At 73.8% G+C, this 55,893-nt stretch carries 53 protein-coding genes and 1 pseudogene (2 of these 54 only partly in view); 16 read left to right on the forward strand and 38 right to left on the reverse strand.

Translation table 11 applies throughout. The features are described 5' to 3' along the window. Positions 1 to 252, reverse strand: partial view of a TetR/AcrR family transcriptional regulator gene (locus JT721_RS02840; RefSeq protein WP_205471381.1) — the 5' portion only. The gene continues 309 nt to the left of window position 1, outside the view; 252 of the gene's 561 nt are visible here — the first part of the coding sequence; the start codon lies at positions 250 to 252; its stop codon lies beyond the left edge, outside the window. Then, positions 245 to 1,078: an alpha/beta fold hydrolase gene (locus tag JT721_RS02845; RefSeq protein WP_205471382.1), complete on the reverse strand. Its 834-nt coding sequence runs from the start codon at positions 1,076 to 1,078 to the stop codon at positions 245 to 247. The genes JT721_RS02840 and JT721_RS02845 overlap by 8 nt, the downstream gene beginning before the upstream one ends. 102 nt (positions 1,079 to 1,180) lie before the next feature. On the opposite strand from JT721_RS02845, the gene JT721_RS02850 reads away from it, so the two are divergent. The 4 genes from JT721_RS02850 to JT721_RS02865 all read left to right on the forward strand — a co-directional run bounded on the left by JT721_RS02850 (position 1,181) and on the right by JT721_RS02865 (position 4,645). Further along, positions 1,181 to 2,491: a sodium:proton antiporter gene (locus JT721_RS02850; protein ID WP_205471383.1), complete on the forward strand. Its 1,311-nt coding sequence runs from the start codon at positions 1,181 to 1,183 to the stop codon at positions 2,489 to 2,491. A gap of 10 nt (positions 2,492 to 2,501) precedes the next feature. Continuing rightward, positions 2,502 to 2,861 (forward strand): VOC family protein, encoded by a 360-nt coding sequence (locus JT721_RS02855; protein WP_205471384.1) that lies wholly within the window; start codon positions 2,502 to 2,504, stop codon positions 2,859 to 2,861. Positions 2,862 to 2,934: 73 nt separating this feature from the next. Next, positions 2,935 to 3,543: a response regulator transcription factor gene (locus tag JT721_RS02860; protein ID WP_307827861.1), complete on the forward strand. Its 609-nt coding sequence runs from the start codon at positions 2,935 to 2,937 to the stop codon at positions 3,541 to 3,543. 289 nt (positions 3,544 to 3,832) lie between these two features. Next, positions 3,833 to 4,645, forward strand: coding sequence for a sigma-70 family RNA polymerase sigma factor (locus tag JT721_RS02865; protein ID WP_205471385.1), 813 nt, complete (start codon positions 3,833 to 3,835; stop codon positions 4,643 to 4,645). A 157-nt stretch (positions 4,646 to 4,802) separates the two neighbouring features. Here JT721_RS02865 and JT721_RS02870 read toward each other — a convergent pair whose 3' ends face one another. The 7 genes from JT721_RS02870 to JT721_RS02900 all read right to left on the reverse strand — a co-directional run bounded on the left by JT721_RS02870 (position 4,803) and on the right by JT721_RS02900 (position 13,549). Continuing rightward, positions 4,803 to 6,524: a hypothetical protein gene (locus JT721_RS02870; RefSeq protein WP_205471386.1), complete on the reverse strand. Its 1,722-nt coding sequence runs from the start codon at positions 6,522 to 6,524 to the stop codon at positions 4,803 to 4,805. Positions 6,525 to 6,573: 49 nt separating this feature from the next. After that, entirely contained in the window at positions 6,574 to 7,281 is a 708-nt protein-coding gene (locus JT721_RS02875; RefSeq protein ID WP_205471387.1) for a hypothetical protein, read from the reverse strand. 206 nt (positions 7,282 to 7,487) lie between these two features. Next, the gene (locus JT721_RS02880; protein WP_205471388.1) at positions 7,488 to 8,045 is read right to left on the reverse strand and encodes a hypothetical protein; all 558 of its coding nucleotides are present in this window, start codon (positions 8,043 to 8,045) and stop codon (positions 7,488 to 7,490) included. A gap of 110 nt (positions 8,046 to 8,155) precedes the next feature. Beyond that, positions 8,156 to 8,821, reverse strand: a complete 666-nt coding sequence (locus JT721_RS21565) for a response regulator transcription factor (RefSeq protein ID WP_205471389.1) — start codon at positions 8,819 to 8,821, stop codon at positions 8,156 to 8,158. Further along, on the reverse strand, positions 8,818 to 10,902 hold the full coding sequence (locus JT721_RS21570; protein ID WP_205471390.1) for an ATP-binding protein: 2,085 nt from the start codon (positions 10,900 to 10,902) through the stop codon (positions 8,818 to 8,820). The genes JT721_RS21565 and JT721_RS21570 overlap by 4 nt, the downstream gene beginning before the upstream one ends. Further along, positions 10,899 to 12,911: an ATP-binding protein gene (locus JT721_RS02895; protein ID WP_205471391.1), complete on the reverse strand. Its 2,013-nt coding sequence runs from the start codon at positions 12,909 to 12,911 to the stop codon at positions 10,899 to 10,901. The genes JT721_RS21570 and JT721_RS02895 overlap by 4 nt, the downstream gene beginning before the upstream one ends. An 80-nt stretch (positions 12,912 to 12,991) precedes the next feature. After that, positions 12,992 to 13,549, reverse strand: coding sequence for a hypothetical protein (locus JT721_RS02900; protein WP_205471392.1), 558 nt, complete (start codon positions 13,547 to 13,549; stop codon positions 12,992 to 12,994). 144 nt (positions 13,550 to 13,693) lie between these two features. On the opposite strand from JT721_RS02900, the gene JT721_RS02905 reads away from it, so the two are divergent. Next, positions 13,694 to 15,025, forward strand: a complete 1,332-nt coding sequence (locus JT721_RS02905) for an AarF/ABC1/UbiB kinase family protein (RefSeq protein WP_205471393.1) — start codon at positions 13,694 to 13,696, stop codon at positions 15,023 to 15,025. Here JT721_RS02905 and JT721_RS02910 read toward each other — a convergent pair. The 7 genes from JT721_RS02910 to JT721_RS02940 form a co-directional block, all read right to left on the reverse strand. After that, entirely contained in the window at positions 14,955 to 15,755 is an 801-nt protein-coding gene (locus JT721_RS02910) for a VOC family protein (protein ID WP_205471394.1), read from the reverse strand. The two genes, JT721_RS02905 and JT721_RS02910, sit on opposite strands and share 71 nt — an antisense overlap. A gap of 100 nt (positions 15,756 to 15,855) precedes the next feature. Beyond that, positions 15,856 to 16,635 (reverse strand): TSUP family transporter, encoded by a 780-nt coding sequence (locus JT721_RS02915; RefSeq protein WP_205471395.1) that lies wholly within the window; start codon positions 16,633 to 16,635, stop codon positions 15,856 to 15,858. Further along, entirely contained in the window at positions 16,632 to 16,943 is a 312-nt protein-coding gene (locus JT721_RS02920; protein ID WP_205471396.1) for an AzlD domain-containing protein, read from the reverse strand. Before JT721_RS02920 ends, JT721_RS02915 begins: the two co-directional genes overlap by 4 nt. After that, on the reverse strand, positions 16,940 to 17,611 hold the full coding sequence (locus JT721_RS02925) for an AzlC family ABC transporter permease (RefSeq protein WP_205471397.1): 672 nt from the start codon (positions 17,609 to 17,611) through the stop codon (positions 16,940 to 16,942). Before JT721_RS02925 ends, JT721_RS02920 begins: the two co-directional genes overlap by 4 nt. A gap of 24 nt (positions 17,612 to 17,635) precedes the next feature. After that, on the reverse strand, positions 17,636 to 19,669 hold the full coding sequence (locus JT721_RS02930) for a VWA domain-containing protein (RefSeq protein ID WP_205471398.1): 2,034 nt from the start codon (positions 19,667 to 19,669) through the stop codon (positions 17,636 to 17,638). Positions 19,670 to 19,691: 22 nt separating this feature from the next. Further along, the gene (locus JT721_RS02935; protein ID WP_205471399.1) at positions 19,692 to 21,005 is read right to left on the reverse strand and encodes a hypothetical protein; all 1,314 of its coding nucleotides are present in this window, start codon (positions 21,003 to 21,005) and stop codon (positions 19,692 to 19,694) included. A 79-nt stretch (positions 21,006 to 21,084) separates the two neighbouring features. Beyond that, positions 21,085 to 22,470: a sigma 54-interacting transcriptional regulator gene (locus JT721_RS02940; protein WP_205471400.1), complete on the reverse strand. Its 1,386-nt coding sequence runs from the start codon at positions 22,468 to 22,470 to the stop codon at positions 21,085 to 21,087. Positions 22,471 to 22,505: 35 nt separating this feature from the next. Here JT721_RS02940 and JT721_RS02945 point away from each other — a divergent pair, with 35 nt between their 5' ends. Further along, entirely contained in the window at positions 22,506 to 22,895 is a 390-nt protein-coding gene (locus JT721_RS02945) for a YchJ family metal-binding protein (RefSeq protein WP_205471401.1), read from the forward strand. 81 nt (positions 22,896 to 22,976) lie between these two features. Here JT721_RS02945 and JT721_RS02950 read toward each other — a convergent pair whose 3' ends face one another. Genes JT721_RS02950 through trpS form a run of 5 tightly spaced genes read right to left on the reverse strand, consistent with a single transcriptional unit; the run spans position 22,977 to position 26,805 of the window. Continuing rightward, positions 22,977 to 23,897, reverse strand: coding sequence for an SGNH/GDSL hydrolase family protein (locus tag JT721_RS02950; RefSeq protein WP_205471402.1), 921 nt, complete (start codon positions 23,895 to 23,897; stop codon positions 22,977 to 22,979). A gap of 33 nt (positions 23,898 to 23,930) precedes the next feature. Beyond that, the gene (locus JT721_RS02955; RefSeq protein ID WP_205471403.1) at positions 23,931 to 24,149 is read right to left on the reverse strand and encodes an SCO4848 family membrane protein; all 219 of its coding nucleotides are present in this window, start codon (positions 24,147 to 24,149) and stop codon (positions 23,931 to 23,933) included. Further along, complete coding sequence (locus JT721_RS02960) at positions 24,146 to 25,195, reverse strand: YihY/virulence factor BrkB family protein (RefSeq protein ID WP_205471404.1); 1,050 nt, start codon at positions 25,193 to 25,195, stop codon at positions 24,146 to 24,148. The genes JT721_RS02955 and JT721_RS02960 overlap by 4 nt, the downstream gene beginning before the upstream one ends. Positions 25,196 to 25,200: 5 nt before the next feature. After that, the gene (locus JT721_RS02965; RefSeq protein WP_205471405.1) at positions 25,201 to 25,719 is read right to left on the reverse strand and encodes a 2'-5' RNA ligase family protein; all 519 of its coding nucleotides are present in this window, start codon (positions 25,717 to 25,719) and stop codon (positions 25,201 to 25,203) included. A 9-nt stretch (positions 25,720 to 25,728) separates the two neighbouring features. Then, complete coding sequence (gene trpS, locus JT721_RS02970; RefSeq protein ID WP_205471406.1) at positions 25,729 to 26,805, reverse strand: tryptophan--tRNA ligase; 1,077 nt, start codon at positions 26,803 to 26,805, stop codon at positions 25,729 to 25,731. Between the two features lie 128 nt (positions 26,806 to 26,933). Here trpS and JT721_RS02975 point away from each other — a divergent pair, with 128 nt between their 5' ends. After that, on the forward strand, positions 26,934 to 27,758 hold the full coding sequence (locus tag JT721_RS02975) for a DUF4328 domain-containing protein (RefSeq protein ID WP_205471407.1): 825 nt from the start codon (positions 26,934 to 26,936) through the stop codon (positions 27,756 to 27,758). Between the two features lie 43 nt (positions 27,759 to 27,801). Continuing rightward, positions 27,802 to 28,806, forward strand: a pseudogene (locus JT721_RS02980) (GNAT family N-acetyltransferase); the annotation flags it as partial. A gap of 71 nt (positions 28,807 to 28,877) precedes the next feature. Here the strand turns inward: JT721_RS02980 and JT721_RS20645 are convergent. The 3 genes from JT721_RS20645 to JT721_RS02990 all read right to left on the reverse strand — a co-directional run bounded on the left by JT721_RS20645 (position 28,878) and on the right by JT721_RS02990 (position 32,904). Then, complete coding sequence (locus tag JT721_RS20645; protein WP_240340006.1) at positions 28,878 to 30,113, reverse strand: MFS transporter; 1,236 nt, start codon at positions 30,111 to 30,113, stop codon at positions 28,878 to 28,880. 71 nt (positions 30,114 to 30,184) lie between these two features. After that, positions 30,185 to 30,607 carry a hypothetical protein gene (locus tag JT721_RS02985; RefSeq protein ID WP_205471409.1) on the reverse strand — a complete coding sequence of 141 codons (423 nt, stop codon included), beginning with the start codon at positions 30,605 to 30,607 and terminating at the stop codon, positions 30,185 to 30,187. An 86-nt stretch (positions 30,608 to 30,693) separates the two neighbouring features. After that, positions 30,694 to 32,904 carry an NADP-dependent isocitrate dehydrogenase gene (locus JT721_RS02990; RefSeq protein WP_205471410.1) on the reverse strand — a complete coding sequence of 737 codons (2,211 nt, stop codon included), beginning with the start codon at positions 32,902 to 32,904 and terminating at the stop codon, positions 30,694 to 30,696. 189 nt (positions 32,905 to 33,093) lie between these two features. Between JT721_RS02990 and JT721_RS02995 the strand changes: the two genes are divergently transcribed. Next, the gene (locus JT721_RS02995) at positions 33,094 to 34,287 is read left to right on the forward strand and encodes an MIP family channel protein (protein WP_205471411.1); all 1,194 of its coding nucleotides are present in this window, start codon (positions 33,094 to 33,096) and stop codon (positions 34,285 to 34,287) included. A 9-nt stretch (positions 34,288 to 34,296) separates the two neighbouring features. Here JT721_RS02995 and JT721_RS03000 read toward each other — a convergent pair whose 3' ends face one another. Continuing rightward, positions 34,297 to 34,971, reverse strand: coding sequence for a hypothetical protein (locus tag JT721_RS03000; RefSeq protein WP_205471412.1), 675 nt, complete (start codon positions 34,969 to 34,971; stop codon positions 34,297 to 34,299). Positions 34,972 to 35,079: 108 nt separating this feature from the next. On the opposite strand from JT721_RS03000, the gene JT721_RS03005 reads away from it, so the two are divergent. Beyond that, complete coding sequence (locus tag JT721_RS03005) at positions 35,080 to 36,066, forward strand: malate dehydrogenase (RefSeq protein ID WP_205471413.1); 987 nt, start codon at positions 35,080 to 35,082, stop codon at positions 36,064 to 36,066. 61 nt (positions 36,067 to 36,127) lie between these two features. On the opposite strand, the gene JT721_RS21575 is transcribed toward JT721_RS03005, so the two are convergent. The 5 genes from JT721_RS21575 to JT721_RS03030 all read right to left on the reverse strand — a co-directional run bounded on the left by JT721_RS21575 (position 36,128) and on the right by JT721_RS03030 (position 41,021). Next, the gene (locus JT721_RS21575) at positions 36,128 to 36,499 is read right to left on the reverse strand and encodes a DUF3017 domain-containing protein (RefSeq protein ID WP_205471414.1); all 372 of its coding nucleotides are present in this window, start codon (positions 36,497 to 36,499) and stop codon (positions 36,128 to 36,130) included. A gap of 42 nt (positions 36,500 to 36,541) precedes the next feature. After that, positions 36,542 to 37,387: a bifunctional methylenetetrahydrofolate dehydrogenase/methenyltetrahydrofolate cyclohydrolase gene (locus tag JT721_RS03015; RefSeq protein WP_205471415.1), complete on the reverse strand. Its 846-nt coding sequence runs from the start codon at positions 37,385 to 37,387 to the stop codon at positions 36,542 to 36,544. A gap of 49 nt (positions 37,388 to 37,436) precedes the next feature. After that, positions 37,437 to 39,005 (reverse strand): bifunctional phosphoribosylaminoimidazolecarboxamide formyltransferase/IMP cyclohydrolase, encoded by a 1,569-nt coding sequence (purH, locus tag JT721_RS03020; RefSeq protein WP_205471416.1) that lies wholly within the window; start codon positions 39,003 to 39,005, stop codon positions 37,437 to 37,439. A gap of 102 nt (positions 39,006 to 39,107) precedes the next feature. Then, positions 39,108 to 39,731: a phosphoribosylglycinamide formyltransferase gene (gene purN / locus JT721_RS03025; RefSeq protein ID WP_205471417.1), complete on the reverse strand. Its 624-nt coding sequence runs from the start codon at positions 39,729 to 39,731 to the stop codon at positions 39,108 to 39,110. Positions 39,732 to 39,749: 18 nt separating this feature from the next. Continuing rightward, positions 39,750 to 41,021: a DUF6350 family protein gene (locus JT721_RS03030; protein WP_205471418.1), complete on the reverse strand. Its 1,272-nt coding sequence runs from the start codon at positions 41,019 to 41,021 to the stop codon at positions 39,750 to 39,752. 98 nt (positions 41,022 to 41,119) lie between these two features. On the opposite strand from JT721_RS03030, the gene JT721_RS03035 reads away from it, so the two are divergent. The 3 genes from JT721_RS03035 (at position 41,120) to JT721_RS03045 (ending at position 45,038) form a co-directional block, all read left to right on the forward strand. Continuing rightward, on the forward strand, positions 41,120 to 42,991 hold the full coding sequence (locus tag JT721_RS03035; protein ID WP_205471419.1) for a hypothetical protein: 1,872 nt from the start codon (positions 41,120 to 41,122) through the stop codon (positions 42,989 to 42,991). Positions 42,992 to 43,144: 153 nt separating this feature from the next. Continuing rightward, positions 43,145 to 43,654: an RNA polymerase sigma factor gene (locus tag JT721_RS03040; protein ID WP_205471420.1), complete on the forward strand. Its 510-nt coding sequence runs from the start codon at positions 43,145 to 43,147 to the stop codon at positions 43,652 to 43,654. Further along, the gene (locus JT721_RS03045) at positions 43,647 to 45,038 is read left to right on the forward strand and encodes a hypothetical protein (RefSeq protein WP_205471421.1); all 1,392 of its coding nucleotides are present in this window, start codon (positions 43,647 to 43,649) and stop codon (positions 45,036 to 45,038) included. The genes JT721_RS03040 and JT721_RS03045 overlap by 8 nt, the downstream gene beginning before the upstream one ends. Positions 45,039 to 45,112: 74 nt before the next feature. Here the strand turns inward: JT721_RS03045 and sucD are convergent, their stop codons facing one another. From sucD to JT721_RS03060, 3 genes are all read right to left on the reverse strand, one after another. After that, positions 45,113 to 45,994 (reverse strand): succinate--CoA ligase subunit alpha, encoded by an 882-nt coding sequence (gene sucD, locus JT721_RS03050; RefSeq protein WP_205471422.1) that lies wholly within the window; start codon positions 45,992 to 45,994, stop codon positions 45,113 to 45,115. 29 nt (positions 45,995 to 46,023) lie between these two features. Continuing rightward, positions 46,024 to 47,190, reverse strand: coding sequence for an ADP-forming succinate--CoA ligase subunit beta (gene sucC / locus JT721_RS03055; RefSeq protein ID WP_205471423.1), 1,167 nt, complete (start codon positions 47,188 to 47,190; stop codon positions 46,024 to 46,026). 198 nt (positions 47,191 to 47,388) lie between these two features. Continuing rightward, the gene (locus tag JT721_RS03060) at positions 47,389 to 47,703 is read right to left on the reverse strand and encodes a hypothetical protein (RefSeq protein ID WP_205471424.1); all 315 of its coding nucleotides are present in this window, start codon (positions 47,701 to 47,703) and stop codon (positions 47,389 to 47,391) included. Positions 47,704 to 47,944: 241 nt separating this feature from the next. Between JT721_RS03060 and JT721_RS21215 the strand changes: the two genes are divergently transcribed. Continuing rightward, on the forward strand, positions 47,945 to 49,147 hold the full coding sequence (locus JT721_RS21215; protein WP_205471425.1) for a M23 family metallopeptidase: 1,203 nt from the start codon (positions 47,945 to 47,947) through the stop codon (positions 49,145 to 49,147). Positions 49,148 to 49,206: 59 nt separating this feature from the next. On the opposite strand, the gene pcrA is transcribed toward JT721_RS21215, so the two are convergent. The 4 genes from pcrA to JT721_RS03085 form a co-directional block, all read right to left on the reverse strand. Further along, positions 49,207 to 51,651: a DNA helicase PcrA gene (gene pcrA / locus JT721_RS03070; RefSeq protein ID WP_205471426.1), complete on the reverse strand. Its 2,445-nt coding sequence runs from the start codon at positions 51,649 to 51,651 to the stop codon at positions 49,207 to 49,209. A 44-nt stretch (positions 51,652 to 51,695) separates the two neighbouring features. Beyond that, positions 51,696 to 52,058, reverse strand: a complete 363-nt coding sequence (locus tag JT721_RS03075; protein WP_205471427.1) for a hypothetical protein — start codon at positions 52,056 to 52,058, stop codon at positions 51,696 to 51,698. Positions 52,059 to 52,076: 18 nt separating this feature from the next. Then, positions 52,077 to 53,498 carry an APC family permease gene (locus tag JT721_RS03080; protein ID WP_205471428.1) on the reverse strand — a complete coding sequence of 474 codons (1,422 nt, stop codon included), beginning with the start codon at positions 53,496 to 53,498 and terminating at the stop codon, positions 52,077 to 52,079. Positions 53,499 to 53,586: 88 nt separating this feature from the next. Further along, positions 53,587 to 54,036 (reverse strand): MarR family winged helix-turn-helix transcriptional regulator, encoded by a 450-nt coding sequence (locus JT721_RS03085; RefSeq protein ID WP_205471429.1) that lies wholly within the window; start codon positions 54,034 to 54,036, stop codon positions 53,587 to 53,589. A gap of 29 nt (positions 54,037 to 54,065) precedes the next feature. On the opposite strand from JT721_RS03085, the gene JT721_RS03090 reads away from it, so the two are divergent. Both JT721_RS03090 and JT721_RS21580 read left to right on the forward strand, forming a co-directional pair. Then, positions 54,066 to 54,554: a cupin domain-containing protein gene (locus JT721_RS03090; RefSeq protein WP_205471430.1), complete on the forward strand. Its 489-nt coding sequence runs from the start codon at positions 54,066 to 54,068 to the stop codon at positions 54,552 to 54,554. An 83-nt stretch (positions 54,555 to 54,637) separates the two neighbouring features. Beyond that, a complete protein-coding gene (locus JT721_RS21580) occupies positions 54,638 to 55,885 on the forward strand; it encodes a nucleotide disphospho-sugar-binding domain-containing protein (protein WP_205471431.1) in 1,248 nt (415 codons plus the stop codon). Here JT721_RS21580 and JT721_RS03100 read toward each other — a convergent pair. Beyond that, positions 55,882 to 55,893, reverse strand: partial view of a response regulator transcription factor gene (locus tag JT721_RS03100; protein WP_205471432.1) — the end only. Its footprint extends 642 nt past the window's final position; the window shows 12 of its 654 coding nt (coding positions 643–654); its start codon lies beyond the right edge, outside the window — the gene reads right to left on this strand; it ends in the stop codon at positions 55,882 to 55,884. The two genes, JT721_RS21580 and JT721_RS03100, sit on opposite strands and share 4 nt — an antisense overlap.

The raw sequence follows: 55,893 nt of genomic DNA on the forward strand, positions 1-55,893 counted from the left end.
GGCGGCCAGCGCGTCGCGACCGGCCCGTCCCTGGAGCGCGTCGCGCAGCGCGTCACCCAGCTCGGTCAGGGCGAGCACGGCCACCCGGTGGTGCAGGTCGGCGAGCCCGTCGACGTGCTTGTAGAGCGACGGCGACCGCACGCCGAGTCGCTCGGCGAGCAGCCCCATCGTCACGTTCGGGAGCCCGACCTCGTCGGCGAGCGCCGCCGCGCCCGCCGCGACGACGTCGGGGTCGAGCCCGGCCCTAGGCACGGGCGTGCGCCGCGAGGAAGGGCAGCAGCAGGGCGACGGTCGCCTCGGGGTGCTGGGTGTGGGGGTAGTGCCCCGACCCCACCACCATCGCCAGCTCACCGAGGCCGTCGGGCAGCGCGGCGACGATCGCCTCGCCCTCCGCCCGCGGGTCGGCCCAGTCGGGGTCGAGCGAGCCCTGCACCACGAGCGCCGGGCAGCGGACGTGGGCCAGCGCGGCGCCGGCGTCGGTCGGCGCCGACCGCCCCATCCGGCGCAGCGCGGCCATCCGGCCCGGGTCGGCGAGGGAGGTGCGGATCCGCTCCACCTGGGCGGACCAGTCGGCAGGACGGTCCCCGGGGTAGGCCACCTCGAGGTAGCGCAGCCACCACGGCACGCTGCCGAGGAGGCCGGTCATCGCGAGCCGGGTCATGCCGCTGCGGAACCTCGCGACGCGCAGGTCGCCCAGGCGCACCGACTGCTTGCGCGTGAACGGGCCGAGCTCCACGATCCCCTCGACCAGGTCGGGCGCATCGGCCGCCGCGATCGTCACCGCACCGCCGGCGAACGAGTGGCCCACCAGCACGGCCGGCCCGCCGAGGTGTCGCACGAGCGCGATGAGGTCGCCCGCCACGTCGGTGCGCGTGTACGACGGCCAGCCGGTGCTCGACTCGCCGCAACCGCGCAGGTCGACGTTCGCGACCCGGTAGCCGGCGGCGACGAGGCGGGGGACGACGAACCGGTAGGCGGCACGGCTGTCGCCCATCCCGTGGGCGAGGACGACGAGGGGCCCGGTGCCCGTCACGTCGTAGGCGAGGGTGCCGCCGTCGAGGTCGAGGTGCTCGGTCATGTCCGCTCCTGTGGCTAAGGTTGTTAGCCATACGCTAACACTATTAGCCAATCCGTCAAGGGCCGGCCCGGGTCGCCGGTCGGCGGCGGGGTACTGGAGCACGTGACCGCCGACCTCGTCTACGTCGTCGCCGGCGGCAGCCTCCTGCTCGCCGTCGTCCTGCCGACGCTGCTGGACCGCTGGGCGGTCTCCGCGCCCATGGTGCTGGTGGGGGTGGGCATGGTGATCGGGCTGACCCCGCTGCCCGACGGCATGCCGATCGACCCCCAGGCCAACCGCGCCGCCATCGAGCACGTCACCGAGCTGGTCGTCCTCGTCGCGCTGATGGGCGTGGGCCTGGCCCTGGACCGGCCGCTGGAGGTGCGCAACCCGGCGACCTGGCGGTCCTGGGCGCCCACCTGGCGGCTGCTGGCGATCGGCATGCCGCTGACGATCGCCGCGGTCGCGCTGCTGGGGTGGTGGGCCGGTCTCGCGCCGGCCGCCGCGCTGCTGCTCGGCGCCGCGCTCTCCCCAACCGACCCCGTGCTGGCCTCCGACGTGCAGGTCGCGGGACCGCAGACCGGCGACGACCACGAGGTCGACGAGCACGACGAGATCCGGTTCACCCTGACCTCGGAGGCCGGCCTCAACGACGGCCTCGCCTTCCCGTTCGTCTACGCCGCGATCCTGCTCGCCACCGAGGGCGCGGTCTCGGGCTGGGTCCTGGAGTGGGTGGGGATCGACCTGCTCTTCAAGGTGCTCGCCGGGGTGGCGGTGGGCATCCTCGTCGGCCGGGTGCTGGCCTGGGCGGCGTTCCGCTCCAACAGCCGGTCGCTGCGGGTCGCCGAGCGTGGCGAGTCGCTGTTCACGCTGGCCGCGCTGGTGACGTCGTACGGGCTGGGCGAGGTCGCGGGCGGCTACGGCTTCCTGTCGGTCTTCGCGTGCGCGATGACGTTCCGTTCGGCGGAGCGCTCCCACGACTACCACGCCGCCATGCACGAGGTGGCCGAGCGGCTGGAGCGGCTGCTGACCCTGTTCGTCCTGCTCGTGCTCGGCATCGCGCTGACCCGCGGCCTGCTCGACGCCCTCGACTGGCGCGGCGTCGCCATCGGGGTCGCGCTGATCCTCGTCGTGCGCCCCCTCGCCGGCATCGCGGCGCTGCGGCCGTGGGCCAGGCCCGACCACCACACCGGGGGCCTCAGCCGGCGGGAGCAGTGGGCCGTGGCGTTCTTCGGCGTCCGTGGGATCGGCTCGATCTTCTACCTCGCCTACGCCTCGGGCGAGCACCCGGTCCTCGCCCAGGACTGGCTCTGGTCGACGGTGGCGTTCACGGTGGTCGCGTCGGTGCTCGTGCACGGCGTGCTCGCGACCCCGGTGATGCGGCTGCTCGACCCCGAGCGGCAGCGGGAGACCGACGTCGCCGGGTCGGGCTAACGTGCCGGGCATGACCATCGCCCGACACCCCAGCTTCGTCTACGACTGCCCCGACCCGGGCCTGCTCGCGCGCTTCTACGGTGCCCTCCTCGGCTGGGAGGTGAGCGACGACGGCGACTGGGCCGAGGTCCGGCCCGCCGACGGCAGCAGCTGCATCAGCTTCCAGCAGGTGTCCGACTACCGACCTCCGGTCTGGCCGGGTCAGGACGTGCCCCAGCAGCTGCACCTCGACGTGGTCGTGCCCGACCTCGACCGGGCCGAGGCCGAGGTGCTGGCGATCGGTGCGACCCGTCACGAGCACCAGCCGGGCGAGACCTTCCGGGTCTTCGTGGACCCCGCCGGCCACCCGTTCTGCCTCTGCACCAGCTGACTGTCAACATTCACCCTTTCGGGCGTGCGGTCCACGTTGCCGCAGGTCAGCGAAGTGCGAAAGGGTGGGGCCCGTGGTCCAGCAACCCCTTGGCGTCGCGATCGTGGGTCATCAGGCGGTGATGACCCACGGCCTGTCCGCCATGCTCGCCGAGCACCCCGACCGGGTGCACGAGGTCCGGCTGCCCCGGGTGTGGATGTCGCTGGCCGGCGTCGACGTGGCCCTCTACGACGTGCTGGGGCTCCACCGCACCGACGGCAGTGACCTGCGCCACCTCGTCGAGCAGACCCGGGCCAAGGTGCTGGTCGTCAGCCGCGACCTGCGCCCCGACCTCCGGGCCCGGGCGCTGGCCCTGGGCGCCGATGCCTGGGTGTCGATGAGCGCCGACTCCGACGAGCTGGTCGACGCGGTCGAGCGGCTCGCGTTCGGCGTGGCCGACTCCGAGCCCATCGACCCGCTCGGGCAGAGCGCGGGCCTGACCGCTCGCGAGGTGGACGTGCTGACCCTGATCACGCACGGGGTGTCGAACCAGGACATCGCCCGCGAGCTGGTGCTCTCGATCAACTCGATCAAGAGCTACATCCGCAGCGCCTACGCCAAGATCGGCGTGCAGACCCGCGCCCAAGCGGTCGCCTGGTGCCTGGTCCACGGCTTCCCACCCCCGGACGACCCCCTCCCCTGACCACGAATCCTCGCTCGGGCGGATGCCGCCGGGCGCAGACGGGCAACGTGTAGCCACGGCTCGCGTCGGGTGTCTCCTGTGACACGCCGCACGCCGTGCCGGGGCGCGACCCGTGGTCGCGCGGACGGCCCCCTCGCTGCAGCGGGGGGGTCGTCGCCCCGGCCGCCGTCGTCGTTCACCCTTCAACCGCCCGTGGGGGTGGATGGTCTAGACCGCCAGCCCACCCCTGGGGAGGTGATCGGCGCCCAGCCCGTTTCGTCGCAGGTCAGGGCCGGGAAGGAGTAGGGGCATGTCCAGTTCAGCCGCACTTCTTTCCTCCTGGAAGCACGAGCGTGCTGCCCGAGAGGACGAGACCGCCCGCCTGTTCGCCGAGCTCGTCGACTGCGAGGAGGGGGAGCGCGACGCGATCCTCAATCGCATCATCGAGATCAACGCCTGCGTCGCGCGCTCCGTCGCCCGCCGTTACCGCAACCGCGACATCGCGCTCGAGGACCTCGAGCAGGTGGCCTGCCTGGCCCTGGTCAGGGCCGCGCACCGGTTCGACCCGTCGAAGTCGGACAACTTCCTCACCTTCGCCGTCCCCACCATCACCGGTGAGGTACGCCGCCACTTCCGCGACCACGGCTGGACCGTGCGCCCGCCCCGCCGGGTGCAGGAGGTCCGGGCCAAGGTCAGCGCCGTGCGCGACACCGTGCCGCCCCGCGAGGACGGCCGGCCGGCGTCGGAGCACGACATCGCCCAGCTCCTCGACCTGCCGGTGGCGGAGGTGTCGGAGGCGCTGAGCCTCGACACCTGCTTCTCCCCCGACTCGCTCGACGTGCAGCCGCTGGCCGACGGGTCCAGCACCCGCGGCGACCTGCTGCCCGACGCCTCGCAGAGCACCGAGCTCGCCGAGGTCCGGGCGCTGCTGGCCCCCGCCCTCGCCCGCCTCTCGGCGCGGGAGCGACACATCCTCCACCTGCGCTTCGTGCGGGACCTGACCCAGAGCGAGATCGGCGAGCAGCTCGGCGTCAGCCAGGTGCAGGTCTCACGCCTGCTCGGCAAGGCGCTCGCCACGCTGCGCGACGCCGTCGGCGCGACCAGCTTCGCCGAGGTCGCCTGACCCCCCGCGAAGCACCCCAGCACGACACGACGCAGGGCCCCGGGATCCTCCCGGGGCCCTGCGTCGTGTCGCGCCGGGAGGCGGTCCGCCGACCCACGGTGCGCAGCGCGGACGCCGCGCACCGTGGGTGACCCGCTCTCCCGTGCGGTCCTGGGGGCTACTTGATCCTCACCTTGACGATCACCATCCGGGCGGCGATGCCCCGCGCCCCGGCGTAGCGGACGACGTAGCTCCGCTTGCCCTTCGGCTGGCGCTTGAGGGTGAGCACGACCCGGCCGGTGGCCGAGACGTTCCCGCGGGCGACGACCTTGCCGCCGCGGCTCGCGGTGACCGCACCCGTCGGTCGCAGGCCGGGCGTCGCCACGGTGACCGTGACCTTGGCCTTGCCCTTGCCCTTCGTCCTGGCGGTGGCCCGGAGCCCGGGGGTGAGGGCCTTGACCGCCCCGGACTGCGGGCTGGTCGAGCCCACCATCAGGTGGTCGGGGGCCGAGGCGGTGACGGCCAGCGAGATCCGGGCCCCGAGGTCGGCGACTCCCAGCGTGTACGTCGGCGACGTGGCCGAGAGCACCGGGCTGCCGTTGCGCAGCCACTGCCACGTGAGCGTGCAACCGGGCACCTGCTCGAACGTCGGGGCCACGCCGGTGAGCACGCTGCCGACGGTGAGGCTGCCGCGGATCGCGGTCTCCCCGGTCATGGCGATGCCGCGCAGCGCGACCTGCTCGGTCTGGGCGGTGGTGAACGAGCCGTTGGCGTGCCCGCCGGCGGTGGCGAGCACCCGGCCCGCGATCCGGTGGCCGATGTCCTCGGAGGTGAGCGTGTAGGTGCGGCCGCTGGCGCCGACGATCTCGGTGCCGTCGCGCAGCCAGCGGTAGGCCAGCGTCGCGGTGGCCGGCGTCGGGTTGCCGTGCTCGATGCGCAGCGAGGAGCCGACGAGCGGCTGGCCCGCCAGGGTGGGCGCGGCCAGGCCGATGGTGCCGGCGACGGCCATCACCGGCTGCGACGTCGTGACGGCGTCCTGCCAGGCCGGGCGGCTGGCGGTCGCGCGCACGGTGATCGCCTTGCCGAGGTCGTCGAGCACGATGCGGTACTGCGTCCCGGTGGCGCCCGCGATCGGCTGTCCGTTGCGCATCCACTGGTAGGCGACGGCACTCGGCGCCGGGGTGACACCCGGGGCGCCCGCGGTCAGCACCTGGTCGTAGGACGGCGTGCCGCTGATCGTCGGCGCCGAGCTGACCACCAGCTGGTCGTCGACGACCCGGTAGGGGACGCTGCTCACCCGGGCGTTGCCGACGTGGTCGACGGTGCGGAACGTCAGCGTGTGGTCCCCGAGCGTGCTGGTGTCGATGCGCGAGCCGGACGGCACGCCCGCGACCGTGCACTCCTTGACCCCCACGGCGCTGTCCTGGCAGCCGTAGCTGAGGACGAAGGCCTCGTCCTGGGCGAACGGCACGCCGGTGGTGAGTCGCTCCGGGACCGGCATCGAGGGCGCGGTGCGGTCGATGTTCACCGTCTTGGTCACGGTCGTCTCGTTGCCGCGCTGGTCGCGGGCCACGACGGTGATGTTGGTGGTGCCCTCGTTCTTGATCGTGACCGAGCCGGAGGGGAACTCCACCAGGAAGCTGCCGGTCGTCGCGCCCGAGTAGGTGGCCGTGACCCTCGAGACGCCGGACGGCGGAAGGCCCGTGTCGACGGCGGTCACGCCGACGGTGACGTCGTTGCTGAACCAGGTCTCGGCGTAGCCGCCCTCCGGGAGGCTCACGACGAGCAACGGCGCCGAGGTGTCGGCTGCGAACGCCGGTGCGGCGCCCAGCGTCGTCACGGTCGCGGCTCCGGCCGCGACCACGGCGGCGCGGCGCAGCCAGCGGGATGAGGTGTGCATGGTGGTGCCTTTCATGGGGTGGTGGGACAGCGGGGAGGAAGAGCCGGGCTCAGACCAGCGCCTCCCTGGTGATCGGGCTGCGGCCCACCGCCAGCCAGGTGCCGACGACGACCAGCACCAGCGAGCTGGCGAAGGGCAGGCCGGGCACGCCGGTCACCGCGACCGCGCCGAGCAGGAGCAGCGCGAAGAAGCCGGCTACCCCGCCGAGGGCCCGCGAGACCAGACGCTCGCGGAACGCCATCCAGGCCAGGCCGAGCAGGCCGACCGTGACCGGCACCCAGCCGATGTAGGGGCTGAAGTCGTGCATCACGTAGTAGACGTAGAGCCCCTGGTCGTCGAAGGTGCCCTCCTCGGCGGCGCCGTGGAGGTAGTCCCCGAGCGCGCCCTTCCAGCCGTAGGCGAGGCTGAGCGCCGCCGCCGAGGCGATGAAGCCGTAGGTGACGATGGGCGCGCCGAGCGACCAGGTGAACCGCTGGGCGACCCGGCGGTGCCACAGGGCGGCGAAGACCAGGATCGCGGCCACGGCGAAGTAGCCGGCGATGCCGCCCACGCGGAACCAGACGTGGTCGAGGGCAGCCATGTCGGCGACCGTCACCATGTAGTCGGGGTCGGAGGTGTCCCCGGCCCGGGTGTCGGTGACCACCGTGCAGAAGAAGCCGAGCGCCCCTGAGCCGGCCGCCCACAGCGGCCAGGCCCGGAACCGCGGGGTCGGTGCCACGGTGTCGCTCTCCTCGTGGCCGGTGGCGACGGTTGCCATGGACGCTCTCCTCGTGGGGCACTGCGGCTGGGCCGGGCCGCGGCACGGTGCCGCGGCGAGGACCAGCGTCGGCGGGAGGGCGGCACCGGGGGCAGGGGTGCGAGTCCTCGTTCGCCCGGGTCGCACCGCCGAGGTCCTCGGGGACGCGGCTGGGACACGGCTGGGGACGCGGGCAGGGACACCCGCCCGGGACACCGCCCGGCCCTTCAGACCAGGCTCTGCAGCGGACCGCGCCCGAGAGCGAGCCACCCGGCGACGACGACCAGCTCCAGGCCGGCGACCAGGGGTAGCAGGCCGGGCTCGGTGAGTGGCACCGCGACGGCGACCGCGAGCGACACCACGCCGGTGAACGACCCGAGCGCCCGGGAGACCAGGTGCTCGTGCCAGCCCATCCACGACAGCGCCGCACCCCCGGTGAGCACGCCCAGCCAGGCCACCGGCACCGCGGCCGCCCAGGCCTGGGCCAGCGCCAGCGCGACGGCGGAGAAGAGCAGCCCGGCACCGACCACGGGCGCGGCGGCCGAGCCGTCGAAGCGGCGTTCGACCTGGCGACGCCACTGGGCCCCGAGCACGATCAGGCAGATCGCGGCGAGCAATCCGCACGAGGCGGCGGCCGCCCCGGTCGCGCTCCCGCCGGCGCCGTCGTCGAGCGCTGCGGCGGCGAGCCCGAGCACCCCGGCGGGGACACCCCACAGCGGCCACCACGTCACCCGCCGGGGCGGTACGACGTCGAGCGGCCTGTCGCGGACGGTGGGCGTGGTCATGGCTCGGCCTCCCGGGGGTCGTGGCGGCGGCCCGGCGGGCGCCGGGGTGACCACCGTCGGCCTCCGGCCCGTCCCGACGACAGGGGCCGACGACCCCGATCGTCCGGGCGTCAGCCCTCGGGCCGGCTGACCCCGATCCCGGCCTCGCGGGCCTTGACGACCAGCGCGGAGCGGTCGTTGACGTCGAGCTTGGTGAAGATCGCGTAGACGTAGTTGCGCACCGTCTTGGGCGTGAGCACCAGCATCCGGGCGATCGTGGTGTTGTCGTGGCCGCGGGCGAGCAGCTCGAGCACGTCGCGCTCGCGCTCGGTCAGCTCGGCGAACTCACCCCCGCGCGCGCTGCGCGCGCCGGTGAGGAACGCGACCGCCCGGCCGGCGACCTGGGGCCCGAGCATCACCGAGCCCTCGGCGACCGCGCGCACCGCCCGCTCGACCTCGTCGGGTCCGGCGCCCTTGACCAGGTAGCCGCGGGCGCCGGCCTTGATCGCACCGAACAGCGCATCGTCGTCGCCGAACATCGTCACGACCAGGATCCCGGTGTCCGGCGCGTGCCGGAGGATCTCGCGGGTCGCCTCGGCGCCCGAGCCGCCGCCCAGGTCGAGGTCCATCACCACGACCTGCGGTCGGTGCTCCAGCACCACCTCGACGGCCTCGGCCTGGCTGGCGGCCTGCCCGACGACGTGGACCTGCTCCATCTCGTCGAGCAGCGCCGACATCCCGATCCTGAAGACCGGGTGGTCGTCGACCACCACGACCTCGATCCGCTCCGCGGTCACGGCAGCACCATCCTCACCTGGGTCCCCCTGTCCTCCGGGCCGCTCGTCACCGTGAGCGTCCCGCCGAGCTCGTCGGCCCGTTCGCGCATCGACTGCAGCCCGACCCCGGGCTGGTGGTCGGGCGCGACCCCGACACCGTCGTCGGTCACCGTCAGCACCACCGCGGCCTCCCGGCCGTCGTCGCCGGCGCCGCCACCCTCGCTGGTCACCTCGACGTCGACCCGGCTCGCGCCGGCGTGCCGGTAGGCGTTGAGCACCGCCTCGGCGGCGACGTGGTAGATCGCGATCTGGTGCCGGGTGTCGAGGCCCTCCGCCTCGCACTCCGTCCCGATCCGCAGCCCGGAGCCCGCGAACCGCTGGGCGAGCACGCCCAGTGCCTCGGCCAGGTTGCCCTCGTCGAGCTGCGCGGGCAGCAGCGACCGGGCCAGCAGCCGGACGTCGTCGGTGCGCCGGGCCAGCTCGGTCTCCAGCCCGGTGAGCAGCTCGAGGGTGCCCGGCACGTCGTGGGCCAGCCGGCGGCGGGCCGCGGCCAGGGCCAGCCCGACGCCCGCCAGCGACGGGCCGAGTCCGTCGTGCAGCTCGCGGCGCAGCATCCGGCGCTCCTCGTGGCGCACCTCGCCGAGCCGCTGCGAGGCCGCCCGCAGGCGTTGGTTGGCCTGGGCGAGGTCGAGCGAGACCGCCACCACGTCGCTGAGGTGGCGCGCGATCCGCACGGTGCGGAGGTCGAGCCGCTGACCGGGCAGGGCCTGGAGCAGCAGGCTGCCGATCTCGCGGTGCTCGACGACCAGGGGCAGCACCACGGCGTCGTGGCCGCTGCGCTCGCGCACCCCGCGTCCCGCGGAGCGGGCCGAGACGGCCGGCGCCTCGTGGGCGATCACCTCGACCGCGCCCAGCCGCAGCCCGGCCCGCAGGCTGTCGACGAGGGCCGGCAGGGTGCCGCTGCCCCGACCGCCGCGCAGCTGCTCGCCCATCCGGGCCAGCAGCGAGACCGGGTCGCTGTCGCTGCCGTAGACGATGCGATCGACCCGGCGCTGCAGCCAGGTGCGCAGCGGCTGCACGGCCAGCGCCAGCGAGGCGGCCGCCAGCAGGCCGGCGACCTCGTCGTCGACGGGGAGGACCCTCCCCACCAGCCAGACCACGAGCAGGTAGAGCGCGACCACGCCGCCCGTGAGCAGGGTCCAGACCGTGGCCCGCGAGACCGCGACGTCGACGCCCCAGAGGCCGGCGCCGAGCACCAGCAGCACGATCGCCAGCGGCATGAAGATCTGGGAGACGTAGAGCACCGGCACCGCCAGCGCGGTCACCACGTCGCGGCCGGCGCCCTCGGGCCAGAAGGTCAGCACGGTGAACGACGCGACCAGCGCGCCCAGCCCGACCGCGAAGGTGGCGAGCGCCCGGCGCGCCTCGGCGGTCTCGTCGCGGGAGCGCCGGGCCAGGTGCACCACCGCGGCGGTGCCCACCACCGCCAGGCCGACCATCGCGACCTGGCCCACCGCCTCGAGCCCGGCGGAGTCGAGCGCCAGCGGGTTGGCGGGCGCGCCGTCCTGCTGCCGCGTCGCGGCCACGAGGGTGACCGTCGCGGTGAGCGCGGCGCCGACCCTGCCCATCAGGCGGGCCCGGGGGCCGGGGGCGTCGTCGCGGAGGTACCAGGGCAGCACCGTGACCGCCAGGAACGAGCCGGGGATCCACAGCCACGAGAAGCCGTGGGCCCAGAAGCCGAGCCCGGCGACTCCGCCGCGCTCCTGGGCCAGCAGGGCCACGGTCAGCGACAGCGCGGCCGCGGCGAACCCGATCGAGACCAGCGCGGCGAGCCAGCCGGCGACGTGCCGGGAGCGGGCGAGCACCAGCGCGGCCGCCGGGGCGTTCAGCAGGCCCATGGCCACGTCGAGGCTGAAGTAGACGGGATCGGCGTAGTAGCCGGGGTCGTCGGCCGGGAGCAGCCCGAAACCCAGCTCGAGGCCCAGCGCCGTCAGCGACATGCTCCAGGCGACCAGGCAGACCAGCGCGGCCGTCACGGGTCGCCCTGGTCGGCGTCGGACGACGGTCGCGGCCCGGGCCGTGGTCGTCGAGGAGGTCGTCACGGGAGCACCATCCGGACCACGGTGCCGCGACCACCCGGGCCGGCGCCGACTTCGAGCGAGCCGCCCAGCTCGCTGGCCCGCTCGCGCATCGAGCGCAGCCCGACCCCGGGCCGGTGCTGGTCGGGGATGCCCGTCCCGTCGTCGACGACGCTGAGCACGACGCCGTCGGGCGTGGTGGCGACCGAGACGTCGACCCGGGTGCAGCCGGCGTGCCGGTAGGCGTTGACGACCGCCTCGGCAGCCACGTGGTAGGTCGCGAGCTGGTGGCGGGTGTCGACCCGGCCGAGGTGCTCGCTGTCGACCCGGACGTCGAGCCCGCTCCCGGCGAATCGCGCCGCCAGCACCGCCAGGGCGTCGCCCAGGTCGCCGTCGTCGAGCTGGGCGGGGAGCATGGCGCGGGCGAGGAGCCGCACGTCGTCGGTGCGCCGCTCGACCTCGGTGGCGAGCTCGGCGAGCAGCTCGGCGGTGCCGTCGGGGTCGTGGCGCAGCCGGCGCTGCGCCGCGGCCAGGCCGAGACCCACCCCGGCCAGCGCCGGGCCCATGCCGTCGTGGAGGTCGCGGCGCAGCATCCGGCGCTCCTCCATCCGCACCTCGAGCAGCCGGTCGGTCGCCGCCTCGAGCCGCTGGTTGGCCTGGGCCAGCTCGAGGGCCACGCCGATCACGCCACGCATCTGCTCGATCTGGCGGGACGTCCGGTCGTCGACGCGCTGGCCCGGCGGCGCCGATGCGACGAGCTCGCCGAGGCGGCGTCCCTCCACCTGGAGCGGCACGGCGACCACGTCCGGCGCGAGCCGCCCCGACCCCACGACCAGGTGGCCGTCGACGCTGCGCACCTGCACGCCGCCCAGTCGCAGGCCACGGCGCAGCGCGTCGACCAGGGATTCCAGGCTGGTCCGGCGCCCGGTCGGCTCGTCGCGGTCGAGGGCGCGCAGCAGGCGCACCGGGTCGGCGCCCTGGCCGTAGACCAGCGAGTCGACCCGGGCCTGCAGCCAGTGGCGCAGCGGCTGACCCAGCGCGGTCACCAGCCCGACCGCCAGCAGCCCGGCGACCTGCCGCGACCCGGGCAGCAGGTGCCCGAGCCCCCAGGCCAGGGCGGAGTAGCCGATCACCAGCGCGCCGGTCAGCAGCGCCCAGAGGGTGACCCGGCTGACCGTCACGTCGACGCCCCACAGCTGCTGGCCGAGCACGACCACCAGCAGCGCCGCCGGGAGGAAGAGCTGGGCGACGACCAGGGCGAGGCCACTGACCTCGACCATCAGCGGCCCCATCGCCAGCAGGAAGACCACCGGCACGAAGGCCGCGTTCATGAACAGCTCCCCGACCACGAGCCACCCCAGACCGCGGCCGGCGTCGCCGCGCAGCCGGCGGCGCTGCACCAGCAGCCACCCGGCTCCGGCGAACCCGATCACCACGCACAGCCGCTGTGGCCACGCCCCGATGTGGTGGAAGACGCGCTGCACGGCGCTGCCCGACTCGGCGATCGCCAGCGGGTTGTCGACGTAGGGGTGCTGGGAGAGCGCGGTCGCCAGGGTGGCGACCACGATCGCCGCGACGGCGACCGCCAGCACCACCCGGGTCCAGGGCGGGCGCCGGCCCGGGACCACCAACCAGGGCAGCACCGCCATCGAGCCGAGAGTCCCCGGCACCCAGACCCAGGAACCGGCGGTCACGAGCAGGCCGACCAGCTGTGGCGGGGCGCCGTGGGCCAGCCCGAGCAGGGCGAGCTGCGCTACCAGCGCGGAGAGCCCGCAGCCGACCGCCACCAGCACCAGGATCCACGCCACCGGGTGTCGCGACCGGGGCAGCATCAGCCAGACCACCAGCCCGTAGGCGAGGGCCGAGACGACGTCCATCACCCAGTAGGCCAGCGAGTCGGGCGCGTCCCGGTTGACGCCGAGCAGCACGAGCGACGCGAGGGCCAGGGCCCAGGCCAGCCCGCAGGTGCCCATCGCGACCAGCCGCCACGACGCGCTCACGGACCCGGGAGGGGGCGGACGCCGCTGCAGCACGGCAGCAAGTATGAGCGGCGCCGCGTCCCGGGTCTCAGGTTCGACCGTCCCGGGTGGCCCGGGCCACCGTCATCGTCGGATCACTGGCGGACGAAGACGATGCTGAACTCGCCCTCCTCGGCGGTGATCCGGAAGCCCACCTGGTCGTCGACGGTGCCGTCGAGGGTCGGGCCGCCGAGGCCGTCCTCACCGCGGGCCGTCTCGTACGACGACAGGGCCTCCTCCCACGCCGACAGCGTGGTCTCGGGCGCGGAGTCGGTGATGTAGTCGAGCACCTCCTGCTCGTCGTTCGCGGTGCTGGAGGTCAGGCAGAGCGTGGCCTCGACCGGCGGCTCCGGCCAGTCGGCGGGGAGCATCTCGACGTCGGAGAGCTTGGGCTCGAAGTAGGCGAACGGGAAGTGCTCGATGCACTCCTCGGGCACCTCGGGTTCGCCGCCGCCCTCGTCACCACCCTCGTCACCGCCCTCGTCACCGCCCTCGTCACCACCGGTGCCACCGTCGTCGCCGACGTCGGCGGCGCCGGGGCCGGTCGGCTCGTCGTCGCCACCGCAGGCCGACAGGGTGGGGGCGGCCACCAGCGCGAGGGTGGCGAGGAGCAGGGCGGCGCGGCGGGGCCGTGGCCGGGTCTGGTTCGTCATGGGGCCGAGGCTGGCGGTCCCGGCGACCCGGGCGGGAGGGGCGGCCGCCCCCGGTCGGCCGGGACCCATCCCCGGGACCCATCCCGGGGTGCGCCCCGACACGTGCCTCAGCACCGCTCAGGTCCCATCGGGGAGGATGGGGGCATGGCGGACCTCCCACGCAAGGCCGCGGCACGCACCGCGCGGCTCGCCGCGCTGCCGCTGGGCTACGCCGGCCGCACCGCCCTCGGGCTGGGCAAGCGGCTCGGCGGCGCCTCGGCCGAGTCGGTGATGACCGAGGTCCAGCAGCGCACCGCCGAGCAGCTGTTCCGCACCCTGGGCGAGCTCAAGGGCGGCGCGATGAAGTTCGGGCAGGCGCTCTCGGTGCTCGAGGCCGCGCTGCCCGAGGAGCTCGCGGCGCCGTACCGCGCCGAGCTCACCCGGCTCCAGGACTCCGCTCCCCCGATGCCGACCCAGACCGTGCGCGACATCCTCGCCACCGACCTCGGCCCCGACTGGCAGGAGCGGCTGGTCTGGCTCGACGGGGGCCCGACGGCCGCCGCCTCGATCGGTCAGGTGCACCGGGGCCGGTGGCACGACGGCCGCGACGTCGCGGTGAAGGTTCAGTACCCCGGCAGCGAGGAGGCGCTCCGCTCCGACCTGCGCCAGCTCGCTCGCCTGGCACGCACCGTCGGCTCGCTGGTGCCCGGCATCGACGTCAAGCCCCTGGTCGCCGAGATGCAGGCCCGCGCCGTCGACGAGCTCGACTACCAGCTCGAGGCCGACGCGCAGCGGACCTTCGCGGAGGCCTTCGCCGGCGACCCCGACATCGTGGTGCCGGGGGTCGTCGACGTCGGCGCGACCGTGCTGGTCACCGAGTGGGTCGACAGCCCCGGCTCGCTGGCGACCGTGATCGCCTCCGGCACCCAGGCCGAGCGAGACCACTACGGCGAGCTCTACACCCGCTTCCAGTTCTCCGGCCCGGGCCGCACCGGCATGCTCCACGCCGACCCCCACCCCGGGAACTTCCGGGTGCTCCCGGGACCCGACGGTGCCGCCGGCCGGCTGGCCGTGCTCGACTTCGGCGCGGTCGCGCGGCTCGAGAGCCGTGGGCTGCCCGAGGCGATGGGCCGGCTGATCCGGGTCGCCCAGGAGGGCGACTCCGCCGCGCTGCTCGAGGGCCTGCGCGCCGAGGGGTTCGTCAAGGACCGGATCACCCTCGACCCCGAGCTGGTGCGCGACTACCTCTCGCCGTTCGTCGAGCCCACCCTGGTGGAGCGGTTCCGGTTCTCCCGCGAGTGGATGCGCGGCCAGTTCCAGCGGATCAACGACCCCCGCGACCCGTCGTACGCCGTGGCGATGCGGCTGAACCTGCCACCGTCGTACCTGCTCATCCACCGCACCTGGGTGGGCGGCATCGGCGTGCTCAGCCAGCTCGAGGCGGAGGCGCCGTTCCGCGCCATCCTCGAGGAGCACCTGCCGGGGTTCGCGCCGTGACCCGGGGCGACCGCCGGGTCACGCAGTAGACGAGACCACCGGGGTCGCGGAGCACGGTCCAGTCGTCGTGGGTGGCCACCACCTCGGCGCCGGCGGCCACGTGGGCGGCGACCTCGGCGGGGCGGTCCGTCGTCGCCCAGTCGAGGTGGGCGCGCACCGCGGGCTCCTCGTCGTCGAGCCGCTGGAGGAGCAGCTGGACGGGCTGCCGGTCGTCGGGGGTGAGCCGACCGAACTCCGAGCCGGGGGCGGGGTCGCGCCGGTGCCAACCGGTGGCGGCGGACCAGAAGTCGAGCTCGGCGTCGTAGCGACCGGGTGGGACGTCGAGGCAGACCTGGTCGACCTCCGAGACCCGCCCGTCCGGCCAGGTGCGCGGCGCGGACCGGGTGGCGGCCGGGCGGTCGACCAGGCAGAACGGCAGGCCGCCCGGGGAGCGCAGCACCAGGTGGTCGCCGGCGTCGTCGGTCACGGCCGCTCCGAGCGCGACCAGCTCCTCGGCGGCGGCCGCCACCTCGGGGACGTGCAGGTCGAGGTGGACGCGGGGCGGGCCGTCGCCGACCCGCTGCACTCGGAGGTGGTCGTCGCCCGCGGACGGCACCAGGGTCGCGAACTCGTCGTGGTCGCCCCGCGGCGCCGAGAGGGCGTGCCCGGTGACCCGCTGCCAGAAGCCCACCGACGCCTCGTGCCCGGCGGCGGGCAGGTCGAGGAACGCGGTGACCCAGCTCGGGGTCACCTCGCCCACCGTCGGGGACCCGTCGCCGCCGTCATGGCGTGAACCTAGCGCGCGGGGCGCCGTTCGTCGTGCGGCTTTTTTCCGACGCTGCCCCCGCGGCTCACCACACCCCGACGACGTCGCCGCCGATCCGCACGACGAACGCGGTGACGACGACGATGAAGAACCCGCGCACGAACCGGGCGCCTCGGGAGACCGCAACCCGGGCGCCGAGGTAGCCGCCCACCAGGTTGCAGGCGCCCAGCACCAGGGCCAGCCGCCACATCACCGCGCCCTGGGGTACGAACAGCAGCAGGGCGCCGAGGTTGGTGGCCCAGTTGGCCATCTTGGCCTTGGCCGAGGCCTCGAGGAAGCTGTAGCCGAGCAGCCCGACCAGCGCGATCACGAAGAAGCTGCCGGTGCCGGGGCCGAGCACGCCGTCGTAGAAGCCGATCGCCAGACCGACCACCATCGCGGTGCCGAGGTGGCGGCCCCCGCTGTGGAGCAGCACGGTCTCGGCGCCGACGCCGGGCCGCAGCACGACGTAGGCCCCGACCACGACCAGGGCGACCAGCACGATCGGCTCGAACGCCTCGCGCGGCACCTGGCTCGCGACCAGCGCCCCCAGGAACGACCCGACCAGGGCGAGCCCCATCAGCGGCAGGAAGGTGCGCGGGTCGGGCCGGACCCGGCGGTAGTAGGTGATCGAGCTGACGCTGGTGCCGGAGAACGACGCCAGCTTGTTGGTGGCCAGGATCGTGACCGGGCTCGCCTGCGGCAGCCCGAGCAGCAGCGCGGGCAGCTGCACCAGCCCGCCGCCGCCCACGACCGCGTCGACGAACCCCGCCGTCAGCGCGGCCAGGCCGAGGAGCACCAGCGTCGTGGTCGTGAGGTCGCTCACGGCAGCCCCACCGCCCGCAGGCCGGCCGTGACCGCCGCGGCGACCACGACGGCCACCACGACGTGCACGTCGCGCCACAGCAGCACGCCGCCCACGGCCACGCCGGCCGTGCTCGAGTCGACCTGGAGCTGACGGCCCTCGGCCAGCGCCGAGGCCACCACCAACGCGGCGAGCAGCGGCCCGGCCAGCAGCACGATCACGCCGTCGAAGCGCGACGGCAGGTCGCGGCCACCGAGGACGACGGGGCCCAGGGCCCGGAGCACCACCGTGAGCACGGCGACCACGCCGATGAGCACCCAGAGGTTCACCGCGCCACCCTCGACGGTGCGAGCCCGACCAGGGCGGTGACGGCCGCGGCGAGGATCGGCACGCCCGGAGGCGCGAACGGCACCAGCGCCAGCGCGACCGCACCACCGACCACCGCCACCCAGCGCGACTCGGGCCGGCGCAGCTCGACGATCAGCAGGGCCAGGAAGAACGTGGGGAACACCGCGTCGAACCCGAACCGGTCGGTGTCGCCGAGCAGGTCACCGCCGAAAGCGCCGAGCGCGGTGCCGGTGACGAAGGTGACGTACTGCGGGAGGGTGGCGCCGAACATCAGCCACCGGTCGAAGGTGCCGTCGTGGCGATCGGCGAGCACCCACGACGGGTCGACCATGCCCTGGGCCTGCACCGCTCGCGACAGCGGGCGGCCCGGCACCGAGGGCGCCAGCGCCATCCCCATCGCGAGGAAGCGCGCGTTCATCAGTCCGGCCGCCGCCACCGCGGGCAGGAAGCCTCCGCCGCTGGCCAGCACCGAGAGGATCGCGAACTGGGCCGAGCCCGCGTGCACCACCGCCGACATCGTGACGGCCTGCCAGGCCGAGAGCCCGGTCTGCACGGCGAGCACCCCGAACGACGCCGACAGCAGCAGGCCGGCCACCGCGAAGGGCGTGCCGAGGCGCAGCCCGCGGCGGAAGGACTCGGGCGCTGGCATCGCCGCCCAGCCTAGGCGCAGCCCTCAGTCGCCGACCCAGAAGCCCCGGCTGCCGAACCACCCGTCGTAGCCCCCGCCGAACCCGCCGGACCCACCGCCACCGGTGCGGCCGCCGAGGTAGGAACCCACCACCGCAGCGCCGAGGTCGCCGAGCTCGGGTGCGACCACCCTGCCGTCGACCCGCGAGGCCATCGACTCGATGAACCGGGCCAGCCCGGGGTCGTCGCCGAGGCGGAAGAACGTGGTCTGGGCGCCGAGCCGCATCGAGGCGTCGAGCTCGCGCACGGCGTACGCGACCGTGAGGGGGTGGGGCGGGTAGGAGAAGTAGACCTGGCCGTCGGGCTCGAGGTGCGAGGTCGGCTCTCCGTCGGTGACGATCAGCAGCACCGGCTGGGCGTTGGGGTGCTTGCGGAAGTGGCGGTTGGCGAGCAGCAGCGCGTGGTGGAGGTTGGTCCCCTTGTCGTACATCGCCTCCAGCCCGGTGAGCTGCTCGATCTCCATCACCTCGGCGTGCCGGCCGAACGAGATCAGCTGCAGGTGGTCGCCGCGGAACCGCGAGCGGATCAGCGTGTGCAGCGCCAGCGCGGTGCGCTTCATCGGCACCCAGCGGCCGTCCATCGCCATCGAGAACGACGTGTCGACGAGCAGGGCGACCGCGGCCTGGGTGCGGGCCTCGGTCTCCTGCACCTCGACGTCGTCGATGGTGATCCGGGGGCCGCCGCCCTCGAAGGCACGCCGGGTCATGCCGTTGAGCACGGTGCGCGGGATGTCCCACGGCTCGGTGTCGCCGAACTGCCACTCGCGGGTCGCACCCGACCGCTCGCCCGCCGCGCCGGCGCGGTTCATCTCGCGCTGCCCCTGGCGTCCCGACATCCGCCGGGCGACGTCGCGCAGCAGCGCCTTGCCGAGCTGGCGCATCGCCTTGGGCGTCAGCCGCAGCTGCCCGTCGGAGCCGCGCTTGACGGTGCCGCTGTCGCGCAGCGCCCGCTCCAGCTCCTGCAGGGTGCGGGCGTCGACCGCGGCGTCGTCGCCGAGCTGGCGGGCGAGCGCGTCGAGGTCGAGGTCGTCCATCCGGGCGCCGCCGTAGGACTGGGAGAGCTGCTCGGAGAGCGCGTCGAGCTCGGCGAGGTCCTGGAGCGCGCCGGTGCCGTCGCCGAGGCCGAGGCCCTCCTCGCCCTCGAACCGCTCCGAGCCGCCCCAGTCCTCGCCGGGCCGCAGCGACTGGAGGTTGGCGTCGAGGCGCGAGAGCGACTCCATCAGCGCCGGCGACCCGAAGGCCTGGCCCGAGAGCTCCATCAGCTCCTGGCGCTGCTCGGGCGTCATCGAGCTCAGCATCCGCTGGGCGGCGGCCGAGCGCCTGGCCAGGGTGTCGAGCAGCTCGTCGACGTCCTGGGGGTCCTCGGGGAAGAAGTCGCCGTGCTTGCCCATGAACTCTGCGAAGTCCTCGGGGGTGTCCTCGCCGCGCTGGTGCTTCTCGAGCAGCTCGTTGAGGTCGGTGAGCATCCTGTCGATCGCCGCCCGGTCCTCGTCGGTGGCGTTCTCCAGGGCCTGCTTCATGCCCGCGAACCGCTGGTCGAGCAGCTCGCGGCCCAGCAGGTCCTTGATCTTCTCGTACTCCTCGCGGGCCTCCCGGCTCTGCCAGTCGTACGACGCCAGCTCACTCACCGCCGCCGCCGTGCTGGCCGGGAGGTTCTCCAGCTGGAGCTCGCGGAACGCCCGGTCGGCGTCGTCCATCATCGCGTCGCGGGCCAGCTGCTTGCGCTCCTCGAGCACCGCCCGGTCGAGCAGCTGGCGGACCTCCCGCAGCGTGCCGTCGAGGTCGTGGCGCTGCAGGATCTCCTGGCGCCGCTCGGCGACCCGGCGGGCCAGGTCGTCGAGGCCCCGCTGGTCGCGGCCACCCCGGCGCAGGAACTCGCGCATCGCCCGCTCCGGGGAGTAGCCCGCCATCACGTCCTCGCCGATGGCGTCGAGCGCCTCGGCGAGGTCGACCGGTGGGGCGAGCGGGTCGCCGCCGTCGTACTTCCGGAAGCGGGAGGCGCGGGTCCGGGAACGGGTCACGCTCCCAGCCTAGGTCGGGTCGTCAACGCACCAGGCGGATCTTCTTCCGGATCGTCCGCCTGTTGCCGGCCTTGTCCTTGACCTCGATCACGGCCAGCACCCGCACCCCACCGTGCGGGACCCGCAGGCCCTTGAGCCCGACCTTGACCGTGACCGTGCGGCCGGCCCGCGCCGACCACTTCTTCGAGCCGTGCTTGCGCGGCTTGCCGATCTTCTTCAGCGTGACCTTGCCCGAGCACGGCCCGCTCCGCTCGCTGGCGGGGCACTTCAGCCGCAGCTGGGCCTTGCCGCGCTTGACCTTCACCCGGGTGCTCTTGAGGGTGACGGTGGCGCGGTTGTCGACGTCGAGACCCGTGACCCGGCCGATCGCGCCGTCGCTGCCGGGGTCCTGCAGCGAGGCCCAGATGGTGCCGCCGGCGCCCGCGGTGACGTAGCGGGGCTTGTAGGGGTCGGGGAAGGTGCCGTACTCGGTCTTGGTGCCGTCGGCGGTGATCCGCGCGATCTTGCGGGTGAGGAACAGCCCGACCCAGTAGGCCCGGTCGGCGCCGTAGGCGACGCCGAACGACGGGTCGGTGCCGGGCAGCGCGGTCTTCTGCGGCGCGCGGCCCAGCGTCAGCCGCGCGACGTGGTTGTTGGCGTTCTCGGGGTTGGAGTAGAGCACCTGGCCGTTGGCGCCCGCCACGACGCCCTGCGGGTTGCCGCCGACGTCCACCGAGGTGTGGGTACCGTCGGTCTTGAACGCGTGCACCTTGCCGTTCGCGGCGTCGGCGACCCAGACGTGCGTCGCGTTCGCGGTCACCTGCTTGCCCTGCATCCCGGCCACGGTGAACGGCGTCGCGGTCGTCGGAGCCGCGGGGGGCACCCGGTAGAGGGTGTCGCCGCCGACGGCCCACAGGTTCTTGTCGGGACCGGTGACGATGCCCTCCGGCTGGTTGAAGCCGGTGATCGTGAAGGTGGCCACGGTGGTGGGGTCGCCGGTCGGGATCCTGGCGACACCGGTGGCGGTCGTGGCCCACAGGTTCTTGTCCGGGCCGGGCGTGAGCCAGCCGACGCTGGTCGAGCCGAGGTCGTAGTAGGTGATGGTCCCGCTCGGGGTGATCCGCCCGAGGTCGTTGCCCCCGCTGTTGCCGGTCACGCCGAACCAGACGTTGCCGTCGGGGCCGACGCTGATCTTCCCGGGCTCGCCGTCCACCTCGAACGGGCCGCCGAGGGTCGGCTTGGCGGCTGGCTGGACCGGACGGGCCGGCGCCGCACCGGCGGACGTGGTGGGCACGACGAGGGCCGCGAGGCCGAGGGTGACGGCGGCGGCGAGGGTACGACGGGCGGTGGTGACCACGGGATGCTCCTGGCTAGGCGACAGCGGCAAACTACTGCTCGCCGCCGCCCCGGGCCATAGCCCGTCCGGGCCGGTCGGATCAGCCGTAGACGGTCTCGGAGCCGTCGGAGTCCTTGCCGATCTTGCGGGCGAGGTAGAGCCCCTCGAGGGCCAGCTCGATGGCGCCGGCGCGCTGCCCGTCGTTCGTCGCCCCGAGCCGGTCGCAGACCTGGTCGTAGAGGTCCGACTCCCCCAGCACCGGCAGCCCGGTCAGGAAGTCGCGAGCGGTGACCTGCTCGCCGGTGGTCACCATCACGCCCGACTCGATCGCGTCGACCAGCAGCGCGAAGTCGATCCCGCGGAAGTGGTGGCGCACGGTCTCGGCGACCGCGGTGCGCAGCAGGTGGTTGAGCACCTCGGCCTCGCGCCCCTCCTCGCCGGTCTCGAACTCGATCTTGCCGCCCAGCACGTCGACCGCGGTCTCGAGGTCGACCACGCGGGCCACGGCCTCGTCCTCGCCCTGCACGGTCGCGCGGTGGATCGCCGCGGCGGCGATCGTCTCGGCGCCGGCGATCGAGAAGCGGGCGCTCACCCCGGAGCGCTGGTCGACCGAGCTCGACTCGCGCAGGTTGCGGGTGAACCGGGCCAGGATCTCGACGAGGTAGTCGGGTACCTCGGCGACCAGGTCGGCCTCCTGCCGGATGACCGACACCTCGTCCTCGAGCTCGGTGGGGTAGTGGGTGCGGATCTCGGCGCCGAAGCGGTCCTTGAGCGGGGTGATGATCCGGCCGCGGTTGGTGTAGTCCTCGGGGTTGGCGCTGGCCACCACCAGCACGTCGAGCGGGAGCCGCAGGACGTAGCCGCGGATCTGGATGTCGCGCTCCTCCATCACGTTGAGCATCGCGACCTGGATCCGCTCGGCGAGGTCGGGCAGCTCGTTGATCGCCACGATGCCGCGGTGGCTGCGCGGGATCAGCCCGTAGTGGATGGTCTCGGGGTCGCCGAGGCTGCGACCCTCCGCGACCTTCATCGGGTCGACGTCGCCGATCAGGTCGGCGACGCTGGTGTCGGGGGTGGCGAGCTTCTCGGCGTAGCGCTCGTCGCGATGGCGCCACGAGATCCGCAGGTCGTCGCCGTAGGTCGCGACCGCGGCCTGCGACGTGACGGTGATCGGGTCGTAGGGGTGCTCGCCCAGCTCGGAGCCGGAGATCACGGGCGTCCACTCGTCGAGGAGGCCGACCATGGTGCGCAGCAGCCGGGTCTTGCCCTGGCCGCGCTCGCCGAGCAGCACCACGTCGTGGCCGGCGATCAGCGCCCGCTCGAGCTGGGGGATGACCGTCGCGCGGAAGCCGTGCAGGCCGGGCCACGGGTCGCGGCCCTCCCTCAACGCGGCGAGCAGGTTGTCGCGGATCTCGGTGCGGAGGTCCTTGTGGACGTGGCCGGAGGCGCGCAGCTCTCCGAGGGTCGAGATGGCGGGAGACGTCACGGTTTCACGCTACTGCGGCTGGCAAGGTGGTCGTCGTGGTCCCCGCCCTCCAGCAGCCCTGCCCCTGCGGCGCCGGCCCGTCGTACGACGCCTGCTGCGGCCGGCTCCACCGCGGCGCCGCCCTCGCCGCCACCCCGGAGGAGCTGATGCGCTCGCGCTACTCCGCCTACGCCGTCGGCGACCTCGACCACGTGTTCCGCACCTGGCACCCCCGCACCCGGCCCACCGACCTCTCCCCCGACCCCACCCTCACCTGGACCGGCCTCACCGTTCTGGCCGCCGGCCCCGACTGGGTCGAGTTCGAGGCGTCGTACGACCGCGGCGGGGTGGCGGGCGTCCTGCGCGAGCGGAGCCGGTTCCAGCAGCGGGGCGGGCGGTGGGTCTACGTGGCGGGTGACGCCGAGTCATCCCCCTCCGCTGGTTGACCGGGCGGGTCAGGTCTCGCCGAGCCGTCGTCAATTAACGCCGGGTCGGCGACACCCGAGGGGGCGTCGGCGGCACGCGGATCAGCGGGCCAGGGCGGGGAGCTCCTCGATGATCGAGCGCAGCACGACCCGGGCGGCGCCGGTCTGGCCGGTGAGGAACGGGTGGAGGGGGGCGGCGTCGTTCTTGCGGGGCTTGATGCCGTTGACCCACGGCCTCTTGGCGCAGATGTCGTGGCCCTTGCTGGCGGGGAGCAGGTCGACGTAGACGGCGTCACCCTGCTTCGCGAGGGTGCGCAGCTCGTCGGAGAGCTGGACGAAGAGCTGCCGCAGCCAGGGGTAGTCCTGGGGTGCGATCGGCAGGTCCTCGCACGTTCCGCGGGCGGGCACGATCTGGGGATAGCCCACCAGGAAGACGGTGGCCTCGGGGGCCTTCTCGTGGATGGCGGCGAGACCGCGGGTGACGCCGCGGCGCATCCTCTCGAAGTTGCGGGCCAGCTGCTCGACCGCGTCCTTGGCCTGGCTGTAGCCGGTGGCGCACGGCGCCTCGTAGGGGCTCTCGGAGGCGAGCCCGATGCACATGGGGACGAGTGCGCCGAAGAGGCCGAGGTCCTCCGCGCCGATGCCGAGGGTGACGACGCGGGTCTCCTCGGTGAGCGCGGAGAGCTGGGCGGGGACCTTCTCGGTGCGGATCCGGCCACCCCGGAACAGCTCGCGGGTGGTGGCGCCGACGCAGGTGACGTCGACGAACGGCAGGTCCAGCTCCGCGGCGACCTGGGAGGGGTAGTTGGACGACGAGCGCAGGCACACGTCGTAGACCTGCGGCACCCCGTAGGCAGCGGAGTAGGAGTCGCCGAGCGCGACGTACGTCGCCGCGCCGTTCCGGTCGACGCCCAGACCGGGGCCGCCGGAGTTGGGCAGCGCGGGGGGCGGCTCGCTGCAGGCGGTGGCGAGCAGCAGGCACGCGGCCAGGGTGCCGGCCAGGCGCGGCCACCGTCGAGTCACAAGCCCGTACCGTACGTGACCACTGCGCCCGGCTCAGCCGCGGCGCAGCACCCGGCGGCCCAGCCGCAGGAACGCGACGCCGAGGACCAGGTTGACGCAGATCAGCACCGAGTGGGCGATCCAGTAGCCGCGCGGCCGGTCCTCGCCCGAGGAGTGGGCGTCGTAGAGGTTGCGGGCGAACATCGCCCAGGTCACGAAGTTCCAGACGGCCACGCCGACGAGGAACCAGCCGTGCCTCCGCTCGAGCCTCACCTGGTGCGCTCCTTTCTCCGCAGGACCGCCACGGCGGCGACCGCGCTCGCGGCGCCGGCCGCGAAGGCCGCCTTGTGGTGCGACGGACCGGGCCGACCGGCGGGCAGGTCCTCCAGCGAGGGTAGCGGCGGGCCCTGCACCGGCGGCGGCTCGGTCCGAGGTCGGGCCGCGCGGGCGGCCGCCGTCGTCCAGGCCCACGCCGCCGCGTAGAGCACCACCCTGGAGAAGTAGTTGATCCAGACCAGCAGGATCAGCGCGATGCCGAACGCCTGGAACGCCGGCTGCCCCTCGGTCGAGCGCAGCAGCAGCCCCGAGAGCTGCTTGAGCACCTCGAAGCCGACCGCGCCGAGCAGCGCCCCCGACCACAGCGAGCGCTGCGGCACGTCGGGGGCGGCGAGCAGCCGGAACATCGCGAAGAACAGCACCATGTTGGCGGCCAGGCCCAGGACGATGGTGAGGACCGTGACCAGCCAGCCGAGCTCGGCGCCCAGCCCCAGCCAGCCGAGGACGTCCTGGGAGAAGCCCGAGACGAAGCCCGTCACACCCACGGCCAGCATCAGCACCACGCCGATCACCACCAGCGTGATCAGGTCGCGGACCTTGCCGAGCACGAAGCTGGGCTGCTCGAACGCCGGCAGCTCGAAGACGGTGATCAGCGCGTCGCGCAGGGCCGAGAGCCAGCCGAGGCCGGAGTAGAGGACGCCGGCCAGGCCGACCAGGCCCACGGCCCCGGCGGCGGCCTCGATGTCGGCCAGCTGCACCTGCGACTCGCCGGTGCCGATGAGGCCCGGCAGCACGGCGTCGATGGCCTCGGTGAGGTTCTCGCGCGCGTCGGGGTAGACCTGCGAGACGTACCCGACGACGAAGAAGGACAGCGCCAGGATCGGGAAGAACGAGAGGAACCCGAAGTAGGTCACCGCGCCGGCCTGCTGCCCGGCCTTCACCTCGCCGTAGTGCTCCTGCATCCGCACCAGGTGGTCGACGAGCGGACGCCGCTCGCGGACCTCCGCGACCCGGGTCTGGAGCCGTTCCTTCAGGGAGGCCATGCCTCCTAGGTACCCGAGGGCAGCGGGAAGTACCGCGTGGGCCGCCAGCCCAGCGTGGCGTCGTGGACGTAGAGCTGGAAGTCGTCGACGCGGAACCGGCACTCGAAGTCCGACAGCTCGTCGAAGGCGCGGTCGAGGGCGGCGTCGTCGAGGTGGTGGGCGATGGTGACGTGGGGGTGGTAGGGGTACTCGAGGTCGACCCGCAGCGGCCCCCGCCGTACGGCGTCGGCGAGCTGCTCGCACTGCGAGATCCCCGCCGCGAGCGAGACGAACACGACCGGCGAGATCGGGCGGAAGGTGCCGGTGCCGCGCAGGTGCACCTCGAACGCCGACACAGCCCCGGCCGCGCCCTCGAGGTGGGTCTCGACGTCGGTGAGGGCGGCGTCGGGGATCTCGGTGGGCGGGACCAGCGTGATGTGGGTCGGGATCATCGCCGCCGTGGCGTCGCCGACGGAGGTCCGGTAGTCCTGGAGCTCGCTGGCCCAGGGCTCCGGGATGGCCACGGCCACTCCGATCGTCGGCATGGATCCAACCTACTCGGGGCGCCCGGACCGCCTCGGGCGGGCGACGAAGCCCACCCGCTGGTAGACGTCGGCCAGCGTCGCCTCGGCCACGGCGCCGGCGGTGACCGCGCCCTGCTCGAGCACCTCGGTGAGGTGGGCCTGGTCGTCGAGCAGCTCGAGGGTCCGCTCCCGGAACGGCGTCACGAAGGTCACCACCGCGTCGGCGAGGTCGCCCTTGAGGCCGCCGTAGCCGCGGCCGGCGTACTCCGCCTCGAGGTCGGTGATCGGGGTGCCGGTGAGGGCGCTGAAGATCGTCAGCAGGTTGCTGATCCCCGGCTTGGTCTCGGGGTCGAACCGGATCTCGGACTCGGAGTCGGTGACCGCCGAGCGGATCTTCTTGGCGCTGGCGCGGGGGTCGTCGAGCATGTCGATGATGCCGGCGGGCGAGGAGCCCGACTTCGACATCTTGGCGGTGGGGTCCTGCAGGTCGGCGATCTTGGCGGTGGCCTTGAGGATGTAGGGCTCGGGGAGCCGGAAGGTCTTCTTGTAGCGGTGGTTGAACCGCTGGGCCAGGTCTCGGGTCAGCTCGAGGTGCTGGCGCTGGTCCTCGCCGACCGGCACGTAGTGCGGCCGGTAGAGCAGGATGTCGGCGGCCTGGAGGATCGGGTAGGTGAACAGGCCCACGCTGGCGGCGCCCTCGCCGCCCTTGGCCGACTTGTCCTTGAACTGGGTCATCCGGCGGGCCTCGCCGAAGCCGGTGAGGCACTGCATCACCCACGCGGCCTGCGCGTGGGCCGGCACCTGGCTCTGCACGAAGATCGACGACCGGGCGGGGTCGACACCGGCAGCCAGCAGCTGGGCGGCGGCCCGCAGGGTGCGCTCGCGGAGCACCTTCGGGTCCTGCTCGACGGTGATCGCGTGCAGGTCCGCGATGAAGAAGAACGGCTGGTGGTCGCGCTGGAGGTCCACCCACTGCCGCAGCGCGCCCAGGTAGTTGCCGAAGTGGAACGAGTCGGCCGTTGGCTGGATGCCGGAGAGCACCCGCGGGCGGGCGCCGCCCGCCGGCGCGGCGGGGACGGCGACCTCGGGCTGGGTCGAGGTGGACATGCGGAGGATTCTGTCAGGGGCTCGGCACCGGCGCCGGACCCGGTCTCGCGCACGCCGGAGCCGGACCGTAACCCCGGGGCGGCTGCTCGGTTTGACCCGCAGGCACCCCACGACCGGAGGCGAGCGCCGTGACCGAACCGCAGGACCCCAGGCCCCAGCAGGCAGGGCCGCCCCCGACCGGGCCGCCGCCGTTGCCCAGGTATCCCACCGAGCCGTATCCCACCCAGCCGAATCCCACCCAGCCGAATCCCCCGCCCGGTGGCTGGCCGCCGCCGGTCGCTCCGGCGGCCTACTACGGCGCCGCGGCATACGGATGCCCGGCCCCGGCCCAGCGCTTCGCGTACGCCAGCCAGCTCAAGGTGCCGAGCGGACTCGCGATCGCCGCGCTGATCCTCGCGAGCGCCCTGACCATCGTGCAGCTGGCGCTGGCGGCGACGTCGTTCGCCGCCGCCGCCCGCTACCGCGAGGAGATCGAGGCCGGCGGGTCGGCGGCCGACGTGCTGACGGCCTACGACTTCGCCATCTTCCTGCTCCTGCCGGTCGGACTCGGCGCCTACGCGCTCAACAGCGCCTGGCTCTACGGGGTTCGCAAGAACGCCGGCCTGCTCCAGCCGGAGTACCAGTTCCGGCGCAGCCCGGTCTGGGCGTGGCTCGGCTGGTGGGTGCCGATCGTGTCGGTGTGGTTCCCGTTGCAGGTCGTCAAGGACGCCCAGGAGGTCTCGGTGGAGCGCGGCGCGACCCGCGGGCTGGCCCTGTGGTGGACCTGCTGGCTGTCGTGGATCGTCCTCAACCAGGCGACGGGTGCGGTCGCCTCGTCCACCGACCCCGACGTGGTCGGGGCGCTGCCCGCCCTGGAGGTGGTTGCGACCCTCGTGCTGGGCATCGCGCTCTGGCGCTGGATCGTGCTCGTCCGCACCATCACCGGCGGGCAGGAGGCGCTGCGCCGCCGCTGAAAGCGGTTTGCCCCGGGCGGAAGGCCTTGGCAGGGTGCTCCGCATGCCCGACGTCCCCACCCTGGTCGACCCGGCCCCCGACGGACCCACCGTCACCCTGCGCGCGCTCCGGGCCGACGACGTCGAGGGCGTCTGGGAGCAGTGCCAGGACCCGGAGTCGCAGCGGTGGACGACGGTCCCGGTGCCGTACTCGCGCGACGACGCCCGGGAGTTCGTGGAGGAGTTCGCGCCCCGGCGCTGGGCCGAGGGTGCGTCGTGGCTGTTCGCGGTCGACGTCGACGGGCGGTTCGCGGGCTCGGTCGACCTGCGCCGGCTGGGGGACGGGCGGGCCGAGGTCGGGTACGGCGCCCACCCGGCCGCCCGCGGCCACGGGGTGATGGAGCGCGCCCTGCGGCTGCTGCTCGACTGGGGGTTCGACGAGCAGGGCGTGCGGGTCGTGTCGTGGTGGGCCCACGTCGGCAACTGGGCGTCGCGCAAGCTCGCGTGGCGGCTGGGCTTCTCCTGCGACGGCACCCTGCGCGGCTGGCAGCCGCAGCGCGGCGACCTGCACGACACCTGGGTGGGCCTGCTGCACGCCGACGACCCCCGCTCCCCCACGACCCCCTGGCTCGAGCCGGTCGAGACGGAGGCCGACGGGCTGCTACTGCGCGCCTGGCGGCCCGACGACGCCGCGCGGGTCGTCGAGGGCATCAACGACCCCGAGTGCGCGCGCTGGCTGGGGCAGTACCCCACGCCGTACACGCTCGACCACGCGCGGGCCTGGCTCGAGGGCACGACCGCGCGCCTGGCCACGGGCGAGGCGGTCAACTGGGCCGTGGTCGACCCCGCCGCGCCCGACCGGGTGCTCGGGTCGGTGGGCTGGTTCGGCCGGGTGCCGGGCGTCGTGGTCGAGATGGGCTACTGGACCCACCCCGAGGCCCGCGGCCGCGGCGTCGCCCGGCGCGCGGTGGCGGCCGCGACCACGCACGCGTTCACGGCCGGCGGGGTGCGGCGGGTGCGGGCCGGTGCGGCGGTCGACAACGCCGCCTCGCGCGGCGTGCTCGAGGCGCTCGGCTACCGCGGCTACGGCGTCGAGCGGCTCGGCGCGCTGGTGCGCACCGGGCGCGCCGACCTCGCGCTCTACGACGTGCTGGACACCGAGTGGGCGGCGCTGCCGGCCGGGTCGCGGCGGTCGACCCGCGCCGACCACACCAGCACGGCGACGCCGAGCAGCGACAGCCCGAGCCCGACGAGCGCCGGCGACCGGTAGCCGTGCCCGGCGGCGATCACCAGGCCGCCGAGCCATGCCCCGAGCGCGTTGGCGACGTTGAGGGCGGCGTGGGTCATCGACGCGCCCAACGTCTGGGCGTCGCCGGAGACGTCCATCAGCCGGAGCTGGAGGTTGACCACCAGCACCGAGCCGATCGCGGTCACCGAGAACACCACCGGCAGCAGCCACCAGCCGTGCGGGGAAACCAGCCAGAAGACCACCATCGCGACCGCGGTGCCGATGCCGGCGCTGATCAGCGACTTGAACACCGACCACGACGCCAGCTCGCCGGCCAGCCAGGTGCCGCCCACCATGCCGAGGCCGAAGCCGAGCACGAAGACCGGCACGGCGCCCTCGCCGAGCCCGGCCACGTCGGTGACGATCGGTGCGATGTAGCTGTAGACGGCGAACAGGCCGCCGAAGCCGATCGCGGCCGCAGCGAGGGTCAGCCAGGCCGCGCCGTTGCGCATGAACGACGACAGCTCCCGCCGGGCGCCCGACTCGCGGTCGCCCGGCACCGAGGGCACGAACGCCAGGATCATCACCACCGTCAGCAGCGCCACCAGCGCGGTCGCGACGAACGCCGTCCGCCACCCGAGGTGCTGGCCGAGCCAGGTCGCGGCCGGCACGCCCGCGACGTTGGCGAACGACAGGCCGAGCATCACGCTCGCCACCGCCCGGCCCTTGCGCTCGGGGGTGGCCAGGCTGGCCGCGACGAGGGAGGCGACGCCGAAGTAGGCGCCGTGGGGCAGCCCGTCGAGGAAGCGGGCCACGAACAGCACGCCGAAGCTGGTCGCGGCGGCACTCATCAGGTTGAAGGCGGCGTAGGCGACCATCAGCCAGATCAGCATCGCCCGCCGCGGCAGCCGCGAGCCGAAGATCGCCAGGATCGGCACCCCCACAACCACCCCGACGGCGTACGCCGAGATCAGGTGACCGGCACTCGGGATCGACACCTCGACCCCGTCGGCGACCTGCGGCAGCAGGCCCATCGTCACGAACTCGGTGGTGCCGATCGCGAACCCGCCGAGGGCGAGCGCGAGCACGGCCAGCAGGAAGTGGGTGGCCTTCGGCTGGTCGGTGCGGGCGGGGGCGGTCGCGGTCATCGGCACTCATCGTCCAACCCGTCCCCCGCGGACACCTATTCCTCGCGGGCCCGTCCCGGGTCAGGCGTGACTCAACACACCTGCGAGAGCTCCTCGACCGCCCGGTCGAGCTCGCGCCGCGACTCGCGCACCACGGCGTCGTCGACCTGCGAGCCGTCGGCGGCCTGCTTGGCCTCGGCGAGCAACGCGTCGACGGCGTCGCGGGCCCGGCGCACCTGCTCGCGGGTCTCGCCGCCGAGGCCCTTCTCGGCCGCGGCCAGGGTGTCGCGCAGCGCCGACAGCTCGCGGCGCGCGGCCTGCGGGTCGGCACCGATCCGGTCGGCCAGCGAGCGCGCCTGGTCGGCCACCTCGTCGACGGCGGCCTGGGCGACCTCGCAGGCGGCCCGGTCGGTGGCGCCGTTGACGGCGTCCTCGGCCTCCGAGCAGCCGGTGAGCGCGCCCGCGGAGAGGACGACGAGCAGGGCGGGCGCGGCCAGCGCGGCACGGGGGGTCATGCCCGGGAGAACGAGCCGGCCGGGCGGGAGGTTCCTCACCCCCGGCCCGGCCGGTCCCGTGCCCGTCGTGATCGGTCGGCCGCCAGTCAGAGCGCGGCGAGCGCCTCGTTCAACGTGGCGGAGGGCCGCATCACGGCGTCGGCCTTGGCCGGGTCGGGGCGGAAGTAGCCGCCGATGTCGGCCGGGCTGCCCTGCACGCCGTTGAGCTCGGCGACGATCTTGTCCTCGTCGGCGGCCAGCGACTCGGCGAACGGCTTGAAGACCGCCGCCAGGTCGGGGTCGTCGGTCTGGCCGGCCAGCTCCTGGGCCCAGTAGAGGGCGAGGTAGAAGTGGGAGCCGCGGTTGTCGATGCCGCCGACCTTGCGGGTCGGGGACTTGTCCTCGTTGAGGAAGGTCTCCGTCGCCCGGTCGAGGGCGTCGCCGAGGACCTTGGCGCCGGGGTTGTCGGCGTGACCGGCGAGGTGCTCGAGCGAGGCCGCCAGCGCGAAGAACTCGCCCAGGCTGTCCCAGCGCAGGTAGTTCTCCTTGACCAGCTGCTGCACGTGCTTGGGGGCCGAGCCGCCGGCGCCGGTCTCGAACAGGCCGCCGCCGTTCATCAGCGGGACGACCGACAGCATCTTCGCCGAGGTGCCGAGCTCGAGGATCGGGAACAGGTCGGTGTTGTAGTCGCGCAGCACGTTGCCGGTCACCGAGATGGTGTCCTCGCCGCGGCGGATCCGCTCCAGGGAGTACGCCGTGGCCTCGGCCGGCGCCATGATCTCGATCGTGAGGCCGTCGGTGTCGTGCTCGGCGAGGTAGTCGGTGACCTTGGCGATCAGGTTCGCGTCGTGGGCCCGGGTCTCGTCGAGCCAGAACACCGCCGGGGCACCGGTGGCGCGGGCCCGGGTGACGGCGAGCTTGACCCAGTCGCGGATCGAGGCGTCCTTGGTCTGGCAGGCGCGCCAGATGTCGCCGGGCTCGACGGTGTGCTCGATCAGCGTCGCGCCGGAGCCGTCCACGACCCGGACGGTGCCGGCGGCCGGGACCTCGAAGGTCTTGTCGTGGGAGCCGTACTCCTCGGCCGCCTTGGCCATCAGGCCCACGTTGGGCACCGAGCCCATGGTGGCGGGGTCGAACGCGCCGTGGGCGCGGCAGTCGTCGATCACGGTCTGGTAGACGCCGGCGTAGGAGGAGTCGGGGATCACCGCGAGGGTGTCGGCCTCGTTGCCGTCGGGGCCCCACATGTGGCCCGAGGTGCGGATCATCGCGGGCATCGAGGCGTCGATGATCACGTCACTCGGCACGTGGAGGTTGGTGATGCCCTTGTCGGAGTCGACCATCGCCAGGGCCGGGCCGTCGGCCAGGCCCTGCTGCACGGCGGCCTTGATCGCCTCGCCCTCGGGCAGCGACTCCACCGCGGAGAGCAGCGCGCCGAGCCCGTCGTTCGGGGAGATGCCGGCGGCGGCCAGCGCCTCGCCGTACTGCTCGAAGAGCGTGGGGAAGAACGCCTGGACGGCGTGGCCGAAGATGATCGGGTCGGAGACCTTCATCATCGTGGCCTTGAGGTGCACGGAGTAGAGCACGCCCTCGGCCTTGGCCCGGGCGACCTGCTCGGTGAGGAAGCGGCGCAGCGCGGCGACGCTCATGAAGGTGCCGTCGACGACCTCGCCGGCCTGCACGGCCACGGCGTCCTTGAGCACGGTCACGGTGCCGTCGGCGGCGACGTGCTCGATGCGGAGCGTGTCGTCGGCGGGCACGACCACGGACTGCTCGTTGGAGCGGAAGTCGTCCTTGCCCATCGTGGCGACGTTCGTCCTGGAGTCGCTGGACCAGGCGCCCATCCGGTGGGGGTGGGTCTTGGCGTAGTTCTTGACCGAGGCAGGGGCGCGGCGGTCGGAGTTGCCCTCGCGCAGCACCGGGTTGACCGCCGAGCCCTTGACCTTGTCGTAGCGGGCCCGGGCCTCCTGCTCCTCGGGCGTGCTGGGCGACTCGGGGTAGTCGGGCAGGTCGTAGCCCTGGCCCTGCAGCTCCTTGATCGCGGCCTTGAGCTGCGGGATCGAGGCGGAGATGTTGGGCAGCTTGATGATGTTGGCCTCGGGCCGGGTCGCCAGCTCGCCGAGCTCGGCGAGCGCGTCCGGGAGCTGCTGCTCCGGGGTCAGGCGGTCGGGGAACTGGCTGATGATCCGGCCGGCGAGGGAGATGTCGCGCGTCTCGACCTCCACACCCGCCTTCGCGGCGTAGGCCGCGATGATCGGGAGGAAGGAGTACGTCGCGAGCAGCGGCGCCTCGTCGGTGTGGGTGTAGATGATCTTGGCCATGGGCTGCCTGTGCTCCTGAGGGCTCGAAGTTCCTTGACGTCAAGATACCTGAACCGCGGTCGGCGGTCCGACCCGGCCAGCCTCGCACCCACCGCCCGTGCCGGCCAACCGTGGGGCCAACCGTGGGGCCAACCGTGGGGCCAACCGTGGGGAAGCCGGAGGTCGCCCGCCGGGTCTACAGTGAGCCGCATGGCTGACACGACCACCGAACCCGCCACCACCGATCCCGCCACCACCGTCCAGAAGGTCGCCGCCGAGGTCGTCGGCACCTTCGTCCTCGTCTTCCTGGGCTGCGGCTCGGTGGCGTTCTACGGCGAGTTCGAGGGCTTCGGCACCAACGTGGCCGCCGTCGGCCTCACCTTCGGCCTCGCGGTCGTGGTGATGGCCTACGCCGTCGGCCGGATCTCGGGTGCCCACTTCAACCCCGCCGTCACGGTCGGCGCCGCCGCCGGCGGCCGGCTGCCCTGGCGGCAGGTGCCGGTCTACGTCGGCGCCCAGCTCGGCGGCGCGATCCTGGCCGGGCTGTTCCTCTTCGTGCTGCTCCAGGGCTACGAGGGCTTCGAGTCCACCACCAACGGCCTGGGCCAGAACTCCTTCGGCGACCAGGGCAGCGGCTACGCCTGGTGGGCCGCGTTCCTGCTCGAGGTGCTGCTGACCGCGCTGTTCCTCACCGTGATCCTCGCCGTCACCGACGAGCGCAACGAGCACCCCGCCTTCGCCCCGTTGGTCATCGGCCTCACCCTGGCCGCGATCCACTTCGTGGCGATCCCGGCCACCGGCACCTCGGTCAACCCCGCCCGCTCGATCGGACCCGCGCTGTTCGCCGGCGGCGACGCCATCCTCCAGCTCTGGCTGTTCATCCTGGCGCCGCTGCTCGGGGCGCTGGCCGCCGGGCTCGCCTACCCGCTGCTCTTCGGCCGCGGCGCCGATCCGGTGCCGGGCTCGGGCATCAACCTGCGCCGGCCCGCCGCGGCGGTGCCCGGCTACGGCGCCCCCGACCAGTTCCAGCAGGAGTGGAACCAGCAGACCACCCAGCAGCAGCCGTGGGTGCAGGAGCCGATCATCCAGGACGGCTGGCAGTGGGACCACGCCGCACAGGAGTGGAAGCCGCTGGAGCAGTGGCAGCCGGCCCAGCCCCAGCAGCCCCAGCAGGTCCAGCCCCAGCAGGTCCAGCCCCAGCAGCCTCAGCAGGTCCAGCCCCAGCAGCCGGTCCAGCCCCAGCAGCCGGCGCAGCAGCAGCCGGCGCCGGGCTCGCACGAGGTGTTCCAGCCGCCGTCGGGCGCCGTGCCCGACCCGGCCACGACCCAGCAGGCACCGCAGGTCGACACCTCCCAGGAGCCGCCGGCCCCGGGTCCGCACGTCGACCCGAACGCGCCCCGCTGACCGGCCCGGTCAGGGCGCCTCGGACAGCACCGCGCTGACGGGGTCGTTGCCGACGGTCCGCTCGCTCACCAGGCCGACTCCGGCGGCGTACGCCCGCTCGGAGCGGCCGCTGCCGGCGCGCGGGTCGACGACCTCGAGCACGACGACGTCGGCCAGCGCGCCCACCGGCACGTTGACGGTCTCGTCGACGGCCTCGACGGTGGCGACGTCCTCGACCACGCCGGGGGCCAGCGCCAGCCGGAAGCCGTCGCCGACGCGCGGGCGGGCGGGCATCGCCAGCCCGGCCAGGGCGCCGTCCTCGCCCGCGACCCACTCCCCCGCCCGCCCGAACCACCAGACGTTGCCGTCGCGGTCCTGGGCGAAGTAGTCGGTGGTGGTCTCCGGGCCCTCGCGGGTGGTGACGGCCGTCGTGGCGACGCCGGCGACCTCGAGCCGGTCGTCGGAGACCGTGACCGTGCGCTCGTCGGCCGCGCCGCCGGTGACGTCGTAGGTCCAGGTGGCGCCGGGCTCGAGCGGCAGCCAGCGGTTGTCGACTTCTGCGACGAAGTCGTCGGGATCGGGACGCGGGGTCGGGATGGTCAGCTCGTCGACGCCGGTGGGGCCCGAGGGCGGCGAGGCCGAGCCGCAGCCGGCGAGTGCGACCGCGACCGCCACCAGGAGGGCCGCTCCGGCCGGTGCACGCATGCGCACATGGTGGCGCATCGACGGTCGGCCCCTCGTGTCCGGGCGCCGCAATCCCGCTGCTAGCGTCGGATCGATCCGTCCCCAGCACCTCCACCGAGGAGATTCGTCGTGAGCGCAAGCCCCCTCAAGGTCGCCGTCACCGGTGCCGCCGGCCAGATCGGCTACAGCCTGCTGTTCCGCCTGGCGAGCGGCAGCCTCGCGGGCGACCGCCCCGTCGAGCTGCGGCTGCTCGAGATCACCCCGGCCCTCAAGGCGCTCGAGGGCGTCGTGATGGAGCTCGACGACTGCGCGTTCCCCACCCTGGCCGGCGTCGAGATCGGCGACGACCCGGAGAAGATCTTCGACGGCGTCAACCTGGCGCTGCTCGTCGGCGCGCGCCCTCGCGGCCCGGGCATGGAGCGCGGCGACCTGCTCTCGGCGAACGGCGCGATCTTCACCGAGCAGGGCAAGGCGCTCAACAAGGTGGCTGCCGACGACGTCCGGGTCGGCGTGACCGGCAATCCCGCCAACACCAACGCGCTGATCGCGATGAGCAACGCCCCCGACATCCCGCGGGAGCGGTTCTCGGCGCTCACCCGCCTCGACCACAACCGCGCGATCTCGCAGCTCGCAGCCAAGACCGGCGCCCCCGTCACCGACATCACCAAGATGACGATCTGGGGCAACCACTCCGCGACCCAGTACCCCGACCTGTTCCACGCCGAGGTCGGGGGACGCAACGCCGCCGAGGTGGTCGGCGACCAGGACTGGCTCGAGAACACCTTCATCCCGACCGTCGCCAAGCGCGGCGCCGCGATCATCGACGCGCGCGGCTCCTCCTCGGCGGCCTCGGCCGCCTCCGCCACCATCGACGCCGCCCACGACTGGCTGTTCGGCAGTGCCGACGGCGACTGGGTGTCGATGGCGGTCGCCTCCGACGGCTCCTACGGCGTCCCCGAGGGCCTGGTCTCGTCGTTCCCGGTCACCACCTCCGGTGGCGACTGGACGATCGTCCAGGGCCTGGAGATCGACGACTTCTCCCGCGGCCGCATCGACGCCTCGGTCGCCGAGCTCGAGGACGAGCGTGCCGCGGTCACCGAGCTGGGCCTGATCTGACCCGAACCGCTCGTCGTACGACGCCCCTGCCGGTCGCGGTGGGGGCGTCGGTGCGTCCGGCCTAGCCCGGCTGGTCGGGGATCGTGGTGGCGAGGAAGAACAGCACGCCGCCCACGCCGCCGAGCAGGAGGCAGTCGACCAGCCGGTGCCGCACGGCGAGCATGCCCGCGTCGCGGCCGCGGAGCACCAGCCGCAGCGCGGCGGCGCTCATCAGCACGACCGCGATGAACCGCACCCCGAGCCGCCAGCTGCCCGACACGGCGAGGAACAGGCCGACGCCGGTGAGGGCGAGCAGCAGCAGGTAGAGGCCGCCGCCGATCGTCGAGGGGTAGCGGCGCGGCTCCTCCCCGACGGCCTCGTCGGACCCGTCGGGCCCGTCGGGCTCGACGACCTCGCCGACGGCGTCGGCGTCGGCGGGATCGGTCTCCGCCACCGGGTCAGGCACCTGCCGCCGGGGCGGCCGGGACCGGCCGGGTCACCGCAGCACCCGCTCGGCCATCGTGACGATGTTGGTGAGCAGCATCGCCCGGGTCATCGGTCCGACACCGCCGGGGTTGGGCGAGACCCAGCCGGCGACGTCCCAGACGTCGTCGGCGACGTCGCCGGCGATCTTGCCGTCGACCCGCGAGACGCCCACGTCGAGGACGGCGGCGCCGGGCTTGACCATCTCGCCGGAGATGATGCCCGGCACGCCGGCCGCGGCGACGACCACGTCGGCCTCGCGCACGTGCTTGGCGAGGTCGCGGGTGCCGGTGTGGCACAGCGTCACGGTGGCGTTCTCGGAGCGCCGGGTGAGCAGCAGCCCGAGCGGGCGGCCGACGGTGAGGCCGCGGCCGACGACGACGACCTCGGCGCCGGCGATCGGGATGTCGTGGCGGCGCAGCAGCTCGATGCAGCCCACCGGGGTGCACGGCAGCGAGCCCTCGACGTTGAGGGCCAGCCGGCCGAGGTTGACCGGGTGGAGGCCGTCGACGTCCTTGTCGGGGTGCACCCGGGAGAGCAGCCGGAACTCGTCGAGACCGGTGGGCTGCTGCACCAGGAAGCCGGTGCACGCCGGGTCGGCGTTCAGCTTGTCGATCTCGGCCTCGACCTCGGCCTGGCGCGCGGAGGCCGGCAGGTCGACCCGGATCGACTCGATGCCGATCTCGGCGCAGTCCTTGTGCTTGGCGCCGACGTACCAGTGCGAGCCGGGGTCGTCGCCCACCAGCACGGTGCCGAGGCCGGGCACGACGCCGCGCTCGCGCAGCGCGCGCACCCGCTCGGCCAGCTCGGCCTTGATGGTCCGGAGGGTGGCGGTGCCGTCGAGCTTCTGGGCAGTCACGAGGTCATCCAATCACTCTGGGGGTGGGTCGCCCCGGCGTCGCCGTGGCTCAGTGCGCGAAGTGGCGGGTGCCGGTGAAGTACATGGTGACCCCCGCGGCCTTCGCGGCCTCGACGGTCAGCTCGTCGCGCACCGAGCCCCCCGGCTGGACGATGGCGCGGACGCCGGCGTCGATCAGGATCTGCGGGCCGTCCTCGAAGGGGAAGAAGGCGTCGGAGGCCGCCACCGAGCCGGCCGCCCGGTCCCCGGCGCGGGCGACCGCCAGGCGGCAGGAGTCGACCCGGTTGACCTGGCCCATGCCGACGCCGACGGAGGCGCCGTCCCTGGCCAGCAGGATCGCGTTGGACTTCGCGGCCCGCACCGCCCGCCAGGCGAAGGCGAGGTCGGCGAGCACCTCGGGCGACGCCGCCTCGCCGGTGGCCAGGGTCCAGGCCGACGGGTCGTCGCCGGGGGCCTGGAAGGTGTCGGTCTGCTGCAGCAGCAGCCCGCCGCTGATCGGCCGCAGCTCCACGCCGCGCTCGGCCGCGAGCGGCTCGGCCACCAGGATCCGGATGTTCTTCTTGCCCTGCAGCACCTCGACCGCGCCCTCGTCGTAGCCGGGCGCGACGATGACCTCGGTGAAGATCTCCGCCACCTGCTCGGCCATCGCCACCGACACCGGGCGGTTGGCCGCGATGACGCCGCCGAAGGCCGAGGTCGGGTCGCACTCGTGGGCGCGCCGGTGCGCCTCGGCGACGTCGACGCCGATCGCGATGCCGCACGGGTTGGCGTGCTTGATGATCGCCACCGCCGGCTCCGCGAAGTCGTACGCCGCCCGGCGCGCGGCGTCGGCGTCGACGTAGTTGTTGTACGACATCTCCTTGCCGTGCAGCTGCTCCGCGCCCGCGAGCCCGGCGGAGCCGGCGTGACCGCTGCGGTAGAGCGCCGCCGACTGGTGGCTGTTCTCGCCGTAGCGCAGCACCGCCGCCTGGTCCCACGTCGCGCCGACCCAGGCCGGGAAGCCGGTGCCCCCGGAGGTGTCGGTGAGCACGTTGCCCATCCACGAGGCCACCGCGACGTCGTAGGTCGCGGTGTGCACGAACGCCTCGGCGGCCAGCCGCTGCCGCTCGGCGAGGGTGAACCCGCCGGCTGCCACGGCGGCGAGCACGTCGGCGTAGCGACCGGGCGAGGTGACGATCGCGACCGAGGGGTGGTTCTTGGCGGCGGCCCGCACCATCGACGGCCCGCCGATGTCGATCTGCTCCACGCACTCGTCGGGGGCGGCGCCGGAGGCGACGGTCTCGGTGAAGGGATAGAGGTTGGAGACCACGAGGTCGAACGGCTCGACGCCGAGGTCGGCGAGCTGCTGCACGTGGGAGTCGAGGCGCCGGTCGGCCAGGATGCCGGCGTGCACCCGCGGGTGCAGGGTCTTGACCCGGCCGTCGAGGCACTCCGGGAAGCCGGTGAGGTCCTCGACCTTGGTGACCGGGAGGCCCAGCCCCTCGATCAGGGCCGCGGAGCCGCCGGTGGAGACCAGCGCGACGCCGGCCTCGTGGAGGCCGCGGACCAGGTCGTCGAGGCCCGTCTTGTCGTAGACGGAGACGAGGGCCCGGGTGATCGGGATGCGCTGCTCGGACACGGGGATGCACTCCTGCTCGGGTGGAGGAGCACCCAGGCGTTCGATGCTCCCGACGTCACTCCCTGGTGGTGGACCCACCTGCGCCAGTCGTGTGGGGCCAGTCTAGGAGGGGCCGCCGGCCGTGCCGAACCGGACCCGCCGCCCCTCGACCACGTAGCCCTCGCGCGCCATCCGGCCGACGGTCTCGACCAGCATCCGGCGCTCGGCGACCTTGATCCGCTCGTGCAGCGTCTCGACGGTGTCGTCGTCCTCGACCGGCACCACAGACTGGGCCACGATCGGCCCGGTGTCGACGCCCTCGTCGACCACGAACAGCGTGCAGCCGGTGACCTTGACCCCGTAGTCGAGCGCGTCGGCGGGGCCGCGCATCCCCGGGAACGCCGGCGACAGCGCGGGGTGGGTGTTGACGAGCCGGCCCGCGAACCGGGCCAGGAACGCCGGCCCGACCAGCTTCATGAAACCGGCCGACACCACGACGTCGGGCTCGTGGGCGGCCACCGACGCCGCCAGCGCGGCGTCCCACTCCTCGCGGGTGGCGTGGTCGCGCACGCGGTGCACGAACGTCGGCACCCCGGCCCGCTCGGCGCGGGCGAGCCCCTCGATGCCGTCGCGATCGGCGCCCACGGCGACCACCTCTGCGCCGTACGCCGGGTCTGCGGCGGCGTCGAGCAGGGCCTGGAGGTTCGTGCCCGAGCCGGACACCAGGACGACGAGCCGCGCGGTCACGGGAGGCGAGTCTAGGGGTCAGCCGGCAGCGCGGCGGCGCTGCCACCAGGTCATCGCCAGCCCGCCGAGCAGGCCGCCGATGCCGAACGCCGTCACCGCGTGGAGGAGCACCTCCGACGCCGCGGGCCCCACGTCGCGCATCCGCCCCGGGCCCACCGCTCCGCCGGCGACCGCGCAGGCGAGCGCGAACAGCACCGCGGCCGTCACGCCGGCGACGCAGCCGCGCAGGGCGCCCTGCTCCCAGCGGGTCGTCGGGTCGAGCCGCTGGGCCCGGGCCACCGCGACCGCCGCGACCAGCGGCGGCACGGCGACCAGCCCCGAGGTCCAGGCCGGCGTGGGGCCGGTGTCGGGCAGCGCGGCCAGCAGCGGGAACATCGGCAGCGCGCCCACCGAGACCACCCCGGGCGAGACCAGGGTGCCGGTGCCGACGGCGAAGCCCGGCCCCAGCAGGTAGGCGCCCGAGCAGGCCACCGCGTTGGGCACCACCGCCAGGCAGACGACGACGATCAGCACCGCCGCGCCGGCGTCGGTGTGCAGCTGCGACATCACGTTGGCGGCGGTGTCGAGGTCGAGGACGAACGAGCCAAGCAGCAGCACTGCGGCGGCGCCCAGCCACCACCGCAGCACCACCCGGGTGGCCCGCCAGGTGGCCCGCGCCCCGAGCGGCACCCGCGAGGCCCAGACCGCGGCCCGGCCCGAGCCCACGGCGACCGCCGGGCCGGCCAGGCCCAGGCAGAGCACCAGCGCCCACAGCACCACGCGACCGACGTCGGGCCGGGTGGCGTCGGCACCGGCGACCGAGCCGACCAGCACCGCGGTGACGACGTAGCCGGTGGTGAAGAGCCCCACCGCCGCCGGGACGGTCCAGTCGCGGTCGCCGTCGCCGAGGGCCTCGGCGTCGGGCCCGTGGCCCGAGACCGCCTCGCCGACCCGCAGCGCGGTGCGCCAGACCGCCCACGCGCAGACCAGGGTGACCCCGAGCGGCAGCACCGTCACCGGCGTGCCCTCCACGTGGACGCCGGAGCCGTGGCCCAGCAGCCAGGCCAGCGCGCCGGTGCGCAGCCCGTCGCGCGGGGCGCCGTGGGCGCCGGCGTCGGTGAGGAACCACCCGAGCACCCCCAGGGCCGCCAGCACCACCAGCGGGCCCACCGCGGCGACCACACCGCCGAGGGCGGTGACCAGGGCCAGCGGACGGCGGGTGGCCAGGTCGCGTCGCACGTCGGCCGCGGAGCGCCGCTGGGTGGAGGGCTGGGTGGAGGGCTGCGTCGAGGGCGGGAGCAGGGACGTCATGACCACCTCATGATGACCCGCGCTCCCGGGCCCGGGGCGCAGGCACGCCGCGCCCCGCCACCACGGCCGGGGGCCGCCTCGCGTACGGTGGAGCGGTCATGAGGAGCTCGCACCACCAGGACACGTTCGACGCGTTCTACCGCGAGACCCGCGACGGCCTCCTGCTCCAGACCTACGCCCTCACCGGCGACCTCAGCGCCGCCCAGAAGGCGGTGCGCGACGCGATGGTCGTCGCCTGGCACCACTGGCGCAAGGTCTCGGTGCTGCCCGACCCGGAGTCGTGGGTGCGCCCGTTGGCGTGGAGCCGCGCCCAGCGCCGCCACACCGCACGCTGGTGGGTGCGGCAGAAGGGCATCGACCCCGAGGCGACCGCGACCCTCGAGACGCTCGGCCGGCTCACCTCCACCCAGCGCCGGGTGCTGCTGCTCAACGAGCTGACCCCGCTGCCGCTGGAGGAGATGGCCCGCGAGGCCGGCATCCCGCGGGCGTCGGTCGAGCGCGAGCTGCAGACCGCCACGGCCCAGTTCTCCCTGCACCGCGAGGTCACCTCGACCTCGGTGCGCACCTGCCTGGCCCACCTGACCGAGTCGCTGGCGCTCGTGCGCTGGCCGCGCACCACGATCCTGGTGCGGGCCGGCAGCGCCCGTCGCCGCTCACACACGGTGGTCGGGATCGCCGCGACCGTGGCCGCGCTGGTGGTGGCCGGCACCGTCGTCACCGACACCGCCGGCGCCCGGCCCGAGCTCTCGAGCAAGGGAGTGCTCGACAACGAGCGGGCGCCCCGCGGCGAGGCACCGCCCGACCCGCTCACCGCGGCGGCACTGCTGGTCGGCGACGACGTCGGCACGGCGCTGACCGGCACCTGGGCCGAGCGCGAGACCAGCCGCAACACCGAGAGCCCCGACGGACTGGTCTTCCCCTGCCAGCGCGCCCGCTACGCCGACCCCGACGGCCTCGGCGCGCTGCTGCGCACGTTCAGCCTGCTGCCGAAGAACGGCCGGCAGCCCACCGGCCCCGCGCGCCTCGACCGCGGCACCACGGTGGGCCAGCAGGCCGAGGCCTCCGCCGACACCACGACCGGCGAGGCGACGTACGACACCCTGACCTCCTGGTACACGCGCTGCATGTCCGGGCGCACCCAGCTGCTGCAGACCCACGCGGTCGCCGGGGTGGGCGACGAGGCGCTGCTGCTCAGCTTCCGCTCCTGGGGCCCGCCGGTGCGCACCGTGACCGTCGGCATCGCCCGCACCGGTGCGGTCACCACGACCACCGTCCACCAGCGCCCGGGCGAGCGGGTGCCCTCGGTCGAGGGCAACGCCCGGATGCTCGCGAGCGCGGTCACCCGGCTCTGCGAGCTCCCCGACGCCGGCGCCTGCACCACCGGGGCGCCGCGGGCCACCGCGGTGCCGCCGCTGCCCTCCGGCGACGCGCCGGCCCTGCTCTACGAGGCCGACCTGCCGCCGGTCGCCACCGTGACCCGCCCGTGGGCCGGCAGCGAGCCCGCCGCGGTGACCACCAACATCGCGGCCACCCGGTGCGACCGCACGTCGTTCTCGGGCAAGGGCGTCAGCAACGCGGCCACCCGCACCTTCCTGGTGCCCGGCGCCGGGCTGCCACCCGAGTTCGGCCTCACCGAGACCGTCGGGGCGCTGCGACCCAAGCGGGCCCGATCCTTCGTGGCCGCCGTGCGCGACAAGCTCGCCGGCTGCGAGCGCAACGACCTCGGCACCGAGGTCGAGGAGCTCGCCAACCGCTCGAGCCGCAACGCCGACCTCACCGTGTGGGCGCTCACCGTGGAGATCTCCGACGACCGGGCGGTGCGGTTCCTCATGGGGATCGTCCGCTCCGGCACCGCCGTCGCCCAGGTCACCCTGGTGCCGGGAGGCCGGGCCACCGTCGCCGACGGCGCCTTCGTCGCGCTGGTCGGGCGGGCCCAGCAGCGGCTGGGCGAGCTGGCCCCTCCGCGCTGACGCCGCTCCGGCCCGCGCCGCACGGCCAGCCACATTTCCCGCGCCGGCGTGCAACCGTGGGACCGCACCGGACGTATCCCTGCCGACAACCACCTCCGTGGTGCGGCCGGTCCCGGCGGCGTCGCGGACGACACGAGACGGGAACGAGGGTCGATGGACGAACGCGAGTTCGACGACTTCTACACCGCCTCCTTCCGGCGGGTCACCGCGCAGGTCTACGCGATGATCGGAAACCGCGACGAGGCTGAGGAATGCGTCCAGGAGGCGTTCGTGAAGGCCTGGGCCCACCGGCGCCAGCTCGACCGAGCCGCCCACCCGGAGGCCTGGGTGCGCACGACGGCGTACCGCCTGGCCGTGAGCCGCTGGCGGCGCGTCAAGCGCAACGGCCGCTTCGCCGACCGGGCGATGGCACCGCCGATGGAGGCGCCCGCGCCGAGCGAGAGTCACGTGGCCCTCGTCGACGCGCTGGGGCGGCTGCCCGAGGAGCAGCGGCGGGCGCTGGTGCTGCACCACATCGCCGACCTCCCCGTGGCCGAGGTGGCCCGCGAGACCGGCTCCCCCGAGGGCACGGTCAAGGCCCGGCTCAGCCGCGGCCGCGCCGCGCTCGCGGCGCTGCTCGACGACACCAACGGCGGCCTCCAGGAGGGAGCGAGCCATGCCTGACCTCAACGACCTGAACCGCTTCGACGAAGGACTTCCCGTGACCCCGATGCCCGCCAGCGAGGTGCGCCGCCGCGGCGACCGGCTGCGGCGCCGCAACACCACCCTGGCCGTGGTCGGCGGCGTGCTCGCCGCCACCGTGGCGGTCGCCACCCCGCTCGCCGTGCTCGGCGGCGGTGGCAGCGACTCCCGTCTCGACCCCGCCCCGCCGCCCGGCCTGACCTGGCGCAGCGAGGTCCCGCCGGACTTCCCGCTGCAGGGCGGCTGGACGTTCGCCTCGGAGATCGCGCCCGAGCTGGGGCGGATCACCGACCTCGACGTGTGCGGCACCAACCCGCTGCAGCTCGACGGCGTCGACCGGATCGGGGCGCAGTACGCCGACGCGCCGGGCTCCGACCAGGGCACCCGCAGCCTCACCCTCTACGCCAGCGACGGCGAGGCCCGCAGTGCGCTCGCCGACGTCCGGGCCGCGGTGGAGGACTGCCCGTCCGGTCGGGTCGGCCAGGTGGCCCACGAGTACACCGTGCGCGACGCACCGCTCGGCACCGAGGAGTCGCTGGTCTTCACCGACGAGGCCCTGCTGGAGGACGGCTCCCCCGCCGGCGCCACGATCTACCAGGTCGCCCGCACCGGCAACGCGCTGTTCGTCGAGTCCGGCTTCTGGATGGGTGACGAGAACGTGCTGGCCGACGAGCTCGAGCGGATGCGCACCACGGCGGACGAGCCGCTGGGCCGGATGTGCCTGTTCGGGGCCGAGCCGTGCGAGGAGCTGCCGCCGGCCGACGACGGCAGCACCGGTGGGCCGGCGTCCGACCCCGGGCCGCTCGGGGGTCCGATGATCCCCGACGCGTTCCCGCTCAACGACGCGCTCCCCGCCGACGACAGCGCCGAGCCCGGCGAGGAGATGGGCCTGCTCGGACCGTCGCGCGACCTCGAGCCCCTGGAGCCCGCGGCCTGCGGGCGCAGCGTGGCGCTGCCCGAGCACGTCGACCGGCTCAGCGGCGGGTTCCGCAACGTCGAGGACTTCCGCGGCCGGATGCTGGTGACCTTCGCCGACGTCGAGCAGGCCGACGCCTACGTCGACGACGTGCTGGAGCTCTACTCCGACTGCCCGGAGACGGGGCCGGAGGACGACCGGGCCCTGACCCAGACGATCACCGACCTCGGCGACACCGGCGACCGGGCCGGCGGCGCGGTGACCTTCTACCAGGGCTTCGGCGAGCCCAAGCCGGGGCTGGCCACGGTCCTCGTGGTGCGGGTCGGCAGCGCGGTGCTGCTCGCCTCGTCCTACAACGAGGGGCTCGGCACCCCCGCCGGCGTCCAGGACGCGTTCACGGGGATCGTCGCCGAGAACGAGGGCGTCGTCACCGCCATGCAGGACCTCTGAGGGCCGCCCCCCACCCGCAGGAACGACGAAGGCCCCCGGCAGCGCCGGGGGCCTTCGTGCGTGCGCGCAGAGGGTCAGAGACCCTGCAGGACCTCCCGCATCAAGGCCGCGGTCTCCGACGGCGTCTTGCCGACCTTGACCCCCACCGCCTCGAGGGCCTCCTTCTTGGCCTGCGCGGTGCCCGAGGAGCCGGAGACGATGGCGCCGGCGTGGCCCATGGTCTTGCCCTCGGGGGCGGTGAAGCCCGCGACGTAGCCGACGACCGGCTTGGTCACGTTGTCCTTGATGTACGCCGCCGCCCGCTCCTCGGCGTCGCCGCCGATCTCGCCGATCATCACGATCGCCTTGGTGTCGGGGTCGGCCTCGAACGCCGCGAGGGCGTCGATGTGGGTGGTGCCGATGACCGGGTCGCCGCCGATGCCGATGGCGGTGGAGAACCCGAAGTCCTTCAGCTCGTACATCATCTGGTAGGTCAGCGTGCCCGACTTCGACACCAGGCCCACGGGGCCGCTGCCGGCGATGGTGTGGGGCGTGATGCCGGCCAGCGACTCGCCGGGGGTGATGATGCCCGGGCAGTTGGGACCGATCATCCGGGTCTGCTTGCCCTGGAGGTAGGACCACACCTCGGCGGTGTCCTGCACGGGCACGCCCTCGGTGATCACGACGAGCAGCCCGATACCGGCGTCGATGGCCTCGATGCAGGCGTCCTTGGTGAAGGCCGGGGGCACGAAGACCACCGACACGTCGGCGCCGGTCTCGGCCATCGCCTCGGCGACGTCGCCGTAGACCGGCAGCTCCTTGCCCGCCAGCTCGACGGTGGTGCCGGCCTTGCGCGCGTTGACGCCGCCGACGATGTTCGACCCCGCCTCGAGCATGAGGGTGGTGTGCTTGGAGCCCATCCCGCCCGTCATGCCCTGGACGATGATCTTGGAGTCCTTGTTCAGGTAGATCGACATGGTCTTCTCTCTGTCTCCGTCGTCCCGGCTCAGGCGTTGGCCAGCTCGGCGGCCTTGTCGGCCGCGCCGTCCATCGTGTCGACCTGGGTCACCAGGGGGTGGTTCAGCTCGTCGAGGATCGCGCGGCCCGCGTCGACGTTGTTGCCGTCGAGCCGGACGACGAGCGGCTTGGTCGCGGAGTCGCCGAGGATCTCGAGCGCACCCTTGATGCCGTTGGCCACCTCGTCGCAGGCGGTGATCCCGCCGAAGACGTTCACGAAGACGCTCTTGACCTGCTCGTCGTTGAGGATCACGTCGAGACCGTCGGCCATCACCTGCGCGTTGGCGCCGCCACCGATGTCGAGGAAGTTCGCCGGCTTGACGCCGCCGTGCTTCTCGCCGGCGTAGGCGACCACGTCGAGCGTCGACATGACCAGGCCCGCGCCGTTGCCGATGATGCCGACCTGGCCGTCGAGCTTGACGTAGTTGAGCCCCTTCGCCTTGGCCTTGGCCTCGAGCGGGTCGGTCTCGTCCTTGATCTCGAACGACTCGTGGTCGGGGTGGCGCACCTCGGAGGCGTTGTCGTCGAGCGACACCTTGCCGTCGAGGGCCTCCAGCTTGTCACCGGCCAGCCGCGCCAGCGGGTTGACCTCCACCAGCGTGGCGTCCTCCTCGACGAACACCTGGTAGAGCTTCTCGATCATCGTGACGGCCTGCTCGAAGACGGCCTCGGGGAACTTGGCCTCGGTCGCGATCTCGCGGGCCTTGGCGGCGTCGACGCCGGTGCCCGGGTCGATGCCGATCTTCTTGACCGCGTCGGGGTTGGTCTTCGCGACCTCCTCGATCTCGACACCGCCCTCGACGCTCGCGATGCAGAGGTACTGGCGGTTGGCCCGGTCGAGCAGGAAGGAGAAGTAGTACTCCTCCTCCGGGGGCGTCGCCGGCGTGACCAGGACCCGGTTGACCGTGAGGCCCTTGATCTCCATGCCGAGGATGTTCGACGCGTGCTCGAACGCCTCGTCGGCGGTCTTGGCCAGCTTGACGCCGCCGGCCTTGCCGCGGCCGCCCGCCTTGACCTGGGCCTTGACGACGGTCACGCCACCGAGCTGCTCGGCCGCGGCCCTCGCGTCGTCGGCGGTCTCGACCACGACGCCGAGCGTGGTGGTCACCCCGTGCTTCGCGAAGAGCTCCTTCGCCTGGTACTCCATCAGGTCCACTGCTGTTACACCTGTCCTCGAAGTGTGTGGGCGCCGCTGGGCTGCCGCTGACCGGCACAGGGCGTCGGGAGAGTGGGGACTGTCCCCGGCGCACCATAGTCGCGTCCCCGTCCGCCTACGAGGGCCGGGGCGCTGCGGGGGGCCGATCCCCGCGTGGGGTGTGACGGGGGACACGCCGCACGCGGGAACCGGCGCGGCTCAGGCCGTCGCCAGGCAGACCACGACGTCGCCGGCCCCGCGCCGGTCGAGGGCAGCCACGACGTCGGCAGCGCCGGCGTCGTCGGTGAGCACCACCGCGTCGACGTCCTCCTGGGCCGCGGCGGCCGCCAGCCGGTCAGGGTCTTGGTCTGGACCGGCATAGACCACCTCGTGCCCGAGGTCGCGCAGCGCGCGGGCCAGCGCCCGCTCCGCAGTCCCGCCGGCGTCGACGTCCGCCCCCGGCGAGGGGCGCGGTTCGCCCTCGGGACCAGCCGAAACCGGCGCGACCACCGACGAGACGAGCAGGCGCGACATGGCCCGACGGTAACGGAGGGGCGAACGGAGGGTTGTCCAGTTCTTATCCACACTGCGGGAAGGGGGATTTTCGGGCGGCCCACCGGATCGGTTACAGTCGGGGCCGCCTTCGGAAGTCCTGAGTCGTAGCGCAACGTCCTGAGTCGTAGAGCATCGGAGAGATCGGTCCATGGGAGAACACCGAGTGGGCAGCGGCGCGAGCCGTGAGCACTCGGAGACCGCACGACCTGCCGGTCGTCGCGTGGCCGCCCGACCGGTCGACTCCGACAGCACCGCCCAGGTCCCCTACGTCGGTCGCCGTGCGGCGCGACCCGTGGGGGCCCTCGACCAGCCGGTGCCCAGCCCGGTCGTGGCGCACACCTCCGCCCTCCCGCAGGCTCCTGCCACCGGCGTCGACCCCCTGACCTCCGAGCTCCCGCAGCTCAACCTCCAGCTCAGCGCCCAGCTCGCGACCATGCTGGCCGACCGGCCCGACACCGCCCCGGCCCCCCGCCGTGAGCCGGGCCGCGACCCGCTGCTCGACACCGGTCGGGTCAACCGCGTGCTGGCCGACCTCGAGCCCCGCGACCAGACCACGTCGTTCACCGACGAGCCCACCGCCCGGCTGCCGCTGGTCCGCGTGGCCCAGCCGGCGCCCACCACCCAGGTGCGGCCCACCCAGCCCGGCAAGCGCCGGGCGGTCAAGCACGCCGGCCCCCGCGGCCCCTTGTTCAAGGGCCTCCCGTCGGTGCCCGTGCTGCTCGGGGTCGCGACCCTCGCGGTCTCGGTCATCGGCGCCGTCGCCGTGCCCGGCACCGACGTCGACCCGGCCGGCAACGACGGCCGGCTCAGCCAGGCCACCGCGCTGAGCGGGATCGGCGCCGTCGCCACCGCCGGTGACGGCGACCGCGGCCGGCCGATCAGCCGCGACTCGGCGGGCCAGGCCCGCGGCGACGCCGGCGGCGAGCTGAAGCCGCCCGGCGAGCGGCTGGTCAAGCAGCACAACGCCGCGCTGGAGAAGCTCCAGAGCGCCGCCCAGAGCCAGGCCGACAAGATCGAGGAGAACCTCTGGGTCACTCCCCTCGACCCGGTCGTCCTCACCGCGCGCTTCGGGCAGTACGGCCTGTGGTCGAGCTACCACACCGGCCTCGACTTCAACGGCGACACCGGCGACCAGATCCGGTCGATCGCCAACGGCGTGGTGACCTCCACCGGCTACGACGGCGCCTACGGCAACAAGACCGTCGTCACCCTCGATGACGGCACCGAGATCTGGTACTGCCACCAGAGCTCGATCGGGGTCTCCCCGGGCGAGGTCGTCCGCGCCGGCGAGGTCATCGGCCTGGTCGGCACTACCGGCAACGTCACCGGCTCCCACCTCCACCTCGAGGTCCGCCCCGGCGGCGGCGACCCGGTCGACCCCTACGCCGCGTTCCTCCAGCACGGCGTCGACCTGCCGGGCTGAGGGTCCCAGCCCCCCCGGCGTCGCCTCAGCGCGGCCCAGCGCCGCCGCAGTGCCGCCTCTCAGAGCTTCTCGACCGGGGCGTAGCGCAGCAGCAGGCGCTTGACGCCGTCGCTGCCGAAGTCGATCGAGGCGACCGACTTGTCGCCCGAGCCCTCGAGCGCCACCACGGTGCCGAGCCCGAACGAGTCGTGGGTGACCCGGTCGCCCGGCTCGAGCGACGGGATCTCGCGGGACGGCTTGGCCTTGGCGCGGGCGTCGGCCCGTGCGGCGGCGGCGGAGAAGTTGCGCCGCCCGGCGTCGGTGGGCTGCCCGACCCCGCCGTAGCGCGACGACGAGGCGAGGTCGGGGCGGCCCCAGCTGGTCTGGGCGGCCTCGGTGCGGCGCCAGTCGACGAGGTCGACGGGCAGCTCGTCGAGGAAGCGCGAGCCGGGGTTGTGCGTGGGGGCGCCCCAGGCCGAGCGCACCACGGCCCGGGAGATGTAGAGGCGCTCGCGGGCCCGGGTGAGACCGACGTAGGCGAGCCGGCGCTCCTCCTCCAGCTCCGGCTGGTCGCCCAGGGCGCGCGAGTGGGGGAACACGCCGTCCTCGAGCCCGGTGAGGAAGACGACGGGGAACTCCAGCCCCTTCGCGGTGTGCAGGGTCATCAGGGTGACCACGCCGTCGCCGTCGTCGGGGATCTGGTCGGTGTCGGCGACCAGCGCGACCCGCTCCAGGAAGTCGGAGAGGCTGGGCGCCAGGGTGCCGGCGTCGACGTCGGTGGGGTCGGCCGAGGGTCCGGAGACGGGATCGTCGGAGAACTCGCGGGCGACGGCGACGAGCTCGCCGAGGTTCTCCACCCGGGTGGCGTCCTGCGGGTCGTCGGAGGCCTCGAGCTCGGCGAGGTAGCCCGAGCGCTCCAGCACCGTCTCCAGGACGACGTCGGCTCGTTCGCCGGCCGAGACCATCGACTGCAGCTCCTCGACCAGCGCGACGAACCCGCGGATCGCGGTCAGCGACCGGGTCGCCAGGCCGGGTGCGTCCTCGGCGCGGCGCAGCGCCTCCCAGAAGGTCAGTCCGTCGCGCTCGGCGAGCGCCTGCACGCAGGCGACCGCACGGTCGCCGATGCCGCGCTTGGGGGTGTTGAGCACCCGCCGCAGCGACACCTGGTCGGCGGGGTTGACCAGCATCCGCAGGTAGGCGAGCGCGTCGCGCACCTCGCGCCGCTCGTAGAAGCGGACGCCGCCGACCACGCGGTAGGGCTGGCCGGTGCGGATGAACACCTCCTCGAAGACCCGCGACTGGGCGTTGGTGCGGTAGAACACCGCGACGTCCGCAGCCTTGTGGCCGCGGTCGACCAGCGCGTCGATCTCGTCGGAGACGAACCTCGCCTCGTCGTGCTGGTCGTCGGCCACGTAGCCGACGATCCGCTCGCCGTCCCCGGCCTCGGACCACAGCCGCTTCTCCTTGCGCCCCTTGTTGTTGCCGATGACGGCGTTGGCGGCGTTGAGGATGGTCTGGGTGGATCGGTAGTTCTGCTCCAGCAGGATCGAGGTGGCGTCGGGGAAGTCCTGCTCGAAGTCGAGGATGTTGCGGATGTTGGCGCCGCGGAACGCGTAGATGGACTGGTCGGCGTCGCCGACCACCATCAGCTCGGCCGGCTCGACCCGCTCGCCGCCGCTCGCGGTCTCCTCCAGCTGCGCCGCGCAGAGCTGGTGGATCAGCGCGTACTGCGCGTGGTTGGTGTCCTGGTACTCGTCGACCAGCACGTGGCGGAACCGCCGCCGGTAGGTCTCCAGCACGTCGGGGAACTGCTGGAACAGGTGCACCGTCGACATGATCAGGTCGTCGAAGTCGAGGGCGTTGGCCTCGCGCAGCCGCCGCTGGTAGAGCGTGTACGCCGCGGCGTAGGACTCCTCGAGCTTGTTGCTCGACAGCCCCGCGACCTCCTCGGGGTCGCGCAGCTCGTTCTTGTGGCTCGAGACCCAGTGCAGCAGCGGGCCGGGCTGGTAGCGCTTGGTGTCGAGGTCGAGCTCGCCGATCACCAGCTGCATCAGCCGCTTCTGGTCCGCGGCGTCGTAGATCGAGAAGCTGGAGGTCAGCCCGAGCTTGTCGACCTCCTTGCGCAGGATCCGCACGCAGGCGGAGTGGAAGGTCGAGACCCACATGATCCGGGCCCGCCGGCCGACCAGCTCCTCGACCCGCTCCTTCATCTCGGCCGCGGCCTTGTTGGTGAAGGTGATCGCGAGGATCGACCCGGGGTGGGCCTTGCGCTCCGAGACCAGCCAGGCGATCCGGCGGGTCAGCACCCGGGTCTTGCCCGAGCCGGCACCGGCCACCACCAGCAGCGGGGCCCCCTCGTGGACCACCGCCGCCCGCTGCGGCTCGTTGAGGCCGGCGAGCAGCTCCTCGGGGGTCGGGCCGCGACGGGCCGGGCGCTCCCCCTCGTCGCCGTCACCGCCGTCACCCGGGCCCCGGGCGGTGCGGGAGAGCCGGTCGAGGTCGGGGAGGGGGATCTGGGAGCTCATGCTGCCCCCAGCCTACGGCGCCGCGTGGCGCCGCCCGGACCCCGTCAGTAGGACCCGTGGACGGGCGACCAGAACACCGCGACCGCGACGTTGGCGACGGTCAGCAGGAGCAGCAACGCCCACAGGCCCTGCGGGATCCGCTCCTTGCGCAGGTTGGCCATCACCAGCACCAGGATCACGACGCCGACGACCAGCTTGACGCCGACCTTGGCGTGGTCGACGTCGCCGTCACCGGCCTCAAGGACGCCGACCAGGGCGAGCCCGGCGAGCACCGCCGTGCCGGCGCCGTCGCGCATCAGGTCGTTGACCCGCTTCTCGGGGAGCCGCGCCTGCGCCAGCAGGCCGCCGAACAGCGCGGCGAAGCCGAGCAGGTGGAGCAGCAGCAGGACCAGGCGCAGGATCTCCATGGCCCGCAAGGTAGCGGATCAGTCCTTCAGGGCCGCCGGGTCACCCCGCTCGACGCCCTCCGGGCGGTCGTTGGAGCCGAAGAAGTACTCCAGCACGAAGAGGACCACCCCGAGCCCGATCAGGGCCAGCGACCACCACAGCGAGGTCGGGTCGTCGTAGACGACGTAGCCGAGCAGCACCAGGTTGCCGACCAGGCCGGCGAGCAGCAGCAGGGTCGGGGCGCGGTAGGTGTCGGGCGTCTCGTCCTCGCCGCGGAGCTTGAGCGCGGACACGATCACCGACGCGTAGACGAAGAGGAGCAGCAGCACGGTCACGGCGGCCAGCCGCTCGACGACGCTGACGTCCTCGACCTTGGGCAGCACGTGGCTGGCCACCAGGAGCCCGGCCACCACCACGCCGGAGAACAGCAGCCCGACCCAGGGGCTGCGACGCGACGAGTGCACCTTGGCGAACACGTTGGGCACGACGTCCTCGTTGGCCATGCCGTAGAGGATCCGCGACTGGGTCACGAACGTGACCAGCGTGGTGTTGGTGATCGCGACCATCGCGATCACGGCGAACAGGGTGGAGAGGAACGACTGCGGCAGGCCGAGGAAGCCGGTCTCGACGACCTCGAGCAGCGCCGCCTTCGACGCCGCGAGCTGGTCGACCGGCACGGTCAGGGCGGCGGCGATCGCGACCGTGACGTAGACGATGCCGGCGCCCACCATGCCGCCGACCAGGGCCTTGGGGAAGGTACGCCGCGGCTCGGTGCACTCCTCGGCGACGTTGGCGGCGTTCTCGAAGCCGGTCATGGCGAAGAAGCCGAGGGCGACACCGGCGATCAGCGCGAGCATCCAGTTGTCGCCGCCGTCGAAGTCGACCAGCACCGCGAAGTCGGCGTCGCCGCCGAAGATCGTGCCGAGGCCGATGAGGACGACGATCAGCAGGCCGGTGATCTCGACCAGGGTCATCGCGACGTTGGCCACGACCGACTCGGTGATCCCGATGAAGTTGATGACGCACAGCGCGACGACGAACAGGATCGAGACCAGCAGCGCCGGCGGACCGGCCCAGACCTCGGCGAAGTAGCCGGAGAAGCCCGCCGCCAGCGAGCCGGAGGCGGCGAAGCTGGAGGCCAGCATCGCCACGGTCACCAGGAAGGTCACCGCGGGGATGCCGAACGCCCGGTTGACGTAGAGCGACGCTCCCGCTGCCCGGGGGTACTTGGTCACCAGCTCGGCGTAGGCCATGCCGGTGAGCGTGGCGACGGTGACGCCGACCAGGAACGCCAGCCAGAACGCCCCGCCGACGGCCGCCGCGACGGCGCCGATGAGGACGTAGATGCCCGAGCCGAGCACGTCGCCCAGCACGTAGAAGAACAGCTGCCGACCGGTGATGGAGCGCTTGAGGTCGGTGTCGTCGAGCTCTTCGACAGCAGGCTCGTGGGTGGCGGTCATTGGTCCTCCTGAGGTCCGGTCACGCTCAGCCGTGCGGCCGCCGGTACCCGAACGGGCGAGCGGGCCATACCCAGGGGCAAGGGGCCGGCTACCCGCCGCGCAGGAGGTCGAGGTCCTTGCGTAGGGCGGCGGCGCGGCGCGGACCCAGCAGGGCGTCGATCTCCCCCTCCACCTCCGGCACCACGGTGCGCGCGATGGCGAAGACCTCGCGGCCCTTGTCGGTGGCCAGCACCAGCTTGGCGCGCCGGTCCTCGGGGTCGGGACGGCGTACGACGTAGCCGTGCCTCTCCAGGTGGCCCACGAGTTCGGCCATCGCCTGCTTGGTCATCTGCGCCCGCTCGGCGAGCCGCGCCACCGTCGTACCCGTGTCGTCCAGGTACTCGAAGACCGCGCTGTGCGCGGGCCGCACCGCGCCGTGACCGGTCTCGGCCAAGCGGGCGAGCACCCGTCCGTTCAGCACGACGTAGGCCTCCCGGAGCAGCACCACGGTGTTCACCGGTCGACCGCGGCCGGCCTCGAGAGGCAGCTCCCTTGACATCAGACAGGCTGCCTGTCTATCTTTCCCATATGGACATGCTACCTGTCGACACACCGACGTCATTGACCGAGGCCGAGTGCCTGCCCCTGGGGACCGACGAGATCGCGATCCTCGCCAGCTGCGCCCAGACCGACGGGGCGATCTTCGCCATCCTGGTGCGGATGCCTCCCGGAGGCGGCCCGCCCCTCATGCATCGGCACGAGCCCGCGGAGGTCTACCACGTGCTGTCCGGCGAGCTCGCCTTCTACCTCGGCCGGGCCGACGGAGGGGTCGACCGGATCGCGGTGCGGGCCGGCGAGGTCATGCCGCTCGCGGGCGGCACACCGCACACCATCCGCAACGAGACCGACGAGGTCGCCGAGGCGTTCGCCGTGCACACCCCCGGCGCGGTGATGGAGGGCTTCACTCGCGCCGCCGCCGGGCTCGCGACCCACGGCAGCCCGTCGATGGATGCCGTGCTCGCGCTCGCCGACGAGCACGGCATCGAGATGCTCGGTCCCGTGCCGGGGCAGTCGTGAGTCGCCCCGGCCCGTCCGAACGCAGGTCCCCGCTGCGATTCCTGCTGGCCACCTTGCCCGCGGCGGGGCACACCCACCCCGCCGTGCCGGTCGCGAACGCCCTGGTTGAGCGCGGGCACGAGGTCCGCTGGCTCGCCGGGCGAGAGTTCGAGCAGCTCGTCGAGTCGACGGGCGCCGGGTTCGAGCCCTTCGTGCACAGCCACGACCCCGCCCACGGCGGCGGGCTCGCCGAGCGCTTTCCGCAACGGGAAGCCCTGAGCGGCGTTGCCGGAATCACCTTCGACATCAAGCACGTCTTCCTCGACGAGATCCCGGCGCAGGTGCGCGACTACCGCCGGGTGCTCGCGACCTACGACGCCGACGTCGTCGTCGCCGACACGGGCGTCATGGGCACCCGCGTGCAGCACGAGCTCGGCGGACCCCGCTGGGCCTCCATCGGCGTGACGCCGCTCGCGCTGCCCAGCCGCGACGTGGCGCCCTTCGGGCCCGGGTTGCCGCCCCCGCGGACGAACGCGGCCCGGTTGAGGGCGGGCCTGCTGTCCTTCGGCATGCGGGTGGCCATGCGCGGCGTCGAGAGGCACCACGCGGTCGTGCGGGCGCGACTCGGCCTGCCGCGATCGCCCCTCGGGGTCTTCGAGGCCGTGGCGTCCCCCTACCTGTTCCTGCAGACCGGCACCGAAGCTGTCGACTACCCCCGAAGCGACCTACCGCCGCAGGTCCACTACGTCGGCCCGCTCGTCAGTAGCGGCCTGCCGTCGTCGTCGGCCACCGACTGGTCGGGCCTGGCTGGTGGGCGCCCGATCGTCGTGCTGACGCAGGGCACCGTGGCCACCGGCCGGGACTCCCTCGTGGGTCCGGGCCTGCGCGCCCTCGCCGGCGAGCCGGTCCACGTCGTCGCAGTGGGCGGGGAGCGGCCGGAGGTGCTGCCGGCCAACGCCGTGCACGTTCCCTACCTGCCCTACGACGAGGTGCTCCCCCACGCATCGGCGATGGTGACCAACGGGGGCTACGGCGGCGTGCAGATCGCGCTGGCCCACGGCGTGCCGCTCGCCATCGCCGGCACGACGGAGGACAAGCCGGAGGTCGCGGCGCGGATCGCGTGGGCCGGGGCGGGCCTCGACCTGCGCAAGGCCGATCCCACCGAGGCGGCGCTTCGCGACGCGGTACGTCGCCTGCTCGAGGAGCCGGGTCTGCGCGAGGCTGCCAGGCGGATCGCGCAGGACTTCGCCGCCCACGACGCAGGGCGCACCTCGGCGGAGCTGCTCGAGGCGCTGGCTCGAGCTCCCCACGAGGTGGGACCGGCCGCCGCGGCGGGGCGGGTGCCGGGCTAGAGCAGCCG

The sequence above is a fragment of the Nocardioides sp. SYSU D00038 genome (genome assembly GCF_016924665.1).
Lineage (GTDB): Bacteria > Actinomycetota > Actinomycetes > Propionibacteriales > Nocardioidaceae > Nocardioides.

What these genes read in the sequence shown, in the direction of transcription:
- JT721_RS02845 (WP_205471382.1), bottom strand. Translation starts at nt 1,078, where the DNA reads ATGACCGAGCACCTCGACCTCGACGGCGGCACCCTCGCCTACGACGTG.
- JT721_RS02855 (WP_205471384.1), top strand. Translation starts at nt 2,502, where the DNA reads ATGACCATCGCCCGACACCCCAGCTTCGTCTACGACTGCCCCGACCCG.
- JT721_RS02865 (WP_205471385.1), top strand. Translation starts at nt 3,833, where the DNA reads ATGTCCAGTTCAGCCGCACTTCTTTCCTCCTGGAAGCACGAGCGTGCT.
- JT721_RS02870 (WP_205471386.1), bottom strand. Translation starts at nt 6,524, where the DNA reads ATGCACACCTCATCCCGCTGGCTGCGCCGCGCCGCCGTGGTCGCGGCC.
- JT721_RS02875 (WP_205471387.1), bottom strand. Translation starts at nt 7,281, where the DNA reads ATGGCAACCGTCGCCACCGGCCACGAGGAGAGCGACACCGTGGCACCG.
- JT721_RS02880 (WP_205471388.1), bottom strand. Translation starts at nt 8,045, where the DNA reads ATGACCACGCCCACCGTCCGCGACAGGCCGCTCGACGTCGTACCGCCC.
- JT721_RS02900 (WP_205471392.1), bottom strand. Translation starts at nt 13,549, where the DNA reads ATGACGAACCAGACCCGGCCACGGCCCCGCCGCGCCGCCCTGCTCCTC.
- JT721_RS02905 (WP_205471393.1), top strand. Translation starts at nt 13,694, where the DNA reads ATGGCGGACCTCCCACGCAAGGCCGCGGCACGCACCGCGCGGCTCGCC.
- JT721_RS02925 (WP_205471397.1), bottom strand. Translation starts at nt 17,611, where the DNA reads ATGCCAGCGCCCGAGTCCTTCCGCCGCGGGCTGCGCCTCGGCACGCCC.
- JT721_RS02960 (WP_205471404.1), bottom strand. Translation starts at nt 25,195, where the DNA reads ATGGCCTCCCTGAAGGAACGGCTCCAGACCCGGGTCGCGGAGGTCCGC.
- JT721_RS02965 (WP_205471405.1), bottom strand. Translation starts at nt 25,719, where the DNA reads ATGCCGACGATCGGAGTGGCCGTGGCCATCCCGGAGCCCTGGGCCAGC.
- trpS (WP_205471406.1), bottom strand. Translation starts at nt 26,805, where the DNA reads ATGTCCACCTCGACCCAGCCCGAGGTCGCCGTCCCCGCCGCGCCGGCG.
- JT721_RS20645 (WP_240340006.1), bottom strand. Translation starts at nt 30,113, where the DNA reads ATGACCGCGACCGCCCCCGCCCGCACCGACCAGCCGAAGGCCACCCAC.
- JT721_RS02985 (WP_205471409.1), bottom strand. Translation starts at nt 30,607, where the DNA reads ATGACCCCCCGTGCCGCGCTGGCCGCGCCCGCCCTGCTCGTCGTCCTC.
- JT721_RS02990 (WP_205471410.1), bottom strand. Translation starts at nt 32,904, where the DNA reads ATGGCCAAGATCATCTACACCCACACCGACGAGGCGCCGCTGCTCGCG.
- JT721_RS02995 (WP_205471411.1), top strand. Translation starts at nt 33,094, where the DNA reads ATGGCTGACACGACCACCGAACCCGCCACCACCGATCCCGCCACCACC.
- JT721_RS03000 (WP_205471412.1), bottom strand. Translation starts at nt 34,971, where the DNA reads ATGCGTGCACCGGCCGGAGCGGCCCTCCTGGTGGCGGTCGCGGTCGCA.
- JT721_RS03030 (WP_205471418.1), bottom strand. Translation starts at nt 41,021, where the DNA reads ATGACGTCCCTGCTCCCGCCCTCGACGCAGCCCTCCACCCAGCCCTCC.
- JT721_RS03035 (WP_205471419.1), top strand. Translation starts at nt 41,120, where the DNA reads ATGAGGAGCTCGCACCACCAGGACACGTTCGACGCGTTCTACCGCGAG.
- JT721_RS03040 (WP_205471420.1), top strand. Translation starts at nt 43,145, where the DNA reads ATGGACGAACGCGAGTTCGACGACTTCTACACCGCCTCCTTCCGGCGG.
- JT721_RS03045 (WP_205471421.1), top strand. Translation starts at nt 43,647, where the DNA reads ATGCCTGACCTCAACGACCTGAACCGCTTCGACGAAGGACTTCCCGTG.
- sucD (WP_205471422.1), bottom strand. Translation starts at nt 45,994, where the DNA reads ATGTCGATCTACCTGAACAAGGACTCCAAGATCATCGTCCAGGGCATG.
- JT721_RS03060 (WP_205471424.1), bottom strand. Translation starts at nt 47,703, where the DNA reads ATGTCGCGCCTGCTCGTCTCGTCGGTGGTCGCGCCGGTTTCGGCTGGT.
- pcrA (WP_205471426.1), bottom strand. Translation starts at nt 51,651, where the DNA reads ATGAGCTCCCAGATCCCCCTCCCCGACCTCGACCGGCTCTCCCGCACC.
- JT721_RS03075 (WP_205471427.1), bottom strand. Translation starts at nt 52,058, where the DNA reads ATGGAGATCCTGCGCCTGGTCCTGCTGCTGCTCCACCTGCTCGGCTTC.
- JT721_RS03080 (WP_205471428.1), bottom strand. Translation starts at nt 53,498, where the DNA reads ATGACCGCCACCCACGAGCCTGCTGTCGAAGAGCTCGACGACACCGAC.
- JT721_RS03085 (WP_205471429.1), bottom strand. Translation starts at nt 54,036, where the DNA reads ATGTCAAGGGAGCTGCCTCTCGAGGCCGGCCGCGGTCGACCGGTGAAC.
- JT721_RS03090 (WP_205471430.1), top strand. Translation starts at nt 54,066, where the DNA reads ATGGACATGCTACCTGTCGACACACCGACGTCATTGACCGAGGCCGAG.